Source organism: Streptomyces sp. NPDC003327, assembly GCF_053589515.1.
Window position 1 is genome coordinate 1 of sequence record NZ_JBSFSA010000005.1, and the last position, 55,223, is coordinate 55,223.

Annotated in this window: 53 protein-coding genes and 1 pseudogene; 27 read left to right on the plus strand and 27 right to left on the minus strand. The window is 73.1% G+C overall.

Going from position 1 to position 55,223, the window contains the following annotated elements; genetic code table 11:
* Nucleotides 1-158 precede the first annotated feature (158 nt).
* Nucleotides 159-1,004, minus strand: coding sequence for a biotin--[acetyl-CoA-carboxylase] ligase (locus ACWDVG_RS06005; protein ID WP_451696620.1), 846 nt, complete (start codon nt 1,002-1,004; stop codon nt 159-161).
* Nucleotides 1,005-1,138: 134 nt separating this feature from the next.
* Here ACWDVG_RS06005 and ACWDVG_RS06010 point away from each other — a divergent pair, with 134 nt between their 5' ends.
* Both ACWDVG_RS06010 and ACWDVG_RS06015 read left to right on the plus strand, forming a co-directional pair.
* Nucleotides 1,139-2,731, plus strand: coding sequence for an acyl-CoA carboxylase subunit beta (locus ACWDVG_RS06010; RefSeq protein WP_451696621.1), 1,593 nt, complete (start codon nt 1,139-1,141; stop codon nt 2,729-2,731).
* A gap of 73 nt (nt 2,732-2,804) precedes the next feature.
* Nucleotides 2,805-3,017, plus strand: coding sequence for an acyl-CoA carboxylase subunit epsilon (locus ACWDVG_RS06015; RefSeq protein WP_451696623.1), 213 nt, complete (start codon nt 2,805-2,807; stop codon nt 3,015-3,017).
* Nucleotides 3,018-3,096: 79 nt separating this feature from the next.
* Here the strand turns inward: ACWDVG_RS06015 and ACWDVG_RS06020 are convergent, their stop codons facing one another.
* Nucleotides 3,097-4,503, minus strand: coding sequence for an MFS transporter (locus ACWDVG_RS06020; RefSeq protein WP_451696625.1), 1,407 nt, complete (start codon nt 4,501-4,503; stop codon nt 3,097-3,099).
* Between the two features lie 37 nt (nt 4,504-4,540).
* Here ACWDVG_RS06020 and ACWDVG_RS06025 point away from each other — a divergent pair, with 37 nt between their 5' ends.
* The 3 genes from ACWDVG_RS06025 to ACWDVG_RS06035 all read left to right on the plus strand — a co-directional run bounded on the left by ACWDVG_RS06025 (nt 4,541) and on the right by ACWDVG_RS06035 (nt 6,147).
* Complete coding sequence (locus tag ACWDVG_RS06025) at nt 4,541-5,209, plus strand: TetR/AcrR family transcriptional regulator (protein ID WP_451696626.1); 669 nt, start codon at nt 4,541-4,543, stop codon at nt 5,207-5,209.
* A gap of 169 nt (nt 5,210-5,378) precedes the next feature.
* On the plus strand, nt 5,379-5,507 hold the full coding sequence (gene mmpB / locus ACWDVG_RS06030; RefSeq protein ID WP_451696628.1) for a morphogenic membrane protein MmpB: 129 nt from the start codon (nt 5,379-5,381) through the stop codon (nt 5,505-5,507).
* 31 nt (nt 5,508-5,538) lie between these two features.
* A complete protein-coding gene (locus ACWDVG_RS06035; protein WP_451696630.1) occupies nt 5,539-6,147 on the plus strand; it encodes a nucleoside triphosphate pyrophosphatase in 609 nt (202 codons plus the stop codon).
* A gap of 61 nt (nt 6,148-6,208) precedes the next feature.
* Here the strand turns inward: ACWDVG_RS06035 and ACWDVG_RS06040 are convergent, their stop codons facing one another.
* The gene (locus tag ACWDVG_RS06040) at nt 6,209-6,661 is read right to left on the minus strand and encodes a hypothetical protein (RefSeq protein ID WP_451696632.1); all 453 of its coding nucleotides are present in this window, start codon (nt 6,659-6,661) and stop codon (nt 6,209-6,211) included.
* 373 nt (nt 6,662-7,034) lie between these two features.
* On the opposite strand from ACWDVG_RS06040, the gene ACWDVG_RS06045 reads away from it, so the two are divergent.
* Both ACWDVG_RS06045 and ACWDVG_RS06050 read left to right on the plus strand, forming a co-directional pair.
* Complete coding sequence (locus tag ACWDVG_RS06045) at nt 7,035-8,789, plus strand: acetyl/propionyl/methylcrotonyl-CoA carboxylase subunit alpha (protein WP_451696634.1); 1,755 nt, start codon at nt 7,035-7,037, stop codon at nt 8,787-8,789.
* 76 nt (nt 8,790-8,865) lie between these two features.
* A complete protein-coding gene (locus ACWDVG_RS06050) occupies nt 8,866-9,411 on the plus strand; it encodes a TetR/AcrR family transcriptional regulator (protein ID WP_451696636.1) in 546 nt (181 codons plus the stop codon).
* 154 nt (nt 9,412-9,565) lie between these two features.
* On the opposite strand, the gene ACWDVG_RS06055 is transcribed toward ACWDVG_RS06050, so the two are convergent.
* Nucleotides 9,566-10,489: a DeoR/GlpR family DNA-binding transcription regulator gene (locus tag ACWDVG_RS06055; protein WP_451697002.1), complete on the minus strand. Its 924-nt coding sequence runs from the start codon at nt 10,487-10,489 to the stop codon at nt 9,566-9,568.
* Between the two features lie 237 nt (nt 10,490-10,726).
* The gene (locus ACWDVG_RS06060; RefSeq protein WP_451696638.1) at nt 10,727-12,166 is read right to left on the minus strand and encodes an NAD(P)H-quinone dehydrogenase; all 1,440 of its coding nucleotides are present in this window, start codon (nt 12,164-12,166) and stop codon (nt 10,727-10,729) included.
* A gap of 293 nt (nt 12,167-12,459) precedes the next feature.
* On the opposite strand from ACWDVG_RS06060, the gene ACWDVG_RS06065 reads away from it, so the two are divergent.
* From ACWDVG_RS06065 to ACWDVG_RS06075, 3 genes are all read left to right on the plus strand, one after another.
* Nucleotides 12,460-12,897, plus strand: a complete 438-nt coding sequence (locus tag ACWDVG_RS06065) for a gamma-glutamylcyclotransferase (protein WP_451696640.1) — start codon at nt 12,460-12,462, stop codon at nt 12,895-12,897.
* Between the two features lie 203 nt (nt 12,898-13,100).
* Entirely contained in the window at nt 13,101-13,904 is an 804-nt protein-coding gene (locus tag ACWDVG_RS06070; RefSeq protein ID WP_137993728.1) for a purine-nucleoside phosphorylase, read from the plus strand.
* A gap of 232 nt (nt 13,905-14,136) precedes the next feature.
* On the plus strand, nt 14,137-15,789 hold the full coding sequence (locus tag ACWDVG_RS06075) for a phospho-sugar mutase (RefSeq protein ID WP_451696643.1): 1,653 nt from the start codon (nt 14,137-14,139) through the stop codon (nt 15,787-15,789).
* Nucleotides 15,790-15,879: 90 nt separating this feature from the next.
* Here ACWDVG_RS06075 and ACWDVG_RS06080 read toward each other — a convergent pair whose 3' ends face one another.
* The 3 genes from ACWDVG_RS06080 to ACWDVG_RS06090 form a co-directional block, all read right to left on the minus strand.
* Nucleotides 15,880-16,545, minus strand: a complete 666-nt coding sequence (locus ACWDVG_RS06080; protein WP_451696645.1) for a PH domain-containing protein — start codon at nt 16,543-16,545, stop codon at nt 15,880-15,882.
* Nucleotides 16,546-16,579: 34 nt separating this feature from the next.
* The gene (locus ACWDVG_RS06085; RefSeq protein WP_451696647.1) at nt 16,580-17,239 is read right to left on the minus strand and encodes a class F sortase; all 660 of its coding nucleotides are present in this window, start codon (nt 17,237-17,239) and stop codon (nt 16,580-16,582) included.
* 149 nt (nt 17,240-17,388) lie between these two features.
* Nucleotides 17,389-18,537, minus strand: a complete 1,149-nt coding sequence (locus ACWDVG_RS06090) for a hypothetical protein (RefSeq protein ID WP_451696649.1) — start codon at nt 18,535-18,537, stop codon at nt 17,389-17,391.
* Nucleotides 18,538-18,795: 258 nt separating this feature from the next.
* Here ACWDVG_RS06090 and deoC point away from each other — a divergent pair, with 258 nt between their 5' ends.
* The 4 genes from deoC (at nt 18,796) to ACWDVG_RS06110 (ending at nt 23,591) form a co-directional block, all read left to right on the plus strand.
* Nucleotides 18,796-19,755 carry a deoxyribose-phosphate aldolase gene (gene deoC, locus ACWDVG_RS06095; protein ID WP_451696651.1) on the plus strand — a complete coding sequence of 320 codons (960 nt, stop codon included), beginning with the start codon at nt 18,796-18,798 and terminating at the stop codon, nt 19,753-19,755.
* A gap of 5 nt (nt 19,756-19,760) precedes the next feature.
* Complete coding sequence (locus ACWDVG_RS06100) at nt 19,761-21,197, plus strand: aldehyde dehydrogenase family protein (protein ID WP_451696653.1); 1,437 nt, start codon at nt 19,761-19,763, stop codon at nt 21,195-21,197.
* Complete coding sequence (locus tag ACWDVG_RS06105; protein ID WP_451696655.1) at nt 21,190-22,080, plus strand: aldehyde dehydrogenase family protein; 891 nt, start codon at nt 21,190-21,192, stop codon at nt 22,078-22,080. Before ACWDVG_RS06100 ends, ACWDVG_RS06105 begins: the two co-directional genes overlap by 8 nt.
* Before the next feature lie 77 nt (nt 22,081-22,157).
* On the plus strand, nt 22,158-23,591 hold the full coding sequence (locus ACWDVG_RS06110; protein ID WP_451696656.1) for a TerD family protein: 1,434 nt from the start codon (nt 22,158-22,160) through the stop codon (nt 23,589-23,591).
* Nucleotides 23,592-23,606: 15 nt separating this feature from the next.
* Here ACWDVG_RS06110 and ACWDVG_RS06115 read toward each other — a convergent pair whose 3' ends face one another.
* The gene (locus tag ACWDVG_RS06115) at nt 23,607-24,008 is read right to left on the minus strand and encodes a hypothetical protein (protein ID WP_451696658.1); all 402 of its coding nucleotides are present in this window, start codon (nt 24,006-24,008) and stop codon (nt 23,607-23,609) included.
* A gap of 52 nt (nt 24,009-24,060) precedes the next feature.
* On the opposite strand from ACWDVG_RS06115, the gene ACWDVG_RS06120 reads away from it, so the two are divergent.
* A complete protein-coding gene (locus tag ACWDVG_RS06120) occupies nt 24,061-24,756 on the plus strand; it encodes an ATP-binding protein (RefSeq protein WP_451696660.1) in 696 nt (231 codons plus the stop codon).
* Between the two features lie 121 nt (nt 24,757-24,877).
* Here the strand turns inward: ACWDVG_RS06120 and ACWDVG_RS06125 are convergent, their stop codons facing one another.
* On the minus strand, nt 24,878-25,600 hold the full coding sequence (locus ACWDVG_RS06125) for a SigE family RNA polymerase sigma factor (protein ID WP_451696661.1): 723 nt from the start codon (nt 25,598-25,600) through the stop codon (nt 24,878-24,880).
* A gap of 171 nt (nt 25,601-25,771) precedes the next feature.
* On the opposite strand from ACWDVG_RS06125, the gene afsQ1 reads away from it, so the two are divergent.
* The 5 genes from afsQ1 to ACWDVG_RS06150 all read left to right on the plus strand — a co-directional run bounded on the left by afsQ1 (nt 25,772) and on the right by ACWDVG_RS06150 (nt 29,547).
* Nucleotides 25,772-26,449, plus strand: coding sequence for a two-component system response regulator AfsQ1 (gene afsQ1, locus ACWDVG_RS06130; RefSeq protein ID WP_309056761.1), 678 nt, complete (start codon nt 25,772-25,774; stop codon nt 26,447-26,449).
* A complete protein-coding gene (locus tag ACWDVG_RS06135) occupies nt 26,446-27,978 on the plus strand; it encodes an ATP-binding protein (protein WP_451696666.1) in 1,533 nt (510 codons plus the stop codon). Before afsQ1 ends, ACWDVG_RS06135 begins: the two co-directional genes overlap by 4 nt.
* The gene (locus tag ACWDVG_RS06140) at nt 27,975-28,604 is read left to right on the plus strand and encodes a hypothetical protein (RefSeq protein WP_451696668.1); all 630 of its coding nucleotides are present in this window, start codon (nt 27,975-27,977) and stop codon (nt 28,602-28,604) included. Before ACWDVG_RS06135 ends, ACWDVG_RS06140 begins: the two co-directional genes overlap by 4 nt.
* A gap of 67 nt (nt 28,605-28,671) precedes the next feature.
* Nucleotides 28,672-29,253 carry a VanZ family protein gene (locus ACWDVG_RS06145; protein ID WP_451696670.1) on the plus strand — a complete coding sequence of 194 codons (582 nt, stop codon included), beginning with the start codon at nt 28,672-28,674 and terminating at the stop codon, nt 29,251-29,253.
* 90 nt (nt 29,254-29,343) lie between these two features.
* Nucleotides 29,344-29,547, plus strand: coding sequence for a PspC domain-containing protein (locus tag ACWDVG_RS06150; protein WP_451696672.1), 204 nt, complete (start codon nt 29,344-29,346; stop codon nt 29,545-29,547).
* Between the two features lie 77 nt (nt 29,548-29,624).
* Here the strand turns inward: ACWDVG_RS06150 and ACWDVG_RS06155 are convergent, their stop codons facing one another.
* Together ACWDVG_RS06155 and ACWDVG_RS06160 are read right to left on the minus strand one after the other, a co-directional pair.
* Nucleotides 29,625-30,005, minus strand: coding sequence for a hypothetical protein (locus ACWDVG_RS06155; RefSeq protein ID WP_451696674.1), 381 nt, complete (start codon nt 30,003-30,005; stop codon nt 29,625-29,627).
* 169 nt (nt 30,006-30,174) lie between these two features.
* The gene (locus ACWDVG_RS06160; RefSeq protein WP_451696675.1) at nt 30,175-31,329 is read right to left on the minus strand and encodes an adenosine deaminase; all 1,155 of its coding nucleotides are present in this window, start codon (nt 31,327-31,329) and stop codon (nt 30,175-30,177) included.
* Nucleotides 31,330-31,540: 211 nt separating this feature from the next.
* On the opposite strand from ACWDVG_RS06160, the gene ACWDVG_RS06165 reads away from it, so the two are divergent.
* Nucleotides 31,541-32,317 carry an alpha/beta hydrolase gene (locus tag ACWDVG_RS06165; RefSeq protein ID WP_451696677.1) on the plus strand — a complete coding sequence of 259 codons (777 nt, stop codon included), beginning with the start codon at nt 31,541-31,543 and terminating at the stop codon, nt 32,315-32,317.
* A gap of 141 nt (nt 32,318-32,458) precedes the next feature.
* Here the strand turns inward: ACWDVG_RS06165 and ACWDVG_RS06170 are convergent.
* Nucleotides 32,459-33,406, minus strand: a pseudogene (locus tag ACWDVG_RS06170) (LysR family transcriptional regulator); the annotation flags it as partial.
* A 62-nt stretch (nt 33,407-33,468) separates the two neighbouring features.
* Between ACWDVG_RS06170 and ACWDVG_RS06175 the strand changes: the two are divergent.
* The 3 genes from ACWDVG_RS06175 (at nt 33,469) to ACWDVG_RS06185 (ending at nt 36,569) form a co-directional block, all read left to right on the plus strand.
* Entirely contained in the window at nt 33,469-34,728 is a 1,260-nt protein-coding gene (locus ACWDVG_RS06175) for an MFS transporter (protein WP_451696679.1), read from the plus strand.
* 152 nt (nt 34,729-34,880) lie between these two features.
* A complete protein-coding gene (locus ACWDVG_RS06180) occupies nt 34,881-35,516 on the plus strand; it encodes a L,D-transpeptidase family protein (RefSeq protein ID WP_451697004.1) in 636 nt (211 codons plus the stop codon).
* Nucleotides 35,517-35,600: 84 nt separating this feature from the next.
* Nucleotides 35,601-36,569 carry a sigma-70 family RNA polymerase sigma factor gene (locus ACWDVG_RS06185; RefSeq protein ID WP_451696680.1) on the plus strand — a complete coding sequence of 323 codons (969 nt, stop codon included), beginning with the start codon at nt 35,601-35,603 and terminating at the stop codon, nt 36,567-36,569.
* A gap of 7 nt (nt 36,570-36,576) precedes the next feature.
* Here ACWDVG_RS06185 and ACWDVG_RS06190 read toward each other — a convergent pair whose 3' ends face one another.
* Nucleotides 36,577-36,828, minus strand: coding sequence for an STAS domain-containing protein (locus ACWDVG_RS06190; protein WP_451696682.1), 252 nt, complete (start codon nt 36,826-36,828; stop codon nt 36,577-36,579).
* 122 nt (nt 36,829-36,950) lie between these two features.
* On the opposite strand from ACWDVG_RS06190, the gene ACWDVG_RS06195 reads away from it, so the two are divergent.
* Nucleotides 36,951-37,610, plus strand: a complete 660-nt coding sequence (locus ACWDVG_RS06195) for an HAD family hydrolase (RefSeq protein ID WP_451696683.1) — start codon at nt 36,951-36,953, stop codon at nt 37,608-37,610.
* Between the two features lie 121 nt (nt 37,611-37,731).
* Here the strand turns inward: ACWDVG_RS06195 and ACWDVG_RS06200 are convergent, their stop codons facing one another.
* The 11 genes from ACWDVG_RS06200 to ACWDVG_RS06250 all read right to left on the minus strand — a co-directional run bounded on the left by ACWDVG_RS06200 (nt 37,732) and on the right by ACWDVG_RS06250 (nt 50,998).
* Entirely contained in the window at nt 37,732-39,009 is a 1,278-nt protein-coding gene (locus ACWDVG_RS06200; protein WP_451696685.1) for a thymidine phosphorylase, read from the minus strand.
* Nucleotides 39,010-39,089: 80 nt separating this feature from the next.
* Nucleotides 39,090-39,482 (minus strand): cytidine deaminase, encoded by a 393-nt coding sequence (locus ACWDVG_RS06205; protein WP_451696687.1) that lies wholly within the window; start codon nt 39,480-39,482, stop codon nt 39,090-39,092.
* Entirely contained in the window at nt 39,479-40,741 is a 1,263-nt protein-coding gene (locus ACWDVG_RS06210) for an ABC transporter permease (protein ID WP_451696689.1), read from the minus strand. Before ACWDVG_RS06210 ends, ACWDVG_RS06205 begins: the two co-directional genes overlap by 4 nt.
* On the minus strand, nt 40,738-41,856 hold the full coding sequence (locus ACWDVG_RS06215) for an ABC transporter permease (RefSeq protein WP_451696690.1): 1,119 nt from the start codon (nt 41,854-41,856) through the stop codon (nt 40,738-40,740). The genes ACWDVG_RS06210 and ACWDVG_RS06215 overlap by 4 nt, the downstream gene beginning before the upstream one ends.
* On the minus strand, nt 41,853-43,490 hold the full coding sequence (locus ACWDVG_RS06220; protein WP_451697006.1) for an ABC transporter ATP-binding protein: 1,638 nt from the start codon (nt 43,488-43,490) through the stop codon (nt 41,853-41,855). The genes ACWDVG_RS06215 and ACWDVG_RS06220 overlap by 4 nt, the downstream gene beginning before the upstream one ends.
* 192 nt (nt 43,491-43,682) lie before the next feature.
* Entirely contained in the window at nt 43,683-44,735 is a 1,053-nt protein-coding gene (locus tag ACWDVG_RS06225) for a BMP family lipoprotein (RefSeq protein ID WP_451696692.1), read from the minus strand.
* Nucleotides 44,736-45,100: 365 nt separating this feature from the next.
* A complete protein-coding gene (locus tag ACWDVG_RS06230; RefSeq protein ID WP_451697008.1) occupies nt 45,101-46,309 on the minus strand; it encodes an amidohydrolase in 1,209 nt (402 codons plus the stop codon).
* Nucleotides 46,310-46,437: 128 nt separating this feature from the next.
* Entirely contained in the window at nt 46,438-47,589 is a 1,152-nt protein-coding gene (locus ACWDVG_RS06235; protein WP_451696694.1) for a hypothetical protein, read from the minus strand.
* The gene (locus tag ACWDVG_RS06240) at nt 47,586-48,479 is read right to left on the minus strand and encodes an N-acetylneuraminate synthase family protein (protein WP_451696696.1); all 894 of its coding nucleotides are present in this window, start codon (nt 48,477-48,479) and stop codon (nt 47,586-47,588) included. Before ACWDVG_RS06240 ends, ACWDVG_RS06235 begins: the two co-directional genes overlap by 4 nt.
* 9 nt (nt 48,480-48,488) lie before the next feature.
* Entirely contained in the window at nt 48,489-49,709 is a 1,221-nt protein-coding gene (locus tag ACWDVG_RS06245; RefSeq protein WP_451696698.1) for a cytidylyltransferase domain-containing protein, read from the minus strand.
* Nucleotides 49,709-50,998, minus strand: a complete 1,290-nt coding sequence (locus ACWDVG_RS06250; protein WP_451696700.1) for a DUF6716 putative glycosyltransferase — start codon at nt 50,996-50,998, stop codon at nt 49,709-49,711. The genes ACWDVG_RS06245 and ACWDVG_RS06250 overlap by 1 nt, the downstream gene beginning before the upstream one ends.
* A gap of 219 nt (nt 50,999-51,217) precedes the next feature.
* Between ACWDVG_RS06250 and ACWDVG_RS06255 the strand changes: the two genes are divergently transcribed.
* Both ACWDVG_RS06255 and ACWDVG_RS06260 read left to right on the plus strand, forming a co-directional pair.
* Nucleotides 51,218-52,285, plus strand: a complete 1,068-nt coding sequence (locus ACWDVG_RS06255) for a glycosyltransferase family 2 protein (protein ID WP_451696702.1) — start codon at nt 51,218-51,220, stop codon at nt 52,283-52,285.
* A complete protein-coding gene (locus ACWDVG_RS06260) occupies nt 52,282-53,601 on the plus strand; it encodes an alpha-2,8-polysialyltransferase family protein (RefSeq protein ID WP_451696704.1) in 1,320 nt (439 codons plus the stop codon). Before ACWDVG_RS06255 ends, ACWDVG_RS06260 begins: the two co-directional genes overlap by 4 nt.
* An 86-nt stretch (nt 53,602-53,687) precedes the next feature.
* Here the strand turns inward: ACWDVG_RS06260 and ACWDVG_RS06265 are convergent, their stop codons facing one another.
* A complete protein-coding gene (locus ACWDVG_RS06265) occupies nt 53,688-54,509 on the minus strand; it encodes a MerR family transcriptional regulator (protein ID WP_451696706.1) in 822 nt (273 codons plus the stop codon).
* A gap of 37 nt (nt 54,510-54,546) precedes the next feature.
* Nucleotides 54,547-55,215, minus strand: a complete 669-nt coding sequence (gene leuE, locus ACWDVG_RS06270; protein WP_451696708.1) for a leucine efflux protein LeuE — start codon at nt 55,213-55,215, stop codon at nt 54,547-54,549.
* Nucleotides 55,216-55,223 lie beyond the last annotated feature (8 nt).

The following is a 55,223-nucleotide window of genomic DNA, read 5'->3' on the forward strand; positions in this document are numbered from 1 at the left end:
GGGGCCCGCCCCGCCCCGCCGCCCGGGGCGGGGGGGGGGCCACCCAACGGGGCGCCCCCGCGCGGGGGGGGGGCGGCCGCGCCCCCCCCCCCCCGTCAGGTGCCCAGCTCCGGCCGCCCGGCCCCGTCAGGTGCCCCGGCCCCGGCCGCCCGCCCCCGTCAGGTGCGGAGGTGGACGATGTCGCCCGCTCCGACCGCCTCCGTGCCGCCGCCCTCCGTGGCGACCACCAGGCGGCCGTCGCCGTCCAGGGCGAGGGCCTCGCCCTCCAGCATCCGCTCCCCGGGGAGGTCGGCGCGGACGCGGCGGCCCAGGGTGGCGCAGCCCGCCGCGTAGGCCGCCTGGAGGCCGGAGACCTCGGGGTCGCCGTCGGCCCGCACCCACTCCCCGTACCACTGCTCCAGGGAGCGCAGGATCGCCCGCAGGAGGGGGTCGCGGTCGGTGGAGACCGCTCCGGCGAGGAGGAGGGAGCCGGCCGCGGGGACGGGCAGTTCGTCCTCGCGGAGGGTGACGTTGAGGCCGAGTCCGACGACGACGCCGTCCGCCCCGGCCCGCTCGGCGAGGATGCCGCCCGTCTTGCGCTCCTCGCCCGCGACGGAAACCAGGAGGTCGTTGGGCCACTTGAGGGACATGTCGACGCCCGCGGCCTTCGCGAGGGCCGTCGCGGCGGCGACCCCGGCGAGCAGCGGGAGCCAGCCCCAGCGGTGCACCGGAACGTCGGGCTTGAGCAGGACGGAGACGAAGAGCCCGGAGCGGGCGGGCGCCGTCCAGCTGCGGTCGAGGCGGCCGCGCCCGGACGTCTGCTCCTCGGCGACGAGGACCGCGCCCTCGGGCAGTTCGTCGGCGCGGGCGGCGAGGTCGGTGTTGGTGGACCCGGTGGTGGTGACCACGTCGAACGAGGTCCACAGCCCGTCGGGCCGGACGAGCGCGCGGTGCAGGGCGGCGGCGTTGAGCGGGGGGCGGTCGAGGTCGGACCAGCGTCCGCCGGAGGCTTGAGAGGACGTCATGCAAGCCAGACTAGGTGTGGCAAAGACCGCAGTGCCGAACCGTATGCGCGTGGATACGCTACGGGTCAGTAGGCCGTAAGTAGGCCATTCGTAGTCCACGAACCCCCCGTGACCAGGCAGGGAGCCGCATCCCGATGTCCGAGCCGGCAGAGCAGTACGAGATCGACATTCACACGACCGCGGGCAAGATCGCGGACCTCAAGCGCCGTATCGACGAGGCCACCCACGCCGGCTCGGAGCGCGCGGTGGAGAAGCAGCACGCGAAGGGGAAGCTCACCGCGCGCGAACGCATCGCGCTGCTGCTCGACGAGGGGTCCTTCGTCGAGCTGGACGAGCTGGCCCGGCACCGCTCGACCAACTTCGGCCTGGAGAAGAACCGTCCGTACGGCGACGGCGTCGTCACGGGCTACGGCACGGTGGACGGCCGTCCCGTCGCGGTCTTCTCGCAGGACTTCACGGTCTTCGGCGGCGCGCTCGGCGAGACCTTCGGCCAGAAGATCATCAAGGTGATGGACTTCGCCCTCAAGACCGGCTGCCCGGTCATCGGCATCAACGACTCCGGCGGCGCCCGCATCCAGGAGGGCGTCAGCGCGCTCGGCATGTACGGCGAGATCTTCCGCCGCAACACGCACGCGTCCGGTGTCATCCCGCAGATCTCGCTGGTCGTGGGCCCCTGCGCGGGCGGCGCTGTCTACTCCCCCGCGATCACCGACTTCACGGTGATGGTCGACCAGACGTCCCACATGTTCATCACGGGACCGGACGTCATCAAGACCGTCACCGGCGAGGACGTCGGCTTCGAGGAGCTGGGCGGCGCCCGCACGCACAACACCACCTCGGGTGTCGCGCACCACCTCTCCGGGGACGAGAAGGACGCCATCGACTACGTGAAGTCGCTGCTGTCCTACCTGCCGTCGAACAACCTGTCGGAGCCGCCGGCCTTCCCGGAGCAGGCGGACACGGAGGTCGGCGCCGAGGACCTGGAGCTCGACACGCTCATCCCGGACTCGGCGAACCAGCCGTACGACATGCACACCGTCATCGAGCACGTCGTCGACGACGGCGAGTTCCTGGAGACGCAGGCCCTGTTCGCGCCGAACATCCTCACCGGCTTCGGCCGGGTGGAGGGCTTCCCGGTCGGCATCGTCGCCAACCAGCCGATGCAGTTCGCCGGCTGCCTGGACATCAACGCGAGCGAGAAGGCGGCCCGCTTCGTCCGGACCTGCGACGCGTTCAACATCCCGGTCATCACCTTCGTCGACGTGCCCGGCTTCCTGCCCGGCGTCGACCAGGAGTACGGCGGAATCATCCGGCGCGGCGCGAAGCTCATCTACGCGTACGCCGAGGCCACCGTTCCGCTCATCACGGTCATCACGCGCAAGGCCTTCGGCGGCGCCTACGACGTCATGGGCTCCAAGCACCTCGGCGCGGACCTCAACCTGGCGTGGCCGACGGCGCAGATCGCGGTCATGGGCGCGCAGGGCGCGGTGAACATCCTGCACCGCCGGACGATCGCGGCGGCCGAGGACCAGGAGGCGGAGCGGGCCCGGCTCATCCAGGAGTACGAGGACACGCTGCTCAACCCGTACACGGCGGCCGAGCGCGGCTACATCGACGGCGTGATCATGCCGTCGGACACCCGCCCCCAGATCGTCAAGGGCCTGCGCCAGCTGCGGACGAAGCGGGAGTCCCTGCCTCCGAAGAAGCACGGCAACATCCCGCTGTAGGACCGCCGCCGGGACTCACCGGGACGGACCGACGAAACCCCCGAGACACCCTCCAGACCGCCGAGGAGCCGCTGTGATCAAGGTCGTACGAGGAAACCCGACCCCGGAGGAGCTGGCCGCCGCACTGGCGGTGGTCCAGGCCCGGGCCGCGGCCACGGCGGCGGCGTCCGCCGGGGAGGGCGGCCCGGCCGTACCGGAGGGGTGGTCGGACCCCTCCCGCATCGCGCGCGCGGTCCGGCAGCGGCCGGGCCCGCGGGCCTGGGCCCGGTCGTACTGGCCGGTCTGAGCCCGCCCGAGCAGACGAACGAGAAGGCCGGACCCCGTGTGCGGGGGGTCCGGCCTTCGGCGTGTCCTGCGGCTCGTCGTCACGTACGGCGGAGGAAGAGGCCGGACAGGACGGCTCCGGCGGCGACGACCGCGGCGTTGACGAGGACCGCGAGCCCGATGCCGTCCAGGAGGACGGGGGCGGTCACGACCACGGCGCTCATGATCGGCGTGCCCATGGTGATGCCGACCTGCTGGGTCATGGTGGCGAGGCCCGTCGCCATGCCCTGCTCGCCGTCGGGGAGGCCGGAGGTGGCGGTGACCATGAAGCCGACGATGGCGAGCATGTTGCCGACGCCGCCCGCGAAGGTCGCGGCGAGCAGCAGCCAGAGGCCGTCGCGGTCGGTGCCGAGGCCGAACAGCGCGAGGGTGGCGGCGGCCTGGAGGAGCCCGCCGGCGACGAGGGCGGTGCGGACGCCGAAGCGGCCGATGAAGCGGGGGGCGAGGACGCCGCCGAGGATCGTGCCCGCGCCGAGGACGCCGAAGGAGAGCCCGGCGGCGAGCGGGGAGAAGCCGAGGACGTCCTGGAGGTAGAGCGTCATCAGGAAGACCAGCGAGGTCTCGGTGACGAAGGCGACGAGCCCGGCGAGGTTCCCCCAGACGACGGTCCGGCGGCCGAGGACCCGGAGGGGGACGAGCGGGGAGGCGGCGTGCCGTTCCACCAGGCCGAAGGCGAGGAGCAGGACGGCACCGGCGCCGAGGGCGGTGAGCGCGGTGGGGTGGGTCCAGCCGTGTTCGCCGGCGGCGGTGAGCCCGTAGACGAGGGCGAGGAGGCCTCCGGTGACGGTGACGGCGCCGGGGACGTCGAGGCGGGGGCGCGTGGCGGGGCGGCTCTCGGTCAGGACGGCGGGGGCGACGAGGAGCACGGCGAGGGCGACCGGGACGTTGACGAAGAAGGCCCAGCGCCAGGAGAGCAGGTCGGTGAGGACGCCGCCGAGGATGGCGCCGGTGGTGAATCCCGCGGACATGAGGGCGCCGTTGAGGCCGAGCGCCTTGGCGCGCAGCGGGCCCTCCGGGAAGGAGGAGGTGAGGAGCGAGAGCCCGGCGGGGGTGACGGCCGCGGTGGCGAGGCCCTGGGCGACGCGTGCGGCCATGAGCACCTCCGGGCCGGTGGCCAGGCCGCCGACGAGGGAGGAGACGCCGAGGAGCGCCATGCCGCCGAGGAAGACGCGGCGGCGGCCGAGGATGTCGGCGACGCGCCCGAAGAGGAGGGTGAAGCCGGCGGCGGCGAGGGCGAAGGCGGTGGCGATCCACTGGAGGCCGCCGAGGGTGAAGCCGAGTCCCTGGCCGATGACGGGGAGGGCGACGTTCAGGATCGAGAAGTCCACGGCCAGCATGAACTGGGCGAGGAGGAGGACGACGAGGACGAGCCGCATCCGGCCGGTCATGGTGGGGGTGGGAGTGGGAGCGGAGGTGGGTGAGGACGTGGGGAGATCCAGGGCGACCATACGTACGACCCCTTAATGGGAAGCTGGTTCCGTTAAGATGTCCCGTACCGTAGCAGAGTCGAAGGCCTTAATGGAACAGGAGAACCGTTTGACTGAGAGCCGCCCGGCCTCGCCCGGCACCCAGCGCCCCGGCGGCCGGACCGCGAAGGTCCGCAGGGCCGTCCTCGACGCCACCCTCGACGCCCTCGCCGAGACCGGCTTCCACGCCCTGAACATGGACCGCATCGCCGCGCACGCGGGCGTCGGCAAGACCACCGTCTACCGCCGCTGGGGCTCCCCCGTCGGCCTGGTCACCGACCTCCTGCACGACATGGCCGAGCAGTCGCTGCCCGCGTCCGACACCGGCAGCCTCCCGGGGGACCTGCGGGCCAACGCCGAGCTTGTACGGAGCACGCTCACCGACCCGCGCATGGGCGCCGTCTTCCGTGCGGTCATCGCGGCCGCCGCCTGCGACGAGGAGTGCGCGGGCGCCCTGGCCGGCTTCTACCGCACCCGGCTCGCCGAATGGGCCCCGGTCGTCGCGCGGGGCGAACGCCGCGGCGAGGTGCCGGCCGGGACCGACCCGGCGGAGCTGCTCCGGGCCGTCTCCGCGCCCCTCTACTACCGTTTCGCGGTCACGCGCGAGGAGGTCACGGAGGCGGTCGCGGAACGCGCGGTGACGGCGGCTCTGGCGGCGGCCCGCGAAGGCGTGTTCGTGGTCCGCTAGCCGCGTTCGACCGCGGACAGCCGGGTGCGTTCGACCGCGGCGAGGCGTTCGACCGGGGGGGGCGCGTTCGATCGCGGCGAGGCGTTCGACCGCGGACGGGGGCACGGGACCGGGGCGGTTGAGTATCCGTACTCAGGCGCCCCGCCCGTCCCGCGAGCAGGATCGGAGCATGCTGTGGTCGGACCCGGAGAACCAGCCGCCGAAGTTCATGCGCGAGATGCAGGCCATGCTGCGCCGCGCGGGCGTGCTCCTGGCGCTCGCGATGATCGTCGCGATGTTCGCGGTGAGCGCGCGCTGAAGCCGTGCCGGGCGCCGATTACGCTGCCCCCATGACTGCTGCTGACCGACGCCGTGTCGTCCTCGCCTCCGCCTCGCCCGCCCGGCTCGGACTGCTCCGGCAGGCCGGACTCGCCCCCGAGGTGATCGTGAGCGGGGTCGACGAGGACAAGGTCCACGCCCCGACGCCGGCCGAACTCGCGCTCGCGCTCGCGGAGGCCAAGGCCGCCCGCGTCGCCGCCCGCCCCGAGGCGAGCGGTGCGCTCGTCATCGGCTGCGACTCGGTCCTCGAACTGGACAAGCAGGCCCTCGGCAAGCCGGCCGACGCCGAGGAGGCCACGGCCCGCTGGAAGGCGATGCGGGGGCGCGTCGGCATCCTCCAGACGGGTCACTGCGTGTACGACACGGTCGCCAAGCGGTACGAGTCGGCGACGGCGTCGACGGTGGTGCGCTTCGGCGAGCCGACCGACGCGGAGATCGCGGCGTACGTGGCGAGCGGCGAACCGCTGCACGTCGCGGGCGCGTTCACCCTGGACGGGCGTTCGGCGCCGTTCATCGAGGGCATCGACGGCGACCCGGGCAACGTGATCGGCCTCTCCCTGCCGCTGCTGCGCGCGCTCCTCGCGAAGCTGGGCGTGCAGATCACGGACCTCTGGGCCTGACGCCCGGCGGCTCGTCCCGCCCGCGAGGCCCGATCCCTCGCCCGCGAGGCCTGACCGCCCCTCAGGCCTCGGCCGGAAGCGGCGCCTCCACCCCCGGCGCCCCCGGCTCCCCGGGACCGCCGGCGTCCTTCCCGTACGCCACCAGGGTGAGGACGATCAGTCCGAGCACCAGCGCCATGAACGCGAACGCCTCCCAGCCGATCAGGCCGAGGGTGACCGCGCCGAGGACGCCGTGGACGACCGCGCAGCCGATGAGGAGGCCCCGGCCGATGCGGCCGGGCCGCCGGTCGCGCACGGCCGCGAGGAGAGCGACGAGCGCGCAGCCCACGAGCGCGACCCCGGAGCCGATGCCGAGGGCCCAGGTGCCGGTGACCATGGCGTCCGGGTCGAGGCCGTCGAGCGACATCGACTGGACCTCCACGAAGCGGGCCATGACGGCGTTGATCGCGACGATGGCGGGCGCTTCGAGGAGCAGCACCGCGGCCGTCACGAGGGCTATCGGTCTTCGGGCCACTGGGCCACCCCCTGGATTCGCCTGTTACCGACAGTACGATCGACTGCGCGCAGGCTACTGGCCGGTAAATCCCCGGACAAGAGTTCGCGCACGGGCGGCGGGCCGCGACGGCTCCGCAAAGAATCACCGAGCGGTTCGTAGGGACCCCACAAAGAAACCCGAATGGCGACTGGCCACAAGAACAGAGACCTGCGCCACACCTCGGAGCTACTGTCTCGTAAAGGAACCCTGCGTACCGTGGTGCGACAAGGGATTTCACGACCCGGGCACGCCTCGAATCACGCTCCGTGTGGGCAACCTCACCACTGGGGACGGGTCGAAAGGCCGTGTCGGCAGTCCCTAAACTCAGCTTGTTTTCAAGGAGGGAGCCATCGTGCGCAAGGTGCTCATCGCCAACCGTGGCGAAATCGCTGTCCGTGTGGCCCGCGCGTGCCGGGATGCCGGTATCGGCAGCGTCGCCGTCTACGCCGAGCCGGACCGGGATGCCCTGCATGTCCGGGCGGCCGACGAGGCGTTCGCCCTGGGCGGTGACACTCCGGCCACCAGCTACCTGGACATCGCCAAGGTGCTGCAGGCCGCCAAGGATTCCGGCGCCGACGCGATCCACCCCGGATACGGCTTCCTCTCCGAGAACGCCGAGTTCGCGCAGGCCGTCATCGACGCGGGCCTCACCTGGATCGGCCCGCCGCCGCAGGCGATCCGCGACCTCGGTGACAAGGTCGCCGCCCGCCACATCGCCCAGCGCGCCGGGGCGCCGCTGGTCGCCGGCACCCCCGACCCGGTCTCGGGCGCGGACGAGGTCGTCGCCTTCGCCGAGGAGCACGGCCTGCCGATCGCGATCAAGGCCGCCTTCGGTGGCGGCGGCCGCGGCCTGAAGGTCGCCCGCACCCTCGAAGAGGTGCCCGAGCTCTACGACTCCGCCGTTCGCGAGGCCGTCGCCGCCTTCGGCCGCGGCGAGTGCTTCGTCGAGCGCTACCTCGACAAGCCCCGTCACGTCGAGACGCAGTGCCTGGCCGACACCCACGGCAACGTGGTCGTCGTCTCCACCCGTGACTGCTCCCTCCAGCGCCGCCACCAGAAGCTCGTGGAGGAGGCGCCCGCGCCGTTCCTGACGGACGAGCAGAACGCCCAGCTGTACTCGGCGTCGAAGGCGATCCTGAAGGAGGCCGGCTACGTCGGCGCCGGCACGGTCGAGTTCCTCGTCGGCCTCGACGGAACGATCTCCTTCCTGGAGGTCAACACCCGCCTCCAGGTCGAGCACCCGGTCACCGAGGAGGTCACCGGCATCGACCTCGTCCGCGAGATGTTCCGCATCGCCGACGGCGAGGAGCTGGGGTACGGCGACCCCGCCGTGCGCGGTCACTCCTTCGAGTTCCGCATCAACGGCGAGGACCCGGGCCGCAACTTCCTGCCCGCCCCCGGCACCGTCACCAGCTTCCAGCCGCCGACCGGCCCGGGCGTCCGCCTGGACGCCGGTGTCGAGTCCGGCTCGGTCATCGGCCCGGCCTGGGACTCCCTGCTCGCCAAGCTGGTCGTCACCGGCGCCACCCGTCAGCAGGCCCTGCAGCGCGCGGCCCGCGCGCTCGCGGAGTTCAAGGTCGAGGGCATGGCCACCGCCATCCCGTTCCACCGGGCCGTCGTGGTCGACCCGGCGTTCACCGCCGACCCGTTCCGCGTCCACACCCGGTGGATCGAGACGGAGTTCGTCAACGAGATCAAGCCGTTCGCCCCGGCCGGCGCCGAGGCGGACGAGGACGAGTCGGGCCGCGAGACGATCGTCGTCGAGGTCGGCGGCAAGCGCCTGGAGGTCTCCCTCCCGTCCTCGCTCGGCATGTCGCTGGCCCGCACCGGCCTCGCGGCCGGCGCCAAGCCGAAGCGCCGCGCGGCGAAGAAGTCCGGCCCCACCGCCTCCGGTGACACCCTCGCGTCCCCGATGCAGGGCACGATCGTGAAGGTCGCCGTCGAGGACGGCCAGGAGGTCAAGGAGGGCGACCTCGTCGTCGTCCTCGAGGCCATGAAGATGGAACAGCCGCTGAACGCCCACAAGTCCGGAACGATCCAGGGCCTCAGCGCGGAGATCGGCGCCTCCATCACCTCCGGCGCCGCGATCTGCGACATCAAGGACTGATCACCGCACGAGTACGGTACGAAGGGCCCGCAGGCAGCCGCCTGCGGGCCCTTTGCCGAGGGGAGGGGCCCGGTCCATGCGAGCCGACGCGCGCCGCAATCACGAGCGGCTGCTCACGGAGGCCCGGTCGGTCTTCGCCGCGCAGGGCGCGGACGCGCCCCTGGAGGAGATCGCCCGCCGGGCGGGCGTGGGGATCGGCACGCTCTACCGCCACTTCCCCACCCGCGCCGACCTGTTGAACGCGGTCTTCCAGGAGGCCGTAGCCGCGCTGCTGCGCCGCTCGCAGGAGCTGGCCGGGGCGGGGTCGCCGTGCGGCGCGCTGGTGGAGTGGCTGCGCGCGCTGATCGCCCACGCGGGTGAGTACCGGGGACTCGCGCACGGCCTGATGTCCGCGTCGTACGACCGGAGTTCCGCGCTCGCCCGGTGCAGCGAACCGCTGCGGACGGCGGGCGAACGGCTTCTCGGACGCGCCCGGGAGGCGGGGCAGGTACGGGCCGACGTGTCGATCGGCGACCTGATGCAGCTCACCAACGCGATCGCGCTGGCGGCGGAACAGTGCCCGGAGGACGCGGAGTTGGCGGACCGCCTGCTCGCGCTGACGCTGCGGGGACTGAAGGACTGACCGCCCGCGTCCGTACGGGACGGCGGTACGGGCACGGCGGTACGGGCGAGCCGCGCGCGCCGGGTCCGGCTGCGCGGGACCCCTGGGGGAGGGTCCCTCGGTGCATGCGCCCCGGGTCCGGGCCGGGGCCCGGCCCGCTGAGGACCGGTGCGGGTCAGCGGCGCCGGAGGTCGGCCACCCTGGCCGTGCGCTCCAGCGTCTCCGCGCCGAGACCGGCGCCCGCGCCCCGGTACTGCCCGGCCGTCGCGATCCGGCCGCGCTGCACGGGCAGCGGCATCTCACGTCGGCCGCGGGGTCCCGGGGGGACCTGGTCACCGCCGGGGGCGGCCTGGCCCGTGCCCGCCACGGCGATCTGCACGCCCTGGTCGGCGAGGGCCTGGAGCTCGGTGGCGGCCCGGTCGTCGTGGGCCGGGGGCTCGTCCGTGACGAGGCGGGTGATCACGTCCGTCGGGACCGTCTGGAACATAGTGTCGGTGCCGAGCTTGGTGTGGTCGGCGAGGACCACGACCTCCGCCGCCGCCTGCACCAGGGCCCGGTCCACGCTCGCGGAGAGCATGTTGGACGTGGAGAGTCCGCGCTCGGCGGTGAGCCCGCTGCCGGAGAGGAAGGCCCGGGAGACCCGCAGGCCCTGCAGCGACTGCTCGGCACCGCTGCCCACCAGGGCGTAGTTGGAGCCGCGCAGCGTGCCGCCGGTCATGACGACCTCGACGCGGTTGGCGTGGGCGAGGGCCTGGGCGACGAGCAGCGAGTTGGTGACGACGGTGAGACCGGGCACGCGGGCGAGCCGGCGGGCCAGCTCCTGCGTGGTGGTCCCGGCGCCGACGACGATCGCCTCGCCCTCTTCGACGAGACCGGCGGCCACGTCGGCGATGGCCGTCTTCTCCGCTGTGGCGAGATGGGATTTCTGCGGGAAGCCGGATTCTCGCGTGAATCCGCCCGGCAACACCGCACCGCCGTGCCGGCGGTCGAGGAGTCCTTCTGCCTCCAGTGCCCGTACGTCCCTCCGTACGGTCACCTCCGAGGTCTGGACGACGCGGGCGAGCTCGCGGAGCGACACGGCCCCATTGGCTCGCACCATTTCGAGGATCAACTGGCGACGTTCTGCAGCGAACACGAAACTGACAGTAACGTGACCGGGCGATACTTTTCAGCAGTATGCGCCGAATTGCTGAATACGTGCACGGACGGGGTCCCCAAGTGGTATGGGGAACCCCGTCGTTGATCCGTCGCACGCCCGGACTATGCCCCGCCTTGCCGGGGGTTGTCCGAGTCGGCGCACCGTTCCCGCAGGCGGGAGCGGCCGCCGGCCGGGAGGCTACGCCTCGTCCGCCGTCTTTCGGGTGTGCAACTGCCGTGCCACTTCCGCGATCGAGCCCGACAGGGAGGGGTACACGGTGAAAGCATTTGCGATCTGTTCGACCGTCAGATTGTTGTCGACCGCGATCGAGATCGGATGGATCAACTCGCTGGCGCGCGGCGCGACGACACAGCCGCCGACCACGATGCCGGTGCCCGGACGGCAGAAGATCTTCACGAAGCCGTCCCGGATGCCCTGCATCTTGGCGCGCGGGTTGCGCAGCAGCGGCAGCTTGACGACCCGGGCGTCGATCTTGCCCGCGTCCACGTCCGCCTGCGTGTAGCCGACGGTGGCGATCTCGGGATCGGTGAAGACGTTCGACGAGACCGTCTTCAGGTTGAGCGGGGCCACCGCGTCGCCGAGGAAGTGGTACATCGCGATGCGGCCCTGCATGGCGGCGACCGAGGCGAGCGCGAAGACGCCGGTGACGTCGCCGGCCGCGTACACGCCGGGGGCGGTGGTGCGGGAGACCTTGTCGGTCCAGATGTGACCGGAGTCCTTCAGCCTGACCCCGGCCTCCTCCAGGCCCATGCCGGCCGAGTTCGGGATCGCGCCGACCGCCATCAGGCAGTGCGTGCCGGAGATGACCCGGCCGTCCGCGAGGGTGACCTCGACCCGGTCGCCGACCCGCTTGGCGGACTCGGCGCGCGAGCGGGCCATGACGTTCATGCCGCGGCGGCGGAACACGTCCTCCAGGACGGCCGCCGCGTCCGGGTCCTCGCCCGGCAGCACCCGGTCGCGCGAGGAGACCAGGGTGACGCGGGAGCCGAGGGCCTGGTAGGCGCCGGCGAACTCGGCGCCGGTGACGCCGGAGCCGACCACGATGAGCTCCTCCGGGAGCTCCTTGAGGTCGTACACCTGCGTCCAGTTCAGGATGCGCTCGCCGTCCGGCTTGGCGTCCGGCAGCTCGCGCGGGTGGCCGCCGGTCGCGATCAGCACCGCGTCGGCGGTCAGCGTCTCCTCGGTGCCGTCCGCGGCCGTGACGACGACCTGGCGGGAGCCGTCCATCGCCTGGCGGCCGGAGAGCCGGCCGCGGCCGCGCAGCACGCGGGCGCCGGCCCGGGTGACGGAGGCGGTGATGTCGTGCGACTGGGCGAGCGCGAGCCGCTTCACCCGTCGGTTGACCTTGCCGAGGTCCACGCCGACGACGCGGGCGGCCTGCTCCAGGTGCGGGGTGTCGTCCGCGACGATGATGCCCAGCTCCTCGTAGGAGGAGTCGAAGGTGGTCATCACCTCGGCGGTGGCGATCAGGGTCTTGGAGGGGACGCAGTCGGTCAGGACGGACGCGCCGCCGAGGCCGTCGGTGTCGACGACGGTCACCTCCGCGCCGAGTTGGGCGCCCACCAGGGCCGCCTCGTATCCGCCGGGTCCGCCGCCGATGATCACGATCCGGGTCACTGGGATCTACGCCTCGCGCTCTCGTTCTGCCGGGGGGTCCGGTGGGTCCCCCGCGGGGCTGCAGTGCGTACGCCATTGTCCCGCACGCTTCAAGTGCGTACCCCATTGTCCCGCACGGCCGGGGTGCGCACGCGCCGGGGGCTCCCCGGGGTGTGTCGGGGCCTCGGACGGACCCCGGGCGGGGCATCGGGGAGGGCCCGCGGGGGCCGGGGCGCCGCCACCTGCCGGCCCCGCCCCGGGCCGTCACCCCGCGGTTCGCCGGTCCCGGCGCCCCCTCCCGTACCCTCGGTCCCATGTCGCTCTACGCCGCGTACGCCGGCAACCTCGACGCGCGGCTGATGAGCCGCCGCGCACCGCACTCCCCGATGCGCGTCACCGGCTGGCTCAACGGCTGGCGGCTGACCTTCGGCGGCGAGCAGATGGGCTGGGACGGGGCGCTGGCCACCATCGTCGAGGCCCCCCGCTCGCAGGTCTTCGTGGCGCTGTACGACATCGCGCCGATGGACGAGGACTCCATGGACCGCTGGGAGGGCGTCGGCCTCGACATCTACCGGCGGATGCGGGTGCGCGTGCACACGCTGGACGGGGAGGAGGCCGCGTGGGTGTACGTGCTGAACGCGTACGAGGGCGGGCTGCCGTCCGCCCGCTACCTGGGCGAGGTCGCCGACGCCGCCGAGTCGGCCGGCGCGCCGCACGACTACGTCATGGAGCTCCGCAAGCGTCCGTGCTGACGCGGGTCCGGCCCGCCCGGCCGGGCTCCCGGCCGGGCTCCTCACCGACGGCGTCGATCTCTTCGTCGGAAACGACAAGGCAACGATCACAGCTCCGTGCGCGACGTCATCTACGCGCGTAGGGATTCTCGGGCTAGGCTTCCTCGCGTATCAAATCCGTCCGGGGTTCCCCTCGGACCCCCCTCCCCGAGGCGAGAGAGTCAGTGAACGCAACTGCCACCCCGTACGAGGCCGCCGAGGCCGCCGCCGCGCGTCTGCGCGAGCTGACCGGCGTCGAGAACCACGACGTCGCCCTGGTCATGGGCTCCGGCTGGGCGCCCGCCGTCGACGCGCTCGGCGCCCCCGAGGCCGAGTTCCCGGTGACCGAGCTCCCCGGCTTCCCGCCGCCCGCCGTCGAGGGCCACGGCGGCAAGATCCGCTCGTACAAGATCGGCGAGAAGCGCGCCCTGGTCTTCCTCGGCCGCACCCACTTCTACGAGGGCCGCGGCGTCGCCTCCGTCGCCCACGGCGTGCGCACCGCCGTCGCCGCCGGCTGCAAGACGGTCGTCCTCACCAACGGCTGCGGCGGCCTGCGCGAGGGCATGCGCCCCGGCCAGCCGGTCCTGATCAGCGACCACCTCAACCTGACGGCCGCCTCCCCGATCGTCGGCGCGAACTTCGTCGACCTCACCGACCTGTACTCGCCGCGGCTGCGCGCGCTGTGCAAGGAGGTCGACGAGACCCTGGAGGAGGGCGTCTACGTCCAGTTCCCCGGGCCGCACTACGAGACCCCGGCCGAGATCAACATGGTCCGCGTCCTCGGCGGCGACCTCGTCGGCATGTCCACCGTCCTGGAGGCCATCGCGGCCCGCGAGGCCGGCGCCGAGGTCCTGGGCATCTCGCTCGTCACCAACCTGGCGGCGGGGCTCTCCGGCGAGCCGCTGAACCACGAGGAAGTGCTCCAGGCGGGGCGCGACTCGGCGGCGCGGATGGGCGAGCTGCTCACCCGGGTGCTCGACCGCATCTGACGGTCACGGCCGGGCCGCCGCGCGGGGCCGCGCCCCCGCCCGTCCGCTCACGTCACCGGGGCTCCGCCCCCGACCGCCGTACGGGGTCCGGGGGCCCGGCCCCCGTTTCGGGAGGGGGCGGGGCGGGGCAAGGCTCCGCCCAGCGGCCCGTGCGCCCGGCCGCCGGCCGCCCGGCCCACCCGCCGCCCGGCCGCCCGCACCCCCTCCCCGTACCCCCGAAAGGCACATCACCGTGACGCAGGACGACCTCCTCGCCCGGGCCAAGGCCTGGCTCGCCGAGGACCCCGACAGCGAGACCCGCGACGAGCTCGCCGCGCTCATCAACGGCGGAGCCACGGAGGAGCTGACCCTCCGTTTCGCCGGCACGCTCCAGTTCGGCACCGCCGGACTCCGCGGCGAGCTGGGCGCGGGCCCGATGCGGATGAACCGGTCCGTCGTCATCCGGGCCGCCGCCGGCCTCGCCGCGTACCTCAAGGCCAAGGGCCAGGAGGGCGGCCTCGTCGTCATCGGCTACGACGCCCGCTACAAGTCCGCCGACTTCGCCCGCGACACCGCCGCCGTCATGACCGGCGCCGGGCTGCGGGCCGCGCTGCTCCCGCGCCCGCTGCCGACGCCCGTCCTGGCGTACGCCATAAGGCACCTGGGCGCCGTCGCGGGCGTCGAGGTGACCGCGAGCCACAACCCGCCGCGCGACAACGGCTACAAGGTGTACCTGGGCGACGGCTCCCAGATCGTGCCGCCGGCCGACGCGGAGATCGCCGCCGAGATCGCGGCCGTGCGGTCCCTGCACGACGTGCCGCGGCCGGAGAGCGGCTGGGAGACCCTGGGCGACGAGGTCCTCGACGCGTACCTGGAGCGCACGGACGCGGTGCTGACCCCCGGGTCGGCCCGGAGCGTGCGGACGGTCTACACGGCCATGCACGGCGTCGGCAAGGACGTCCTGACGGCGGCCTTCGCGCGGCACGGCTTCCCGCCGCCCGCACTCGTCGCCGAGCAGGCCGAGCCGGACCCGGCGTTCCCCACGGTCGCCTTCCCCAACCCGGAGGAGCCGGGGGCCATGGACCTGGCCTTCGAGGCCGCGCGGGCCGTCGGCCCCGACATCGTCATCGCCAACGACCCCGACGCCGACCGCTGTGCGGTGGCCGTGCCGGACCCCGCCGTCGCGGGCGGCTGGCGGATGCTGCGCGGCGACGAGGTCGGCGCGCTGCTCGCCGCGCACCTGGTGCGCAAGGGCGCGCGGGGCGTGTTCGCCGAGTCGATCGTCTCGTCGTCGCTGCTCGGCCGGATCGCGGAGGCCGCGGGCGTCGGGTACGAGGAGACGCTGACGGGCTTCAAGTGGATCGCCCGCGTCGAGGGGCTGCGGTACGGGTACGAGGAGGCGCTCGGCTACTGCGTCGACCCGGAGGGCGTCCGCGACAAGGACGGCATCACGGCGGCGCTGCTCGTCGCCGAGCTGGCCTCGGAGCTGAAGGAGCGGGGCCGGACGCTGACCGACCTGCTCGACGAGCTGGCGGTCGAGCACGGCCTGCACGCCACGGACCAGCTGTCGGTGCGGGTGGAGGACCTGAGCGTCATCGCCGACGCGATGGCGGCGCTGCGCGAGCGGCCGCCGGTGCGGCTCGCGGGTCTGACGGTCGTCTCGGCGGAGGACCTGACGAAGGGCACGGAGTCGCTGCCGCCGACGGACGGCCTGCGCTACCACCTGGAGGGCGCGTACAAGGCCCGGGTGATCGTCCGCCCCTCCGGCACGGAGCCGAAGCTCAAGTGCTACCTGGAGGTCGTGGTCCCGGTCGCCGCGGCGGGCGAGCTGGCGGCGGCGAGGACGCGGGCGTCCGAGGTGCTGGTGGCGATCAAGCGCGACCTGTCGGAGGCCGCGGGCCTCTGACCGCGTCCGGTGCGACACGACCGAGGGCCGGTACGGGATTCCGTACCGGCCCTCGTTCCTGTGCGTACCGGCCCTCGCCGGCTGCCCGGATCAGCGCGTGGCGAGGAGGATCACGAGCAGGACGAGCCCGGCCGCGGCGGGGCCGATGATCTCGTACGCCCAGCGCACCCGCACCTCGCCCTGGGCGCCGGGGGTGGCCGCCCGCCGCTCGGCGAGGTCGCGCAGGTCGGCGACGGTCTGGTCGGTGGGCGCGGTCCGCGACGAGCTGTCCCGTACGTCGGCGGAGACGGAGGTGCGGCCGTGCGGGTCGTCCTGCGAGGCGCGGGCCGCGCGGCGGGCCGCCTTCTTCCGCTGGCGCAGCGAGACGGGGACGGCCCACAGCTGGTAGCGCGAACCGTCCTGCGCGAGGGCCTCGCTGGAGTAGCCGGCGCGGACGTCGGCGACCGTGCTCCAGGGCAGGGTGATCAGCCGGAAGGGGTTGCGGATCCTGAGCCGGTCGTCGTTGGCGTACACGGCGGGCCGGATCGTGAACGCGACGATCAGCGGGACGGTGAAGACGAGCCCGGCGAGCGCGAACCACGGCGCCCGGCCCTCGCCCCTGAGCACCGCGTCACCGGCGAACAGGACCGCGAGGATCAGCAGGAACACCCCGCTGGCGATCCCGAGGGACGAGCGGAAGACACGGTCGGCGGACGGCTGCTCGGCGGGCTGCTGCTCGTGGCTCGGCTCGCGGGGCGGCTGCTCGGGGGTCGTCATGCAGGCGATTGTGCCTCAGCGGGCGGGGCGCGGCTCAGGCGGCCCGCGCGGCCACGAGGTCGGCGTACAGGATGATGTTGTCGGGGCGGTGGCCGTCGACGAGTTCCCCTCCGCAGGTGACGACGCGCAGCTCGGGGCGGGTGGTGTCGCCGTACACCTTCGCCGTCGGGAAGGTCTTCTTGTCGACCTGCTCCAGCTCCCGCACGCGGAAGACGGCGGCGGTCCCGTCGGCCCGCGTCACGGTGATCTCGTCGCCCACCCGGACCTTGGCGACGTCCTTGAGGACGGCCGGACCGCGCTCGGTGTCGAAGTGGCCGATGAGGACGGCGGGGCCGGTCTCGCCGGGCGTGACGCCCTTGTCGTACCAGCCGATGCGGTCGGCGTCGGCGACCGAGGGCACCTCGACGGTGCCGTCGGCGGCGAGGCCGAGCTCCAGGACGGGGCCGGTGGGCCCGGTGTCGACCCCGGCGGAGGGCAGCTGGACGCGGACGGGCAGCGAGCGGGCCAGCGGCCGGACCGGGGCGGTGTCCCGAGCGGGCGCGGGCGCGGCGGACTCGGTGACGCGGGCGGGCTGGGCGACGGCGGCGGGCCCGGCGCCCGCCGCGCCTGAGCAGCCGGTCAGCGCGACGGCTGCGGCGGCGGCGGCGAGGAGCAGGGCGGGGGCGGTACGGACACGGCTGCGGCGGCTGTTCACGGGACGGCTCCGGGCGGCGGACGGTCGGACGGGTGCGGCCGGCCGCCGCGCGGGACGCGGCGACCGGCCGGGGGTGGGGTGGTGCTCCCGCTCGGGTCAAGGGGCGGGGAGGGTGGGTGCGGGGCGGTACGCGCCCCGCGGGGTGCGGGTCAGACGCGGGCGGCGGCGGCCCGGCGGCGGCGCAGGCCGAGGAGGCCGAGGCCCGCGGCGGCGAGCGAGGCGGCGCCCGCGCCGGCCGCGACCAGGACGGTGGAGTCGCTCCCGGCGCCGAGCTCGGCGCCCGCGGCGACGCCGCCGCGCGGGATCACGGTGGTCTGCCCGGTCCGGGTGCCCGTGCCGGAGGCGCCGGTGGTGTCGCAGCCCTTGGGCAGCTTCGGGAAGGCGATCCAGTGGTAGGGCGTGTCGCCGCCCTGGGTGCGCTGGCCGAGCAGCGGGGTGGCGCTGTACGGGCCGTCGATCATGAGGCCGTTGCCCTTGTCCTTCGGCCGGTTGCGGTCGACGACGTCGATCGTCTTGCCGTTCTCGTCCTTCAGGACGGCCTTCGGGCCCTTCGTGGCGTCGCGGGTGAGGACGACGGTGAGGCCGCCGAAGACCGAGGGGACGGTCTGCTGGACGGTGCACGGGCCGGTCTGCTCGACGGTGCCGACCGTCGGCATCGAGGCGGCGCACTCCTTGCCGAGGGACGGGAAGTCGCTCCAGGTGAAGAACGTGTCGCCGCCCTGGGTGCGCTGGCCGAAGCGCGGGGTGAGGCGGTCGAGGCCCTCGATCTTGAGCCCGACGCGGCTGTCGAAGGGGTGGGCGCGGTCCGCGGTGCCCTGGACCTTGCCCTCGGGGTCCGTGAGGACGGCCTTCGGCCCCTTGGCGGCGTCGTTGGTGAGGGTCACGGCCCAGCCCTGGCCGAAGACGGAGGGAATGACCTGGCGGACGACGCACGCGCCGATCACGACCGGGCCGCCGGGCTGCGGGCCGCGGCCCGCGGGCTCCGCGGTGACGGTGGCGGAGGGCGTGGCCGTGGCGGTGGCGGAGGGCGTCGCGGTGGCGGAGGGCGTCGCGGTCGCGGTCGGAGCCGGGGTGCCGGTGGCGGTCGCCGTCGGCGCCGGGGTGCCCGTCGCGGTGGCGGTCGGGGAGGGGGTGGCCGTGGCAGCCGGCGTACCGGTGGCGGTGGCGGTGGCGGTCGGGGCCGCGCCCGGGGTCGTACCGTCGGCGGCGAAGGCGCTCCCGGCCGTGAGGGCCGGGGCGGTGATCGCGACGCCCGCGACGAGGGCCGTGGCGATGGCGGTGCGAAGGGCGGTGCGCATAACGACTCCTGTGATTCAGGTGGTGATGGTCGGTGGAAGAGCCGCATGCCGCTTTTTCTCGGTCCCGACGGTGACTGGTGTCCGGTGAGGTCTGGCTGGCTGCAAGAAGAAAATTAGTGATCTTGTATGGGGGAGCTGTCCGTTCCCTGTCACACGCGTGTGACAGGAGTCATCTCCCCTGCCCCTGTGACCTCACGCTCTGCGGGACCGGTCCCCTGTACAGGTCGCTACGCGCGTAGATATGCTCGACTGGTGACCATGCCCACCACTGCACCCGCAGCTCATGCCTTCGCCGACGTGACCGCGTCCGACAGCACGCTGCGCCGCTTCCTCCACGGGCTGCCCGGCGTCGACGCCGTCGGCCTGGAGGCGCGCGCCGCGTCCCTCGGCACCCGCTCGATCAAGACCACGGCCAAGGCCTACGCCATCGACCTGGCCATCTCCATGATCGACCTGACGACGCTCGAAGGCGCGGACACCCCGGGCAAGGTCCGGGCCCTCGCCGCCAAGGCCGTCAACCCCGATCCGACCGACCGCACGACCCCGACGACCGCCGCCGTCTGCGTCTACCCCGACATGGTGGCCACCGCCAAGGCCGCCCTGAAGGGCTCCGGCGTCAAGGTGGCCTCGGTCGCCACCGCCTTCCCGGCGGGCCGCGCCGCCCTCCCCGTGAAGCTGGCCGACACCGCCGACGCCATCGCCGCCGGGGCCGACGAGATCGACATGGTCATCGACCGTGGCGCCTTCCTCGCCGGCCGCTACCTGGAGGTGTTCGAGCAGATCGCCGCGATCAAGGCGGAGTGCGGCGACCGCGCCCGCCTCAAGGTGATCTTCGAGACCGGCGAACTGTCCACGTACGACAACATCCGCCGCGCCTCCTGGCTCGGCATGATGGCCGGCGCGGACTTCATCAAGACCTCGACCGGCAAGGTCGCGGTCAACGCCACCCCCGCGAACACCCTGCTCATGCTGGAGGCGGTGCGCGACTTCCGCGCGCAGACCGGCGTCCAGATCGGCGTGAAGCCGGCCGGCGGCATCCGCAACACCAAGGAAGCGATCAAGCTCCTGGTCCTCGTCAACGAGACCGTGGGCGAGGACTGGCTGGACAACCACTGGTTCCGCTTCGGCGCCTCCAGCCTGCTCAACGACCTGCTGATGCAGCGCCAGAAGCTGGCGACCGGCCGTTACTCCGGCCCCGATTACGTGACGGTGGACTGATCAACATGACCTCCCCCTTCGAGTACGCACCCGCACCCGAGTCGCGCTCGGTCGTCGACATCGCGCCGAGCTACGGCCTGTTCATCGACGGCGAGTTCGTCGACGCGGCCGACGGCAAGGTCTTCAAGACCGTCTCCCCCTCCACCGAGGAGGTCCTCTCCGAGGTCGCCCAGGCGGGCACCGAGGACGTCGACCGCGCGGTGAGGGCGGCCCGCAAGGCGTTCGAGAAGTGGTCGGCGCTGCCCGGCTCCGAGCGCGCCAAGTACCTCTTCCGGATCGCCCGGATCATCCAGGAGCGCAGCCGCGAGCTGGCCGTCCTGGAGACCCTCGACAACGGCAAGCCGATCAGGGAGACCCGCGACGCGGACCTCCCCCTGGTCGCCGCGCACTTCTTCTACTACGCGGGCTGGGCCGACAAGCTCGACCACGCCGGCTTCGGCGCGAACCCGCGCCCGCTGGGCGTGGCCGGCCAGGTCATCCCGTGGAACTTCCCGCTGCTCATGCTGGCGTGGAAGATCGCCCCGGCGCTTGCGACCGGCAACACGGTCGTCCTGAAGCCCGCCGAGACGACCCCGCTCTCCGCCCTGTTCTTCGCGGACATCTGCCGCCAGGCCGGGCTGCCGAAAGGCGTCGTCAACATCCTTCCCGGGTACGGGGACACGGGCGCCGCGCTCGTCGAGCACCCGGACGTGAACAAGGTCGCCTTCACCGGTTCGACCGCCGTCGGCAAGGCCATCGCGCGCTCCGTCGCCGGCACGGACAAGAAGCTGACCCTGGAGCTGGGCGGCAAGGGCGCCAACATCGTCTTCGACGACGCGCCGATCGACCAGGCCGTCGAGGGCATCGTCAACGGCATCTTCTTCAACCAGGGCCAGGTCTGCTGCGCGGGCTCGCGCCTCCTCGTCCAGGAGTCGATCCAGGACGAGCTGCTCGACAGCCTGAAGCGCCGCCTGTCCACGCTCCGCCTCGGCGACCCGCTGGACAAGAACACGGACATCGGCGCGATCAACTCCGAGGAGCAGCTCTCCCGGATCACCACGCTCGTGGAGCAGGGCGAGGCGGAGGGCGCCGAGCGCTGGACCGCCGCCTGCGAGCTCCCGGCCGCCGGCTACTGGTTCGCCCCGACGCTCTTCACGGGCGTCACGCAGGCGCACACCGTGGCCCGCGACGAGATCTTCGGCCCGGTCCTGTCGGTGCTGTCGTTCCGTACTCCCGACGAGGCCGTGGCCAAGGCCAACAACAGCCAGTACGGCCTCTCGGCCGGCATCTGGACGGAGAAGGGCTCCCGCATCCTGGCGGTGGCGAACAAGCTCCGGGCCGGGGTCGTCTGGGCCAACACGTTCAACAAGTTCGACCCGACCTCGCCGTTCGGCGGCTACAAGGAGTCGGGCTTCGGCCGCGAGGGCGGCCGCCACGGTCTGGAGGCCTACCTCGATGTCTGACGTGACGCGCCTCAGTGTCTTCAAGACCTACAAGCTGTACGTCGGGGGCAAGTTCCCCCGCTCCGAGAGCGGCCGGGTGTACGAGGTGACGGACTCCAAGGGCAAGTGGCTGGCGAACGCGCCCCTCTCCTCCCGCAAGGACGCCCGTGACGCGGTCGTCGCCGCCCGCAAGGCGTTCGGCGGCTGGGCGGGGGCGACCGCGTACAACCGCGGCCAGATCCTCTACCGCGTCGCCGAGATGCTGGAGGGCCGCAAGGGCCAGTTCGTGCACGAGGTCGCGCACGCGGAGGGCCTGTCCAAGAACAAGGCGGCCGAGGTCGTCGAGGCCGCGATCGACCGCTGGGTCTGGTACGCGGGCTGGACGGACAAGATCGCCCAGGTCGTGGGCGGCGCCAACCCGGTCGCGGGCCCGTACTTCAACCTGTCGACCCCGGAGCCGACCGGTGTCGTCACGGTCGTCGCCCCGCAGGACTCGTCCTTCCTGGGCCTGGTGTCGGTGATCGCCCCGGTGATCGCGACCGGCAACACCGCGGTGGTCGTCGCCAGCGAGAAGGCCCCGCTCCCGGCGCTCTCCCTCGGCGAGGTGCTCGCCACCTCCGACCTGCCGGGCGGTGTCGTCAACATCCTCTCCGGCAAGGCCGCGGAGATGGGCCCGCACCTGGCGGCCCACCAGGACGTCAACGCGATCGACCTGACGGGCGCGGACGCCGACCTGGCGCGCGAGCTGGAGATCGCGGCGGCGGACAACCTGAAGCGCGTCCTGCGCCGCCGTACCGAGGACTTCACCGCGTCCCCGGGCACGGACCGCATGACCGCGTTCCTGGAGACGAAGACCGTCTGGCACCCCACGGGTTCGCTGGGCGCGAGCGGCTCCTCGTACTAGGTCGGACCTCGGTCGGACCTGCGCGCGAACGGCCCCGGGTGTGGACACCCGGGGCCGTTCGCGCGCAAGATCCGTTCATGATGAGGGGACTGGTCAAGGGGAACAACGCCTTCGTCCCGACGGCCGCGCTGCGCGTCGCCGTCCGGAGCGGGGTGGACGTCGCGGCGCTGCTCGTGACGGAGCTGGGCAGGGTCCGGGGGGACTCCGACATCGTGTTCGACGGCGCTCCCGCGCACGCGTCGGGCGCGGTACGGCTCACCGCGGGCGAGGACGGCACGGTGTGGGTCGACGCCGACCTCCCGCGCACGGAGGAGACGATCACCCGCGTCCTCCTGGTGGCCTCGACGGAGGAGGGCGCCCTGCGGGACGCGCACGGCCTCTCCGTGGAGGTCCTCGGTCCCGACGGCTCTACGGTCGTGGCGTACGAGGTGACCGACGCGGGCGACGAGACGGCGATGGTCCTCGCGGAGCTGTACCGCCGCTCGGGCGGCTGGAAGTTCCGCGCGGTGGGCCAGGGGTACGTCGACGGGCTGACGGGCCTGGCGAGGGACCACGGGGTGGACGTGACCGAGACCCCGCACGAGCCGCCGGTCCCGGCCCCGGTCCCGGTCCCGGCGCAGGGCGAGCCCGCGCCCCAGCCCCAGGCGCAGGCGCAGGCGCAGCCCCAGCCCCCGGCCACGGCCCGCGTGCGGCGCCCGACCCGGGAGGAGCTCCTGGACATGACCCCGGAGCAGATCCGGGCTCTGGCCCTGGAGGCCCGGGCGTCGGCCGAGGAGACCCCCCACGCCCAGGCCACGGCCGCGCCCCCGCTCCCCCGCCCCTCCACCGGCGAGTGGCGGCACGGCTCCGACTTCACGCCGCGCACGCTGCGCGGCCGCGAGAACGACGTGATCACCCTGGACGGCCTCCCGCCCGGCGTGGTCCTCGTCGAACTCGACGTCACCGGCCCCGGCTACACCGGGATGTGGCCCCTCGACGGCAACAACAAGAAGCTGCGCTACCTGGTCAGCAGCACGATCGACGACTTCCGGGGCCGCGTCACCACCACCGTCCCCGAGGACGGGCGGCTGCGGCTGCGGCTGGAGGCGGACGGGGCCTGGCGGCTGCGGGTCGCGCCGCTGTCGACCGCCCCGCTGCTGACGGGCAGGCGGCTGGAGTCCAGGGGCCCCGACGTCCTGCGGTACACCGGCGGACCGGCCGATGTCGTCTTCGACTACGAGGGCGACTCCAACTTCATCGTCCACCTCTTCGAGCTGGCCGGGCACGACGACCTGACCCGCCTCCCGGCCCACGGCACGAACGCCGTCAACGAGATCGGCCGCCGGAAGGAGACGGTGCCCCTGCCCGCGGGCCCGCTCGTCCTGCGCCTGCCGGCCTCGGACGGGCCGTGGAGCGTGCGCCTGAAGGATCCGGGGGCGTACGGCGGGGCGTCGTACGCCGACGGCGGCGGCGGCATCGGGAAGGTGCTCGAACCCCGCACGGTGCTGAAGTGGCTGCGGCGCGGCCGCTGAGCCCCCGTCGCCCGGTCAGCCCGGCAGCAGCCCCTGCGTCAGGGGCCCGGCCACCGGCAGGTCGGCCACGGCCCCGCCCTTCGTGAGGTGGTCGGTGACGAGGTGCGTGCCGACCGGCTTGAAGTCGGCGACCTGGGTGCCGAGTCCGTTGTCGAGAGGGTCGACGCCCGTGTTGGCCAGCGGGTCGAGCTGGAGCCGGGTCAGCGGGCCGAGCCCGTGGGTGACGCCGGTCAGCGCACCCGAGCCGGCCGCGGCGGCGTCGGTGCGGGTCAGCGAGTCGACGGGCAGCGGCACCGGGGCGACGGCCTGCGCCGCCGCGCCCGCGCCGAGCACCGCCGCACCCGCCGCCGTGACGGAGAGACCGGCCTTCAGGAGGGCGCTGCGGCGGGGGGTCCGGGGTTCTGCGTGACGCGCCATGGGATTCCTTCCGAGGGGTGACCGAGCGGGCACCGACAGTAGTGGAGGTGTGATGCTCGATACCAACGGCCTTCCTCGGTGGTCCCCTGGACGGGGGAATGCCTCACACTGGTGTTCCGTGAGTTCCTCATCGATCCCGACCCGGGTCGTCCTGCTCGCGGGCCCCTCCGGCTCCGGCAAGTCGTCCCTCGCCGCCGTCACCGGCCTCCCTGTCCTGCGCCTCGACGACTTCTACAAGGAGGGCGACGATCCGTCGCTCCCGCTCGTCGACGGCAGTACGGACATCGACTGGGACTCGCCGCTGTCCTGGGACGCGGACGCGGCCGTCGCCGCCGTCCTCGACCTGTGCCGCACGGGCCGCACCGACGTCCCCGTGTACGACCTCGCCGGCAGCGCGCGCGTGGGCAGCGACCGGCTCGACATCGGCCGGACGCCGCTCTTCGTCGCCGAGGGCATCTTCGCGGCGGAGATCGTGTCCCGCTGCCGCGAGCTCGGCGTCCTCGCCGACGCGCTCTGCCTGCGCGGCCGGCCCTCGACGACCTTCCGCCGCCGGCTGGCCCGGGACCTGCGGGAGGGCCGCAAGTCGGTGCCGTTCCTGCTGCGCCGCGGCTGGCGCCTGATGCGCGCCGAGCGCTCGATCGTCGCCCGCCAGACCGCCCTGGGCGCCCACCCGTGCGCGAAGGCCGAGGCCCTCGGCCGGCTCACCGCAGCCGCGGCCGGCCGCCACCGCACCCCGGCGGCCCGCTGACCGACCCGGCCCCGTGCACGCGAAGCGGGTCGTACGAGCCCCCCTGGCTCGTACGACCCGCTTCCTTTCCCCCGTACCCCCGTACGGTCCCCCCGGTTTTCCCCCGTGTTCCCCCCGACCTTCAGGCCACCAGCTCGCCGAAGGACTCCTCCTCGTCACGGCCGAAGCTCAGCACCTCGTCCTCGCGCAGTCGCCGCAGCGAGCGCCAGATGCTCGACTTCACCGTGCCGACACTGATGTCCAGGATCTCCGCGATCTCCGGATCGGTCCGGCCCTCGTAGTAGCGCAGCACCAGCATCGTGCGCTGGAGCTCGGGCAGCCGGGCCAGCGCCTGCCACAGGACCGCGCGCAGCTCGGTGCCCCGCATCGCGTCCGTCTCGCCGACCGTCTCCGGCAGCTCCTCGGTCGGGTACTCGTTGAGCTTGCGCCGCCGCCAGGCGCTGATGTGCAGATTGGTCATCGTGCGACGCAGGTACCCGCCGACGGCGGCCTTGTCGCTGATCCGGTCCCAGGCGCGGTACGTGGAGAACAGCGCGCTCTGGAGCAGGTCCTCGGCCTCGAAGCGGTCACCGGTGAGGTGGTAGGCGGTGGCGTACAGGGAGGCACGACGCTCCTGGACGTAGGCCGTGAACTCGGCCTCCGAGCACCCGGAGCGCTCCCCCGTGACCTCCCCGTACGCCGCTCCCCCGTCAGCGACGGCGACCATGTACGGCGCCTTGCGCTGACGCCCGACGCTGCGAACGCACCCCCGCCCGCTCACCGCGCCGGACTTCTCCGTGCTCCGTACGACGTCGTGGAGCCGCGTGACAACTGCGCTTGAGGTGGTGCTGTGCAGTGCGGTCATCTCGCGCCCCCCGTCGGTTGGAGTCCGTATCGGTCCGTGTGCCAAGAAGCTTGCCCCCGGGACTTCATGGCGCTGTCCGCCGACTGTCACAGACGTGTCACAGGGGGGCCGGACAGAAGCGAGCCTCCGAGCGGTCGATCCCGGACGGCCGCATGCGACAGAATGACGTTCGTGCCTTTTCTGTTGCTGATCGAGGACGACGACGCCATCCGCACGGCCCTCGAACTCTCCCTGTCCCGGCAGGGCCACCGGGTGGCCACCGCCGCGACCGGTGAGGACGGCCTGCAGCTGCTGCGCGAGCAGCGGCCCGACCTGGTCGTCCTCGACGTCATGCTGCCCGGCATCGACGGCTTCGAGGTGTGCCGGCGCATCCGGCGCACCGACCAGCTGCCGATCATCCTGCTGACCGCGCGCAGCGACGACATCGACGTGGTCGTCGGCCTGGAGTCGGGCGCCGACGACTACGTGGTCAAGCCGGTGCAGGGGCGGGTGCTCGACGCCCGCATCCGGGCCGTACTGCGGCGCGGGGAGCGGGAGTCGACCGACTCGGCGACCTTCGGGTCCCTGGTCATCGACCGGGCGGCGATGACGGTCACGAAGAACGGCGAGGACCTCCAGCTCACGCCGACCGAGCTGCGGCTGCTCCTGGAGCTGAGCCGCCGTCCCGGACAGGCCCTGTCGCGGCAGCAGTTGCTGCGGCTGGTGTGGGAGCACGACTACCTCGGCGACTCGCGGCTCGTCGACGCCTGCGTGCAGCGGCTGCGCGCCAAGGTGGAGGACGTGCCGTCCTCGCCGACGCTGATCCGTACGGTACGGGGCGTGGGTTACCGGCTGGACGTTCCTGCGTGAGCCGGGGGAACAGGGGGACCGCCGCACGGCTGCGCCTGTCGAGCCTGCGGCTCCGGCTCATCGTCGTCTTCGCGCTGGTCGCGCTCACCGCGGCCGTCGCCGCGTCCGGCATCGCGTACTGGCTCAACCGGGAGGCGGTCCTGACCCGCACCCAGGACGGGGCCCTGAACGACTTCCGGCAGGAGATGCAGAACCGGGCGGCGACGCTGCCCCTGCACCCGACCGAGGACGAACTGCGGCGCACCGCCGAGCAGATGGCGAGCGGCAGCGCCGGCTACCAGGTGCTGCTGCTCGGCGAGCGGGCGGCGGGCAAGCCGATCACCGGCGCCTCCGACCCGGACCGGTTCACGCTGGCCGACGTGCCGCGCGAGCTGCGCGTGGCCGTGGACACCGAGCGGCCGGTCACGGACGCCAACCCGTATCCGTACCACCTGTTCTGGCAGCGTACGGAGCGCGGCGGGACGCCGTACCTGGTCGGCGGGACGCGGATCGACGGCGGGGGGCCCGCCGGTTACATGTTCAAGTCGCTCGCCGCGGAGAAGGCCGACCTCAACTCGCTCGCCTGGTCGCTGGGGATCGCCACGGCCCTCGCGGTGGCCGGGTCCGTGCTGCTCGCCCAGGTCGCCGCGTCGACCGTGCTGCGTCCGGTGCGCCGCCTCGGCGAGGCCGCCGAGCAGCTCGGCGAGGGCAAGCTCGACACCCGGCTGCGGGTCTCCGGCAACGACGAACTCGCCGATCTCTCGCGGACGTTCAACAACGCGGCCGAGTCGCTGCAGAAGCAGGTCGCCGACATGAGCGCCCGGGAGGAGTCGAGCCGCCGGTTCGTCGCCGACATGTCGCACGAGCTGCGGACCCCGCTGACGGCGCTGACCGCCGTGACGGAGGTCCTGGAGGACGAGCAGGACTCCCTCGACCCGATGATCGCCCCGGCCGTCGCCCTCGTGGTGAGCGAGACCCGGCGCCTCAACGACCTGGTGGAGAACCTGATGGAGGTGACCCGCTTCGACGCGGGCACCGCCCGGCTCGTCCTCGACGACGTGGACATCGCCGACCAGATCACCGCCTGCATCGACGCCCGCGCCTGGCTGGACGCCGTCGACCTGGACGCCGAGCGCGGGATCGTGGCGCGGCTCGACCCGCGGCGGCTGGACGTGATCCTGGCGAACCTCATCGGGAACGCGCTCAAGCACGGCGGCTCGCCGGTGCGGGTGTCGGTCCGCACCGAGGAGACCGCCGACGGCGCGGAGGAGCTGGTCGTCGCGGTCCGGGACCACGGGCCGGGCATTCCCGAAGAGGTGCTGCCGCACGTCTTCGACCGTTTCTACAAGGCGAGCGCGTCCCGGCCCCGGTCGGACGGCAGCGGACTCGGCCTGTCGATCGCCATGGAGAACGCGCTGATCCACGAGGGGTCGATCACGGCCTCCAACTCGGTCGGCGAGGACGGGTCGGTGGACGGCGCGGTGTTCGTGCTGCGGCTGCCCCGGGACGCCTCCGGGATCGCGCGCGAGTCGCGGGTGGAGGAAGAGTGAGACGCCGTACGGCAGGCACGGTCGCCCTGGTGGCGGCCGTGCTCAGCACGCTGGTCACCGGCTGTGGGATCAGGACGACCTCGGTGCCGGTCGACGCGGGCGCGGCCCCGTCCCGGGTGCCGTGCAGCGCGTCGACCGGGCGGACCGCGGACGGGACCCTGGCGCAGGGCGTCGCCGTCCGGGTCTTCCTGGTGTGCGGGGCGCAGCTGGAGGCCGTGGAGCGCGGGACCCCGACGCCGGAGGAGAAGGCGGGCCGCGACCGGGTGCGGACGGCGTCGGAGGTGCTGACGCAGCTGCTCGCCGGTCCGTCGGACGAGGAGCGCGAGGCCGGGTTCACGACGGCGGTGCGCGGTCCGCTCGCGGTGACCGCCGGTCACCACGGCGACCCGGAGGGGACGCTGCGGCTGACCCGTCAGCCGGAGGACCTGCCGCCGACGGCGCTGTCGCAGATCGTCTGCACCTTCGCCGGGAGTGCGGCGGGCGCGGGCGACGGCACGGTGCTGCTGGGCGGGCCCGGGGCGTACGCCCCGAAGCGCTACCGGTGTACGACGGAGCTGCGCGAACGCCCGGAGTCGGTGCCGCCGACGGCCCCGGTGCCGTCGGTCTCCCCCAGCCGCTCGGCCTGAGCGGTCCGCTGGGTTCCGCGGGGAACCGCGCGGAACCGGTGCGCCCCTGGCCGGCGTCTTCGGGGGCGTGCAGTCTCAGGGTTCCGGTGGCAGGGCCGCCGTGGTCGTCCGCGTGGCGGGGTTCGTGCTCCTCGCCGCGCATCTGCTGTTCGTGGCCTGGGTCGCGCTGCGCCCCCGCGACGTGGCGTGGGTGACCGCTCCGAACACCGTCCCGCTCGCCGGGCTCCGGGCCGATCTGGCGCTCGGCGGGGCCGAGGCCGCCCGGCTGATCGGTGAGGGGCTGCTCCTCCTGGCGCCGCTCGGGGTGCTGCTGCCGATGGCCGACGGGCGGCTCCGGGTCTCCCCGTGGGCGTCGTTCGCCCGGACGACGGCGGCCGGGGCGCTGGTGTCGCTGGCGGTGGAGCTCTTCCAGACGGCCGTGCCGGGGCAGGTCGTGGACGTGGACTCGGTCCTCCTGAACACCGCGGGGGTGGCCCTCGCGCATCTGCTGCTGGTCCCGGCCGTGCGGGCGCGGCTGCGCCGCGGGGCGGAGGCGCGGGGCGGCGGCTCGTCCTCGGGGACCAGGCCGGCCCGGGGTTCCGCCCGACCGCGGAACGAGGCGGCTCAGGGTGCGACCCCGACGATTTCCAGGGTTCCGATCGCCCGGTAGACCGACGCCCGGGGGCCTGCCGCGGCGGCACCATGGAGTCATCGGGAGCCCGACGGAGCGGCTCCCGGACCGACCCCGAAGGAGCCCACCATGGCCGCTCTCGCCCGCCCCCGTGACGGACGCATGATCGGCGGAGTGTGCGCGGCGCTGGCCCGGCGCTTCGGCACCTCCGCGACCACGATGCGCGTGGTCTTCCTGGCCTCGTGTCTGCTGCCCGGCCCGCAGTTCGTGCTCTACCTGGCGCTGTGGCTCCTCCTCCCGCAGGAGAAGGCCGCGCGGACGGCCGCCTGGTAGGGCCCGGCGTACGCCGAAGGGGCGCGTGCCCGGTTCTCCGGGTGCGCGCCCCTTCGGCGTGTGGGGGACGGCTCGGGTCAGCCGACCGGCAGGGAGCCGGGGGCGAGACCGCCGAGGAGGCCGGTGACCTGGCCGACCGGGGTGGCGCCGAGGGCGCCGGTGGCGGCGTCGAGCGGCATGTTCTGCGTCGCCTGGCCGGCGGCGGCGGGCAGGGTCCGCACGCCCTGGTCCAGGCCCTGGCCGAGGGCGCCCTGGCCGGCGCCGAGGGCCTCGCCCGCGCCGTCGGGAAGCTCGGTGAGGCCGTCGCCCAGCGGCACGACGCCGGTCACGGTGGAGACCGCGTCGGCGTTGACGGGCAGGGACGCCGGGGCGGCGGCGGAGGCCGTGCCCGCTGCGGCGGCGGCGAAGGCGGCGCCGAGGGCGGCGACACCGAGCTTCTTGGCGGCAGACTGCTTCATCAGAAAATCGTCCTTGGGATCCGGGGCTTCGGGGAAAGCCCGAAAGGGAGGTCCGGGAAAGGGGAGCGGCTCTGCAAACTAACCACCGGGCGACCTCCCCGCAAACACCGGAACGCGGCCGGGTGTCGCGCCACCCGGCCGTCCGGTGCGGCCCCCAAGGGGCCTGCGGTCAGTCCGACGTTCCGGAAGACCCGCTGGTCACGGCTGTCTGCTGGAACAGCCATGCGGACTTGAGCTCGGCATAACCGGGCTTGATCACGTCGTTGATCATGGCCAGTCGTTCATCGAAAGGGATGAACGCTGATTTCATCGCATTGACCGTGAACCACTGCATGTCGTCGAGCGTGTAAGCGAATGCGCCGACAAGGTGCTCGAATTCACGGCTCATGCTGGTGCCGCTCATCAGACGGTTGTCGGTGTTGACCGTCGCGCGGAAGTGGAGCCGCCGGAGCAGGCCGATGGGGTGCTCCGCGTACGAGGCGGCGGCGCCGGTCTGGAGGTTGGAGGTGGGGCACATCTCCAGCGGGACGCGCTTGTCCCTGACGTACGCGGCGAGGCGGCCGAGCTTCACCGCGCCGGTTTCGTCGACCTCGATGTCGTCGATGATCCGCACGCCGTGGCCGAGCCGGTCGGCGCCGCACCACTGGAGCGCCTGCCAGATGGACGGCAGGCCGAAGGCCTCGCCCGCGTGGATGGTGAAGTGGTTGTTCTCCCGCTTCAGGTACTCGAAGGCGTCGAGGTGGCGGGTGGGCGGGAAGCCGGCCTCGGCGCCCGCGATGTCGAAGCCGACGACGCCGGTGTCGCGGTAGCGGTTGGCGAGTTCGGCGATCTCCAGGGCGCGGGCGGCGTGCCGCATGGCGGTGAGGAGGGCGCCGATCCGGATGCGGCGGCCGTTCTCCGCGGCCCGGCGCTCGCCCTCGCGGAATCCCTCGTTGACCGCCTCGACGACCTCTTCGAGGGTGAGTCCGCCCTCCAGGTGCTGTTCGGGGGCGTAGCGCACCTCGGCGTAGACGACGCCGTCCTCGGCGAGGTCGACGGCGCACTCGGCGGCGACGCGGACCAGGGCGTCCCGGGTCTGCATGACGGCGCAGGTGTGCGCGAAGGTCTCCAGGTACCGTTCGAGCGATCCGGAGTCGGCGGCCTCCCGGAACCAGACGCCGAGCTTTTCGGGTTCGGTCTCGGGGAGCTGTGAGTAACCCTGCTGCCGGGCGAGTTCGATGATCGTGCCGGGGCGCAGTCCGCCGTCGAGGTGGTCGTGGAGCAGCACCTTCGGGGCACGGCGGATCTGGTCCGCGGTGGGGACGTTGGGGGTCTGGCTCGTCATTGCCGCACTCTAGCCCCTACGCGCGTAGAACGGCCCGTGTCGCGCGGTTTTTCTCCCGGCGGCTTCGGCGGCGCGCGGGGTCCCGGACGCCCGGACGGGCGCTGTGGCCCGAACGGGCCGGGGTGGCGCGGGCGTTCGCCCCGCGCGGCGATACGCAACGGTGACCGCTCGTACCGCTGGCGTACACCTCGGCTTCTGAGACTGTTCTGCCATGGCGCACTTCGCACTCGTGGGGACCGCCGACGGCCGGAGACCCCGGCTCGGTCGGCCGGTCGGGGTTTCGCAGTCGGTCACGACCGTGGGCGGGGTGGTGCTGCTCCTGCCGGACGGCGTGCCGGCGTCGGGCCGGGGGGCCTCGGTGCGGGCCCACGCGGCGCTGCTGCCGCTGGGGCGCGCGCTCGCCCGCGCCGGCCGGGACGAGGGGCTCGTCGTCCATGTCGTGCGCTACCGGGGACGCGGCTGGAACGGCGCCGACGCGGACCTCGCGGCGGACGCCTCCTGGGCGGTCGCCGAGGCCGTACGGCGCTACGGCGACGTCCCGGTCTGCCTCGCCGGGCACGGGATGGGGGCGCGGGCGGCGCTGTGGGCGGCCGGGCATCCGGCGGTCGGCGCGGTCCTGGCGCTCGCGCCCTGGCTGCCGGAGGACGACGTGGCGGCGGAGCCGGAGCCGGTGCGGCAGCTGGTGGGGCGGCGGGTCCTGGTCGTGCACGGCACGAACGACTTCCGCAGGGACCCGGAGCTGTCGTTCCGGTTCGCCGCGCGGGCCAAGAAGGCCAACCGGGAGACGTGCCGCTTCGAGGTCCACGCGGACGGGCACGCGCTGCGCCAGTACGCGGAGGAGGTGCGGGCCCTGGCGGCGGACTTCGTCCTGGGAGCGCTCTTCGCCCGGCCGGTCGGCCGGCCGCTGACGGACGCGATGGCGGCCCCGCCGCCGCTGGGCCTGCGGATGCCGCTGGCGGCGGGGTACGGCGGCTCACGCCGACGGTGAGCGGCGCCCGGGCGACGCAGTACCCGGCCCGGCGGGCGGGGCCGCGCTCGGCGAGGGCGGCGGCCCGGCGGGGGTCCCGGCCGGCGGTCCGGCGCTCGGCCCGGCGGGCGGCGCTGCGGGAGGCGCGGTGGGAGGCTCCTTCGGGAGCAGATGGCCGCGCCTGCTCAGCAGGAACTTCTTGAAGGCCGCGACAGGCGCGGTGTCGGGGTGGCCGTCGAGCCAGGCGACGCCGATCTCGCGGACCGCCCGCGGCGCGGTGACGGTGAGTTCCACGACGCCGGGGCGCGGGACCGCGGGCGGCGGCAGCAGGGCGACGCCCAGGCCCGCCGCGACGAGGCCGCGGAGCGTCTCGGCCTCCTCGCCCTCGAAGGCCACGCGCGGGGTGAACCCGGCCTCGGCGCACAGGTCGTCGGTGATGCGGCGGAGCCCGTACCCCGGTTCCAGGGTCACGAAGGTCTCGTCGGCCGCCTCGGCGAGCCGGATGCGCTTGCGGCCCGCGAGGCGGTGGTCGTCGGGGACGACCAGCCGCAGCCGCTGCTCGTCGAGGCGGCGGGCGACCAGGTCGGGCGCGTCCGGCACCGGCGAGGTGAGACAGAGGTCGAGGTCCCCGGCGCGGAGCCGCTCGATCATGGCCTCGCCGTAGTTCTGCACCAGGGTGAAGCGGACGCGCGGGTGGTCGACGCGGAAGGCGCGGATGAGGCCGGGGACCGTCTCGGAGCCCATGGTGTGCAGGAAGCCGAAGGCGACCCGCCCCGCGGCCGGGTCGGCGTCGGCCCGTACGGTGTCGGCGGCCCGCTCGACCTCGGTGAGGGCGCGGTCGGCGGCGGCGAGGAAACGGCGGCCCGCGGGGGTGAGGGAGACCGTGCGGCCCCGGCGGGCGAAGAGGGCGACGCCGAGGTCCTGTTCGAGCCGGACCATCGCGCGCGAGAGCGTCGACTGGGGGACGCCCATCTCGGCGGCGGCGCGGGTGACGTGCTCGTGCCGGGCGACGGCCGCGAAGTACGCGAGCCGCGGGGCGAGCAGCAGCCCCATGTCTTCTTCGTTACTGTTCGGTGACAGCCGGGGCTGTGACCTGTACTCATGCGCCATGGGAACGATTACAGCAGTTCCGTGCATTGGACGCATGAAACGGAGCGTCCTACGTTCGAGACATGCCTCCTGCCAGTACCGAGGCGGCCGCCACCAGCGCGTCCGCCGACACCCGCCTCTCCCCCGGCACCCCCGGCTACCGCCGGACGAGCCTCGCGCTCTTCGCCGCCGGTCTGGCCGCCTTCGCGCTCCTCTACTCCACGCAGGCCCTCCTCCCGGCCATCTCCGCCGAGTTCGGCGCCACCGCGTCCGCCGCCTCCTGGACGGTCTCGGCCGCGACCGCCGCCCTCGCCCTCTGCGTCCTGCCGCTCAGCGCCCTCTCGGAGCGCTTCGGCCGCCGCACGATGATGACCGCCTCCCTCACGGTCGCCGTCGCCGTCGCGCTCCTCGTGCCGTTAGCCCCGAACCTCGCGACGCTGGTCGTCCTGCGCGCCGTCCAGGGCGCGGCCCTCGCCGGGCTCCCCGCCTCCGCGATGGCGTACCTGGCCGAGGAGGTGCGGCCGCGGGCCCTGATCGGCGCGATCGGCCTCTTCGTGGCGGGCAACTCCATCGGCGGCATGAGCGGCCGGATCGTCACCGGCTGGGCGGCCCAGCTGTGGGGCTGGCGCGCGGGTCTGGCCGCGGTCGGCCTGACCTCGCTGGTCTGCGTGGTCGCCTTCCGGGCGCTGCTGCCGAAGGCTCGGCACTTCACGCCCGGCACGCTCCACCCGAAGGCGCTGGCGAGCACGGTCCGGACGCACCTGTCGGATCCGCTGCTACTGCGGCTGTACGGCATCGGCGCGCTGTTCATGACGGTCTTCGGCGCCGTGTACACGGTCATCGGCTACCGCCTGGTGGAGGCGCCGTTCTCGCTCCCGCAGGGCGTGATCGGCTCGATCTTCCTGGTCTACCTGGTGGGTACGGCCTCCTCGGCCGCCGCCGGACAGCTCGTCGCCCGGCTCGGCCGGCGCGGGGCGCTCTACCTGGCGGTGACGACGACCGCCGCGGGCCTGCTCCTCTCGCTCTCGGACGCGCTCGCCGCCGTCCTCGCGGGCCTGGTCCTGATCACGGCCGGCTTCTTCGCGGGCCACGCCGTCGCCTCGGCGGCCGTGAGCCGTACGGCGACGACGGGCCGGGCGCAGGCGTCGGCGCTGTACCAGTCCGCGTACTACCTCGGCAGCAGCGCGGGCGGCACGCTCGGCGCGGTCGCCTTCCACGCGGGCGGCTGGGCGGGCACGGTGGTGATCGGCCTCGTCGCGGTGGCCGGCGTCGTCTCGATCACCCTGTACGGCTCGCACAGCGCGCGCGTCGAGGCGCGACGGCTCCGGCCCGCCGCCGCATGACCCCTTCCGCGCCGGGGCCGCAACCGACATCCTCCCCCGTACGTCCTCAATGTCAGGGACTCGAGGGGGAGTTGAAGATCATGAACGGAAACAGGCAGCGCATCGGCAGAAAAGCGGGCATCGCCGCCGGGATCACGTCGCTCGTGGTGCCGATGACGATCGCGCTCGGTGCGGCCCCGGCGCAGGCGGCCTCGTGCAACGTGACGACGGGGCCGTACCAGAAGCAGGTCGAGAAGTTCCTGGGCCGGACGGTCGACGGGCGCCAGTCGCTCGGCGACTGCCAGGCCATCCAGGCCTTCCAGCGCACGCACGGCATCACCCCGACCATGGGGTACGCGGGTCCGCTCACCTGGCGGACCATGGACACCATGCTCCAGCAGCGGGCCGCCGGCACCACGCCCAACCGCTCGGGCGCCTGCCCCACCAACCGGGGCCGGATCGCCTGCGTGGACCTCACGCGCCAGCTCACCTGGATCCAGGACGGCTCGCGCCTGAAGTACGGCCCCGTGCCGGTGCGCACCGGCCGGGACGGCGCCGAGACCCGTACGGGCTCCAAGAAGATCTACTGGCGCAACATCAACCACTGGTCGACGATCTACAACGTCTCCATGCCGTACTCGCAGTTCTTCGACGGCGGGCAGGCCTTCCACTCCACCACCAAGTCGATGTGGAACCCGCCCGGTTCGGGCGGCTGCGTCAACATGCGGCCGGCGGACGCGAAAGCGTACTGGAACCTGCTCAGGAACGGGGACGACGTCTTCGTCTACGGGCGCAAGCCGGGAACCTGACCCCGGCTGTCGGTCCCCTGCGGTAGCTTCCCCTCATCGGCACCGGTCGGTGTCGATGAGGGGTGAGTGTGGGGTGTGGACCCGATGAGCGACGTGGCCGCGAAGACCGACGAACTCGACAAGTACCGCAGGGAGCTGACCGGTTACTGCTACCGGATGCTCGGCTCGTCCTTCGAGGCGGAGGACGCGGTGCAGGACACCATGGTCCGCGCCTGGAAGGCCATGGACTCCTTCGAGGGCCGCTCGTCGCTGCGGTCCTGGCTCTACCGGATCGCCACCAACGTCTGCCTGGACGCGCTCAACGCGGGGAACCGGAGGGCGCGGCCCATGGACCTGACCGGCCCGACGCCCGTCGCACAGGCGCAGCTCGTCAAGCAGCCGGAGATCACCTGGCTGGAGCCCGTCCCCGACGGCCGGGTCCTGCCGTCGGCCACCGACCCGGCGGAGACGGCCGTCTCGCGCGAGACCGTGCGCCTGGCGTTCGTGGCCGCGCTCCAGCACCTGCCGCCCAAGCAGCGGGCGGTCCTCATCCTGCGCGAGGTCCTCGCCTGGAAGGCGAGCGAGGTCGCCGAGCTCCTCGACACCTCCGTCGCCTCCGTCAACAGCGCGCTCCAGCGGGCCCGGGCCACCATCGCCGAGCAGGCCCCGGCGGAGTCGGACGCGGCGGACCCGCTGGACGAGGAGCAGCAGGCCCTGCTCGAACGGTACGTGGCCGCCTTCGAGGGCTACGACATGAAGGCGCTGACGGCGCTCCTCCACGAGGACGCGACCATGTCCATGCCGCCGTACGACCTGTGGCTCCAGGGCCACGACGACATCGTCGGCTGGATGCTGGGCGTCGGCGACGTGTGCCGCGGCTCGAAGCTGGTCCCGACGGTGGCGAACGGCTCCCCGGCCTTCGCGCACTACCACCCGGACCCGGAGGGCGGTTACAGCCCGTGGGCGCTGATCGTCCTGGAGCTGCGGGACGGCAAGGTCGGCGGGATGGACTTCTTCCTGGACACCGAGCGCTGGTTCCCCCTCTTCGACCTGCCGGCTCGCCTGGAGGCGTAGCTTCCCCCTAGATTCCCAGCCGCTCCGCCAGTCCGGTCAAAAGGAGCAGGGCCCGCAGGTCGGGCCGTGCTCCGTGGAAGCGGATGCGGTGGCCGCTGCGCCCGGCGGCGAGTTTCAGCCGGGCGAGGGCGTCGACGGCGGCGAGGTCGGCGGGCGCGAGCGCGCCGACCTCGCAGACCACGTCGGTCGGCGGGGCCGCTGCCAGCTCCGCGCAGAGGCGGTCGACGTCCGGGCGGGTGGGCCGGGCGGGCAGGGTCATGACGAGGGGCTGACTGGTGTCCACATCCGTCTGACCGGGCGGGGGCGGAGAACTCATCGCGGGCCGGATCGGGAGCGCGACCGCGGGGTCGATCGAGGGCCCGGCTCGTTAGGCTGCGGATCATGACTCCCGAACCCGTCGAACTGGTGATCTTCGACTGTGACGGCGTGCTGGTGGACAGCGAGCGCATCTACTGCCGCGTCGACCGTGACGTCTTCGCCTCCCTCGGGGCCGAGTTCACCGAGGCCGAGGTGATCGAGCACTTCGTCGGCTCCTCCCACGAGGCGCTGACGGCCATCCTGGAGCAGCGGATCGGCCGCCCCCTGGAGGCCGACTGGCACGCGCCCTACCGGCGGCTGTACGAGGACGCCCTGGACGCGGAGCTGACCGCGGTCGAGGGCGTCGCCGAGGTGCTCGACGCCCTGGCGGTGCCGTACTGCCTCGCCTCCAACGGCAGCCACCGCTCCATCCGCGGCAACCTCGCCCGCACGGGTCTCCTGGACCGCTTCGAGGGCCGGATGTTCAGCGCCCGCGACGTCGCCCGTGGCAAGCCGGCCCCGGACCTGTTCCTGCACGCGGCGGCCGCGATGGGCGTGCCGCCCGAGCGCTGCGCGGTGGTGGAGGACAGCCCCTACGGCGTCGAGGCGGCCCGCGCGGCGGGGATGCGGGCGTACGGCTACTGCGGGGGTCTGACCGGGGCGGAGCGGCTGCGCGGCCCGCGGACGGTGGTCTTCGGCCACATGCGGGAGCTGCCGGGGCTGCTGGGGGCCGCGGTCGGCTGACGGGAGCCCGGCGGAGTGCGCCGGGAGGCCCGCGTCACCGGTCCGGGAACGCCGAACGGGACCGGTGGGGGTCCACCGGTCCCGCAGGCGTACGCCCGAGGCCCCCGCTCCGCGTGCCGGGTCAGGCGATGCGGTCCAGGACGATCGGGTTCGGCGTGAAGTCCGTGCCCGCCGGGGCGATGTCCCAGGCCGAGCCAAGGGACTGGAGGGCGTAGTCGAACTTCTCCGGGGTGTCCGTGTGCAGGGTCAGCAGCGGCTGGCCCGCCGTCACCGTGTCGCCCGGCTTCGCGTGGAGCTCGACGCCCGCGCCCGCCTGCACCGGGTCCTCCTTGCGGGCGCGGCCCGCGCCCAGGCGCCAGGCGGCGATGCCGACGTCGTACGCGTCGAGGCGGGTCAGGACTCCCGAGGCGGGGGCCGTGACGACGTGCTGCTCGCGGGCGACCGGGAGGGTCGCGTCCGGGTCGCCGCCCTGGGCCGCGATCATCCGGCGCCAGACGTCCATCGCCGAGCCGTCCTTGAGGGCCTTCGCCGGGTCGGCGTCCTTCACGCCGGCCGCGTCGAGCATCTCGCGGGCGAGCGCGATCGTCAGCTCGACGACGTCCGCCGGGCCGCCGCCCGCGAGGACCTCCACGGACTCGCGGACCTCCAGGGCGTTGCCGGCGGTGAGGCCGAGCGGGGTCGACATGTCGGTGAGGAGCGCGACCGTCTTCACGCCGCTGTCGGTGCCGAGCGCGACCATGGTGGAGGCCAGCTCGCGGGCGTCCTCGATCGTCTTCATGAAGGCGCCGGTGCCGACCTTCACGTCGAGCACGAGGGAGCCGGTGCCCTCGGCGATCTTCTTGGACATGATGGAGCTGGCGATCAGCGGGATCGCCTCGACGGTGCCGGTCACGTCGCGGAGCGCGTACAGCTTCTTGTCGGCCGGGGCGAGGCCGTCGCCCGCCGCGCAGATGACCGCGCCGGTGGTGTCGAGGACGTGCAGCATCTCCTCGTTGGAGAGCAGGGCGCGCCAGCCGGGGATGGACTCCAGCTTGTCGAGGGTGCCGCCGGTGTGGCCGAGGCCGCGGCCGGAGAGCTGCGGTACGGCGGCGCCGCAGGCGGCGACGAGCGGGGCGAGCGGCAGGGTGATCTTGTCGCCGACGCCGCCGGTGGAGTGCTTGTCGGCGGTGGGGCGGGAGAGCGCGTCGAAGTTCATCCGCTCGCCGGAGGCGATCATGGCCGCGGTCCAGCGGGCGATCTCGTCGCGGTTCATGCCGTTGAGCAGGATCGCCATGGCCAGGGCGGACATCTGCTCGTCGGCGACGACCCCGCGGGTGTACGCGTCGATGACCCAGTCGATCTGCTCCGGACTCAGCTCGCCCTTGTCCCGCTTGGTGCGGATGACGGAGATGACGTCCATGGTGGTGCCTCTTTCTACGCGCATAGAGGGGGAAAGGCGAGCGACCCTTCCCATCGTGCCGGAAGGGTCGCTCCGAGGTGTTACGTGACGAGGTGGTCCGGCCCGAAGGCCTGGGGGAGCATCTCGTCCAGGGTCAGGAAGCCGCCCGGGGTCTCCAGGACGAGCTCGGGGCCCCCGAACTCGTACAGGAGCTGTCGGCACCGGCCGCAGGGCACCAGGGACTCGCCCCGGCCGTCCACGCACACGAAGTGCGTGAGCCGCCCGCCGCCGGTCGCCTGGAGCTGCGACACCAGACCGCACTCGGCGCACAGGCCGAGGCCGAAGGAGGCGTTCTCCACGTTGCAGCCGGAGACCACGCGGCCGTCGTCCACGAGGGCCGCGGCGCCGACCGGGTACCCCGAGTACGGGGCGTAGGCGTGGGCCATGGCCTCGCGCGCCGCGACCCGCAGGGCCTCCCAGTCCGGGGCGGTCACTTGCCCTGGCCCTTCCGGTACGGCAGGCCGTCCGCCTTGGGCATCCGCAGGCGCTGCGCCGAGAGGGCGAGCACGAGCAGGGTGGTGACGTACGGGGCGGCGTCGACGAACTGGCTCGGGACCTCGTCGGTGAACGCGTACCAGAGGAAGAAGCCGACGGCGGACGCGGCGGCGACCGCGGCGGGCACGTACTTCTTCTTGTACAGCTGCCAGGCGGCGGCGACCACGAGGAGCACCGCGACGAGCAGCAGCATGGCGTGGACGTTCTCGGCGCCGCCGCGCAGCTTGAGGCTGTCGGTGAAGCCGAAGAGTCCGGCGCCCAGGGCCATGCCGCCGGGCATCCAGTTGCCGAAGATCATCGCGGCGAGGCCGATGAAGCCGCGGCCGCCGGTCTGGCCCTCCTGGTAGATGCCGGTGGAGACGATGGCGAGGAAGGCGCCGCCGAGGCCCGCGAGGCCGCCGGAGATGACGACGGCGATGTACTTGTACTTGTAGACGTTGACGCCGAGGGACTCGGCGGCGACCGGGTTCTCACCGCAGGAGCGCAGCCGCAGGCCGAAGGCCGTGCGCCACAGCAGCCACCACGTGGCGGGGATCAGCAGGAGCGCGACGACGGTCAGCAGCGACAGGTTGGTCACCAGGCCGCCGATGATGCCGGCGAGGTCGGAGACCAGGAACCAGTGCTTGGCCTGGAGTTCCTGGAGCCAGTCGGAGAGCCCCGGGATCGTGATCTTGGTGATCTCCTCGATGCGCGGGGACTGCTTGGAGGAGCCGCCCTCGGCCTCGGCGAAGGTGAAGTTCGACAGGTACTGGGTGAAGCCGACCGCGAGGATGTTGATCGCCACACCGGAGACGATGTGGTTCACGTTGAACGTGACGGTGATGATCGCGTGCAGGAGGCCGCCGATCGCACCGCCGGCGATGCCGACGAGGACGCCGGTCCAGGGGCCCCACTGGTAGCCGGCCCAGGCGCCGAACCAGGTGCCGAGCACCATCATGCCTTCGAGGCCGATGTTGACGACGCCCGCGCGCTCGGCCCACAGGCCGCCGAGACCGGCGAGGCCGATCGGGACGGCGAGCTGGAGGGCACCGGAGACCTGGCCCACGGAGGTGAGGTCGTTGGCGCCGGAGACGGCGCGGACGAACGAGAAGAGGACGAGTCCGGCCGCGACGATCAGCAGGATCCACGGCAGGGTGAGCTTGCGGCGGCCGCCGCCCTTGGGCGCGGCGCTCGGCTTGGTGACAGTGCCGGTGCTCATGCCGAGACCTCCTTGTCGGTCTTGAGGGCGCCGCCGGCGGCGAGTTCCTCGCCGACCTTCTGCTGCTGGCGGCGGAGCCCGTAACGGCGGACGAGCTCGTAGGAGACGACCACGGCGATCACGATGATGCCCTGCATGATCTTGGTGATCTCCTTCGGGTAGCCGAAGGTGTCGAGCGACGAGGACGTCTTGTCGAGGAAGGCGAAGAGCAGGGCGGCGAAGAGGACGCCCACCGGGTGGTTGCGGCCGAGCAGCGCGATGGTGATCGCGGTGAAGCCGACGCCGACCGGGAAGTCGAGGCTGTACGTGTGCGACTCGCCGAGCAGCGTGGGCATGCCGGAGAGGCCCGCCAGCGCACCCGAGATCAGCATCGAGGTGAGGACCATCTTCTTGGCGTCGACGCCGCTCGCCTGGGCGGCGGACTCGCTGGCGCCGGTAGCGCGCAGGTCGAAGCCGAAGCGGGTGCGGTTGAGGACGAACCAGTAGACGACGCCGAGGGCGAGCGCGACGAAGGTGAAGCCGTAGATGACGCCGTTGCCCTGGCCCATGTCGATGCCGGGGAACCAGCCGGACTCGGCGATGCGGCCGGTGGTGAGGTTGTTGGAGCCCTCGGGCTGGACGCCGAAGTTCTTCGGCAGGATCAGCCAGGCCACCAGGGCGGTCGCGATGGCGTTCAGCATGATCGTCGAGACGACCTCGGAGACGCCGCGGGTGGTCTTCAGGAGGCCGGCGATGCCGGCCCAGAAGGCGCCCGTGAGCATGGCGACGAGCACGATCAGCAGGATGTGCAGGGGGCCGGGGAGTTCGATCGAGGCTCCGACGAGCGCCGACACCATCGCGGCGAGGCGGTACTGGCCGTCGACGCCGATGTTGAAGAGGTTCATCCGGAAGCCGACGGCCACGGCCAGGGCCGCCAGGTAGTAGATCCCGGTCTGGTTGATGATCAGGACCTGGATGTCGGAGTACCCGGCGTTCTCGATCATCAGCCGGATCGGCTCGATCGGGTCGAGGCCCGTCGCGAGCAGCACCAGCATGGTGAGGACGAACGAGGAGACCAGCGCGAGCACCGGGCCCGCGGCCCCGATGATCAGCTTGTCCTTGTCGAATTTCATCATCGGGCGTCACCGTCTTCGGGGTGCTCTTCGGTGCCTTCGAGGTGGCCGGAGGCCGCACCGGTCATGGCGGAGCCCAGCTCTTCGGGCGTGATGGTCGCGGGGTCGGCGTCCGCGACGAGCCTGCCGCGGTACATGACCCGGAGGGTGTCGGAGAGGCCGATCAGCTCGTCGAGGTCGGCGGAGATCAGCAGGACGGCCAGGCCCTCGCGGCGGGCGTCGCGGATGGCGTCCCAGATCTGCGCCTGCGCGCCGACGTCCACGCCGCGGGTGGGGTGGGCGGCGATCAGGAACTTCGGGGCGTGGCTCATCTCGCGGCCGACGATCAGCTTCTGCTGGTTGCCGCCGGAGAGGGAGGCCGCGGTGACGTCGATGCCGGGGGTGCGGACGTCGTACTCGCGGACGATCCGCTCGGTGTCCTTGCGGGCGGCCTTGAGGTCGAGGACGCCGCGCCGGGAGTTGGGCTCCTCGGTGACGTGGCCGAGGATGCGGTTCTCCCAGAGGGGGGACTCCAGGAGCAGGCCGTGGCGGTGGCGGTCCTCCGGGATGTACCCGATGCCGCCCTCGCGGCGCTTGCGCACGGAGACCTTGGAGATGTCCTCGCCGTCGAGGGTGATGACGCCCGCGTCGGGGGCGTTCATGCCCATGAGGGCCTCGATCAGCTCGGTCTGGCCGTTGCCCTCGACGCCGGCGATGCCGAGGATCTCGCCCTTGTGGATGGTGAGGGAGATGTCGTCGAGGAGCTTGCGGCCCGCGCCGATCTCCTGGAGGGCGACCGCGCCGGACGGGTCCGGCGGGGCGGCGGTGGTCAGCGGCGCGGCGGCCGCGGCACCGCCCTCGGTCAGGGTCAGGCCCTCGACCCGGAGCATGGGGACGTCGGTGACGGTCGACTCGCGGGTCTCCGGGGAGGGCAGCTCGCTGCCGACCATCAGCTCGGCGAGCTGCTTGGTGGTGGCGGTCTTCGGGTCGGCGGTGCCGACCGTGGTGCCCCGGCGGATGACGGTGATGTCGTCGGCGACCTTCAGGACCTCGCCCAGCTTGTGCGAGATGAAGATGACGGTCAGGCCCTCGGACTTCAGCTCGCGCAGGTTGTCGAAGAGCGCGTCGACCTCCTGCGGGACGAGGACGGCGGTCGGCTCGTCGAGGATGAGGATCCTCGCGCCGCGGTAGAGGACCTTGAGGATCTCCACGCGCTGCCGGTCGGCGACGCCGAGGTCCTCGACGAGGGCGTCGGGGCGGACGCCGAGGCCGTACGCGTCGGAGATCTCCAGGATCTTCTTGCGGGCCTTGGCGCCGATGCCGTGGATCTTCTCGCCGCCGAGGACGACGTTCTCCAGGACGGTGAGGTTGTCGGCGAGCATGAAGTGCTGGTGCACCATGCCGATGCCGCGCGCGATGGCGTCACCGGGGCTGCCGAAGGCGACCTGCTCGCCGTCGATCGTGATGGTGCCCTCGTCCGGCTTCTGCATGCCGTAGAGGATCTTCATGAGGGTCGACTTGCCGGCGCCGTTCTCGCCGATGAGGGCGTGCACGGTGCCCTTGCGGACCGTGATGGCGATGTCCTTGTTGGCGACGACGCCGGGGAAACGCTTGGTGATGCCGTGCAGTTCTACGGCAGGGGGGCTGGACGCGTTGATGACGCACTCTCCTTGGCCGGAAGGAGCGGGAGCGGAGGGGCAGGGCGGGGGTGAAGTTATCGTGCCGGTGAGACATCTACACGCGTAGCGCTGCCGAAAACTGAAAACCCGTACGGGAATGGGGCCGGGGCCCGGTTCCGGTGGGGTGCCACCGTCGCCGGGCCCGCGGGCCGAGGTCGTGACCTGCTGTCCTTACGGAGCGGTCTTGACGGTGATCTTGCCGTCGACGATGTCCTTCTTCGCCTTGTCCACGGCGGCGATGAGGTCGGTCATCGCCTTGTACTTCGGGTTGGAGTCGGCCAGGCCGACGCCATCCGTGGCGAGACCGTAGCGGACCTCACCGGTCTGCGGCTTGCCGTCCTTGACCGACTTGATCAGGTTGAAGACGGAGTCGGCGACGTCCTTGGTGACCGAGGTGAGGATGAACTCCTTGTACTTGGCCAGGCCCGCCTGGTTGTACTGGTCGGAGTCGACGCCGATGGCCCACTTGCCCTTGGCGGCGGCGGCCTCGATCGAGCCCGAGCCGGCGAGACCGGCGGCGGCGTAGATCACGTCGGCGCCCTTGTCGAGCTGGCCCTGCGCGGCGGCCTTGCCGAGGTCGGGCTTCGAGAAGCCGTCGAAGTTCGGCGGCTGGGTCAGGTACTGGGTGAGCACCTTCGCCTTGGGGTTGGTGTCCTTGACGCCCTGGACGAAGCCCGCCTCGAACTTCTTGATCAGCGGGACCTCGACGCCGCCGATGAAGCCGACCGTGCCGGTCTTGGACGCCTTGGCGGCGGCGACGCCGGCCAGGTAGGAGCCCTGCTCCTCGTTGAAGACGAGGTTGGCGATGTTCGGGCCGGTCACCGAGGTGTCGTCGATGAGGCCGAAGGTGGTCTTCGGGTAGGCCTTGGCGACCTTCTCGATGGCCGGGGCGTACGCGAAGCCGACGCCGATGACCGGGTTGTTCCCGGCGCGGGCCAGCGCGGTGAGGCGCTGCACCTTGTCGGCGTCGCCCTCGCCCTCGGACGGCTCGGCCTCCTTGCCCTTGACGCCGAGCTCGTCCTCGGCCTTCTTCAGGCCGGCGTAGGCGGCGTCGTTGAAGGACTGGTCGCCGCGGCCGCCGATGTCGTACGCGATGGCGGCGGTGAGGGTCTTCGAGTCGGAACCGGAACCGGAGTCCGTCGAAGACTTGCCACACGCGGTGGCGGAGAGGGCGAGCGCCGCGGAGGCGATGCCCACGGTCGTGATCCTGGTGATCCGGCGCAAGAGGAGGGTCCCTTCAAGACTGACCGAAAGCGCCTCTTCCGGCGCTGGTTTCGCCGCGATCGTAACGCGCGTAGATGTCAGTTAAAGACCCGTTCATGAGTCGTTATCGGATCGTCGCGAACCGGCCAAGGCGAGGCGACCGGGGGCGTTCGGCCCGGCACAGCCGGTTATATCGCGGGCCCCGGGGGCGTCGACAGGACTTTCGAGGGGACGCGCCGGGGGTTGGGCCGGAGGAGCGAAACGGAGACGGAAGGAAGACCGGAGGGGGCGGGTGGGCCCGTACGGAAGGGGCGGGACGGCCGTACGGAAGGGGGCGCGGCGGTACGGGACCGGGCGCGGCCCCCTTCACGGGCCGGGCCGCGTGGTCAGAAGCGGGCGGCGGCGTCGACGAGGGCCGTGGCCGTGAAGAGCTCCACGCCCGCCTCGATGGCCCGCTCGTCGACGTCGAAGTCGCCGGCGTGCAGGTCGCGGACCCGGGTGTCGCCGGGGGTCCGGACGCCGAGGCGCGCCATCGCGCCGGGCACGTGCTCCAGGTACCAGGAGAAGTCCTCACCGCCGAGGCTCTGCTCGGTGTCCTCCACGGCGTGCACGCCGCGCCGGGCGGTCATGGCGTCGCGGAGCAGCTCGGTGACGACCGGGTCGTTGACGACGGGCGGGACGCCCCGGACGTACGTCACGGTGGACTTGGCCCGGTGCAGGGTCGCGACCTCGTCGATCGCCGCGTGGACCAGGTCGGGGGCCTCGCGCCAGGTCGGCAGGTCCAGGCAGCGGACGGTGCCGGAGAGCTCGGCGTGCTGCGGGATGACGTTCGGCGCGTGGCCGGCCTCGATGCGGCCCCAGGTGAGGGAGAGGCCGGAGCGGGCGTCGACGCGGCGGGCCAGGACGGCGGGGACGTCGGTGGCGATCCGGGCGGCGGCGGTGACCAGGTCCGTGGTCAGGTGCGGGCGCGCGGTGTGGCCGCCGGGGCCGTCGAGGGTGATTTCGAGCCGGTCGCAGGCGGAGGTGATGGGGCCGGTGCGCAGCCCGATCCTGCCCGCGTCGACGCGGGGGTCGCAGTGGACGGCGACGATCCGGCCGACGCCGTCCAGGACGCCGGCCTCGACGGCCTCGGCCGCGCCGCCGGGCAGCACCTCCTCGGCGGGCTGGAAGAGGAGCCGTACGGCGTTGGGGAGGAGGCCGCGCCGGTGCAGGTCGGCGAGGACGAGTCCGGCACCGAGAACGGTGGTGGTGTGGACGTCGTGGCCACAGGCGTGGGCGCGGTTGGCCACCGTGGAGCGGTAGCCGACGGTCTTGACGTCCGGGATGGGCAGCGCGTCGATGTCGGCCCGGAGCGCGAGCACGGGGCGCAGCGGGTCGGGGGTGCCGATGTCACAGAAGAGTCCCGTGCCGCCCGGGAGGACCTTGGGCGCGAGTCCGGCCGCCTCCAGGCGGCCCTTGATCGCGGCGGTCGTACGGAACTCCTGGTTGCCCAGCTCGGGGTGCATGTGCAAGTCCCTGCGGAACGCGATCAGTTCGTCGCGCAGGGTTGCGGGCAGCGTTCCGGGCAGGGTGGGGGAGCCGGGCTCGCGGGACATCAACTGGTTCACCTTTTGAAGGGTAGGCCCCCGGAGCGGTCAACTGCCCGTTGATCACGAAAAGTTCAGCCCGTTAGGGGAAAGAATCTCGGTTTACCAGGCATGAGGGCCACTCCATGTGGGTAAGCTCACCCGAATTCGAGGCGGTCGACGGACTGGGCCGCCGTCCCCGCGACGCCGGACAGGAAGCCCTGGGCCCTTGGGGACGCGGTGGCCCGCAGCCACTCCGGAGCGATCTCGCAGACCGCGACCCTGACCCCGGTCCCGGCCAGCGCGAGCGGCAGGGTGTGGACGACCGTCGAGGGGAAACTCACAATCGTGCGGCCGATCGGGCCGCGGCGGGCGATCAGTTCGAGGGGCAGCTCGGGCCGGACCACCTGGAGTCCGGTCTCGACCGCGATCCGGTGCAGCTTCTCGGCGCTCTCGCGGCGGTGCGCGAAGTAGCGGGTGGCGCCGTGGGCGCGGGCCAGCGAGATGACCACCCGGGTGTAGTGGTCGGCGTCGACGACGCCGGTCTCGACGAGGGAGGTCCCGACGAGGTCGGCGCCGCCGGTCAGCGTCGGGGGGCCGAAGCGGGCCCGGGTCCAGGCGTAGGAGTTCTCCGTCACGGTGGTGCCGGGCGGGGCCTGCACGGGCAGCGAGGTGAAGATCTCGACCGTACGGGCTCCGCCGGGGGCGAGGCGCCGCCGGGCCATCGAGGTGACCGGGGCGAGGACCAGCTCGCGCGGGCCCCTGCTGCCCTTGCGGTGCCAGCGGACCAGGCGCTCGCCGCTGCCGAGCTGGGCGGCGAACTCCATGGTGGCGGTGCCGTCGTCGACGACGGTCAGGTGCTTGGGCCCGAACAGGGTCAGCAGCAGCTGGACGTAGCGGGAGAACGGGTCCCCGACGATCACCCGGTCCGCCGCCCGCAGCGGCCCGGCCAGCTGCCGCAGCGTCCTGGCCAGCGAGCCGCGGCCGCCGCGGGCCTCCTGCCAGTCGACGGCGAGGCCCTCGTCGCGGGCCAGCTGGGCCATGCGGCGCAGCTGGCCCCGCGACATGGGGTCGGTCGGCGAGAGGACGACGACCGTGAGGTCGTCCGGGAGCGCGGCGCCGGCCTCGGCGGACGGGGCGGCGGGGACCCCGGCTCCGGCGGACGGGGCGGCGGGGGCCGCCGCGGGCCGGGTCGGGCGGGGGCCGCCGGGGGCCGGGGTGGCCCCGGCGGCCGTCGACCGGGTGTGCGCCCATTCCAGGACGTTCAGGAGCTGGACCGGGCTCTCGACGAACGCCAGCCGGCCGGTCATGCGGCGTCGGACCCCGGGACCCGGCGGAGCTTCTTCATCGGGCCGAGCTCCGACTCGTACACCTTCTTCACGCCGTCGCCGAGCGCGGTCTCGATGGTGCGGATGTCGCGGACCAGGCGCTGGAGGCCCTGGGGCTCGACGGAGGCGGCCTGGTCGGAGCCCCACATGGCGCGGTCGAGGGTGATGTGGCGCTCGACGAAGGTGGCGCCGAGGGCGACGGCGGCCAGCGTGGTCTGGAGGCCGGTCTCGTGGCCGGAGTAGCCGATCGGGACGTTCGGGTACTCCTCCTGGAGCGTCTGGATGACGCGGAGGTTCAGCTCCTCGGCCTTGGCCGGGTAGGTCGAGGTGGCGTGGCAGAGCAGGATGTTCTCGCTGCCGAGGACCTCGACGGCGTGCCGGATCTGCTTCGGCGTCGACATGCCGGTGGAGAGGATGACCGTGCGGCCGGTGGCGCGCAGCTCGCGCAGCAGCTCGTCGTCGGTGAGGGAGGCGGAGGCGACCTTGTGGGCGGGGACGTCGAACTTCTCCAGGAAGGCGACGGCCTCGGTGTCCCACGGGGAGGCGAACCAGGCGATCCCCTTCTCCTTGCAGTACGCGTCGATCTTGCGGTACTCGTCCTCGCCGAACTCCACGCGGTGGCGGTAGTCGATGTAGGTCATGCGGCCCCAGGGGGTGTCGCGCTCGATGTCCCACTGGTCGCGCGGGGTGCAGATCTCGGGGGTGCGCTTCTGGAACTTGACGGCGTCGCAGCCGGCCTCGGCGGCGACGTCGATGAGCTTGAAGGCGTTGTCGAGGTCACCGTTGTGGTTGATGCCGATCTCGCCGCAGACGTAGACGGGCCGACCCGGGCCGGCGGTCTTCGAGCCGAGGGTGCGCAGTCGGGAGTTCATGATCGTTCCTTACGGGTTGGGCGTGTCGGGGGTGAGGAGCTCGGGTCCGAGGAGCCATCCGGCGATCTCGCGGATCGCTCCGGAACCGCCGGGGGTGACGGTGACCGCGCGGGCCGCGGCCCGTACGGAGTCGTGGGCGCTGCTCACCGCGACGGGCCAGCCGACGAGGTGGAAGCAGGGCAGGTCGTTGACGTCGTTGCCGGCGTAGAGGACGCGCTGCGGGTCGATGCCCTCGGCCTCGCACCACTCCTTGAGGGCGAGGTCCTTGCGGTCGATGCCGTGCAGGACGGGGATGCGGAGCTTGCGGGCGCGGGCGGCGACGACCGCGTTCTGCTCGCTGGAGAGGATCAGGACGGGCAGTCCGGCCCGGCGCAGGGCGGCGATGCCGAGTCCGTCGCCGCGATGGGCGGAGACGAACTCCCGCCCCTCGGCGTCGAGGTGGACCCGGTCGTCGGTCTGGGTGCCGTCGAAGTCGAGGACGACCGCGTCGACGTCGTCGAAGCGCGGGGTGACGGGCTCGTCGAGCAGCGGCGCCAGGGCGCGGGCCCGGGCCAGGTCGTGCGGGTCGTCGATCTCCAGGACCCGGGCGGGGTCGGTGACGACGACGGCGGTGCGGCCGAAGAAGCGGTGCCGGTGGGTGCGGAACCCGGCGGCGTCCATCGCGTAGACGGCGCCGGTCTCCAGGTACTCGGGCTCGCGGTCCTGGCGGCGGGGCCGGTGGGCCTTGTCGTGGTTGACGCCCTCGGCGCCCGTCCCGGTCTCGCGCCAGAGGAAGCCGTGCGAGGGGGCGGCGGTGAAGGCGGTGTCGGCGGCGCCGGAGGTGATCCGCGCGGCCGCGTCGGCCACCTCGGCGGCGGAGAGGAAGGGGCTGGTGCACTGGACGAGGAGGACCACGTCGGCGGGGCGGCCGTGGGCGGCCTCGAAGGCGTCCATGGCGTGCAGGACGGCGGACTCGCTGGTGGCGGTGTCACCGGCGAGCTCGGCGGGGCGGTGCACGGCCTCGGCCCCGGCGCCGCGGGCGGCGGCCGCGATGGCGGCGTCGTCGGTGGAGACGAGGACGTGGGTGACGGTCCCGGCGGTGAGGCAGGCCCGGACGGCGCGGGCCACCAGGGGGACGCCCGCGACCTGGGCGAGGTTCTTGGCGGGGACGCCCTTGGAGCCGCCCCGGGCCGGGATCACGGCGAGGACGGTGGGCCGCCCGGTCGTCGTCGGCGTCGACTGCGTCGTCATCAGAGCTCTCCAAGGCGGCGGACGACGGGGGCCACGCGCTGGACGCCGTGGCGGTACGCGCCCCGGGCGGCCTCGCGGACGATCCGGCGCAGCCCGCTCTCGCGGGGCTCGGGCGCGGAGACGTCCAGGCGGTGGCGGGCGAGGATCCCGGGCAGGTAGCCGGGGGCCGTCTCCGCGGTGTAGTAGGGGGTGATCGGGGGCAGCCCGGGAAGCGCGAGGAGGGCGGCGACCCGGTCGCGGGCGGCGTCGAAGGCCGCCTCGTACGGGCTGTCGGACGCGACGCCCTGGCGGACGAGCCACCGCTCGTCCGGCTCGGGCACGTACCCCTTGTCGAGCCGGTCGAAGGAGGCGAGGAGGCCGGAGCCGACGAAGTGGTGGTTGCCGAGCGCCTCGCGGATGCCGAAGTCGGTGAGGATCGCGGTGGGGACGCGGCGGTGGAGGGCTTCGAGGGCGGCCGTGGAGGAGACGGTGACCAGCAGGTCGGTGCGGTCCAGGACCTCGCCCATGTTGCCGTACACGAGGCGGAAGTTGGGCGGCGGGTCGAGGTCGCGCACCAGCTTCTGGTACGGGAACTCCTCCAGGTGCGTGGTGTGTTCGCCGGGCTTGGAGCGGAGTTTGAGGAGGACCTCGCGGCCCGGGTGCAGCCGGGCGTGCCCGATCAGCCGGCGCAGCAGGTAGGCGCGTTCGGCGCGGGTGACGGGCACGGAGGGCTGGGCGGCGAGGACCAGGGTGTCGCGGCCCGCCTCGGGGGCGTGCGGGGCGCCGCCGAGGAAGGGCAGCGCGGCCTCGACGACCGCGTCGGAACCGGCGCCGACGCCCTCGTACACGGCGTGGAACCGCTCGGCGTCGTGGCGGGAGTTGGCGAGGACGACGTCGGCGCCGTGGCGCAGCAGGAGCCCGTCGGTGAGCTTCTCGTAGACGACGCCGACGTAGCCGGTGACGATCACCGGGCGGCGGGCGAGGCCCAGGTCGGCAAGGCCCTGCAGGACGGCCCGGACGGTGCCGCCGACCAGCGCGAGGACGACGACGTCGTATCCTTCGCCGCGCGTCTCCGCGTCCCGTACCGCGCGCAGGAACTCCACGCCCGTCACCTCGCGGGGGGCGTTCGTGGACACCCCGGTCTCGGCGAGCTGGCGTGCGGTGGGAGTGGCCCGTCCGCGCAGGACGAATCCGGTGGGTTCGGCGGTCGTTTCCGTCAGGCGGCGCGCGGTGAGTGCGCCCCATTTCCACCGGGTGTCGGAGTCGGCGAGTACGGCGACCCGTACCGCTTCTCTGGTACTTGCTGGCACGTCGAGGACGCTAGAAGGGCATTCCGCTTTCCGGCCCAACTGGGCCACAACAACGGGTGAACAGAGCCTCTCCGCCGTCTGAAGCGGCTCGCGATCCGGACAAACGGGAGCCGTATTCCCCACCGGGTAAAGGCGGTTAAGCCGCCCGCCGCTTGGTGTTCACCGGATATCCCCCCGTCGGTCGGTGGGAATGCCGGGTCGACGCCTAGCGTCGGCCGCGTGGTCAAGCTCTCCGTCGTCGTGCCGTTCTACAACGTGCAGACATACGCCCCCGACACCCTCACCAGCCTGCGCGCCAACGCCCGCGGGGACGTCGAGTTCCTGCTCGTCGACGACTGCTCGACGGACGGGACCCCGGAGCTCCTCGAACGGGCCGCGCGCGACCTGCCGGGCGCGGTCCTGATCCGGCACGAGCGGAACGAGGGCCTCGCCACGGCCCGCAACACCGGCCTCGACGCCGCCCGCGGCGAGTTCCTCACCTTCCTCGACGGCGACGACTGGCTGGCGCCCGGCTACCTCGGGCGGCTCGTCGCCGCCGCGGAGGAGCTCGGATGCGACTTCCTGCGGACCGACCACGTCTCCGTCAACGGCCGGGCCAGGGCGGTGCGCCGGGTTCCCGTCGCCCGCCGCCGCGAGGTGCTGCGGCCGCGCGACGCGATCCTGCCGGCGCACCGCACGACCTCCGTGGACTATCCGTACGCCTGGGCCGGCGTCTACCACCGGCGGCTCCTGGACCGGGGGCTGCTGCACTTCCCGCACGGGCTGCGCACGGCCGAGGACCGGCCCTGGATCTGGCGGCTGCACCGCGAGGCGGATTCCTTCGCCGCGATCGACGAACTGGGCGTTTTCTACCGGCGCGGAGTATCGACCTCGCTCACCCAGATCGGCGACGTCCGGCAATTGGATTTCATTCGCGCTTTCGACCGGGTCGTCGAGGAAACGGCGAAGGACCCGGACGCCGACCGACTTCTTCCCAAAGCGGTGCGCACGTATTGCGCGGTGATTTTCCATCACCACACGTCGATCGAGCGGTTCGAACCGGAAGTGGCCCGCCTGCTGAAGGGAATGAGTGCCGGGGCGCTGCGCCGCATGCCGCAGGGCGTGCTCGACGAGGCGCTCGCGTCGATGGGCGGGGACCGCGCCACGCTCCTGAGGAAACTGCGCAGGCGCAGGCCGGCGCCACCGCCGACGGCCCCACTGCCGGGTACGGGTACGGGCGCCGGGTCCGGCTCCGGCGCGGGCGCGGGCGCGGGTGCGGGTGCGGCGTCCCCGGAGGTGGCCGCGTGAGCACCCGCCGCACCACCCAGATCTTCGCCGCCTCCACCCTCTACGGGGCGGTCACCCTGGCCGCCGCCCTCGACAGCGGTGCGTTCGGCACGGCCGACCGGCGCCTCCTGCTCGTCTGCAACAACGCGCCCGTGCCGGAGACGACCCCCGCGCTCGACGAGGCCGAGGGCTTCGCGCGGCTGCGCGACCGCTTCGACGCCGTCCTGTCCTGGAACGAGACCATCTCCCCGCTCCACCCGGGCGGCTGGACGCCGCGCGCCAGTGACCTGCCGCTGCTCCAGCGACACCTGCGCGCGCTGTGGGACCTCGGCGACGACCGGATCGAGCTCGCCCTGGAGTCCCTCCAGGTGACCCCGGCCCTCGCCATCGCCCAGCTGCTCCCCGACGCCTCGATCACCGTGTACGCGGACGGTCTGATGAGCTACGGGCCGACCCGGAACAAGATCGACCCGCTGATCGGCGGCCGGGTGCGGCGGCTGCTCCACCTCGACCTGGTCCCCGGCCTCGCGCCGCTGCTGCTCGCGGAGTTCGGGCCGGTGCCCGAGACCGTACCGGTGGAGGCGTTCACGAAGGTCGTGGACGAGCTGGCCGGGCCGCCCGCCGCGCCGTCCGGGGAGGACGCGGCGCTGCTCCTCGGCCAGTACCTGGCCGCGCTGAAGCTCATGAGCGCCGCCGAGGAGGAGGAGCTGCACCTGCGGATGGTCCGCGGAGCCGTGGCCCGCGGTCACCGGCGGCTCGTCTTCAAGCCGCACCCGACGGCCCCCGACTCCTGGACGCGGTCGCTCGGGGAGGAGGCGGAGCGGCTCGGCGCGCGGCTCGTCGTCGAGGACCGGCCGGTGCTCGCCGAGGTGCTCTACCGGGAGCTGCGGCCCGCCCTGGTGGTGGGCTGCTTCTCGACGGCGCTGCTCACGGCGCGCACGTTCTACGGCCTGCCGGTCGCGCGGGTCGGCACCGGGGAGCTCCTGGAGCGGCTCACCCCGTTCCAGAACAGCAACCGGATCCCGCTCACCGTGGTCGACGCGGTCGTCCCGCCCCTGGAGGAGGGCTGCACCCGGGCCCCCGAACCGGACACCGCCGGCCTCAACGACCTGGTGGCGGCGGTCGGCTTCGCGATGCAGCCGAAGATCCGCCCGGACCTGCGGGAGGCGGCGGTACGCCATCTGTCGGGGCCGCTCGCCGAGCACACCCGGCACCACTTCACGCGCCGCCGCCTCACCGTCCTCGACCTGCCGGGCGGGCTGCCGGTCCCCCGGCACCCGAAGGTCCGCCGCCTCGCGCGCCGCGCGCTCCGGCTCCGCAAGGCCCTGCGGAAGTAGCGGCGGGGCGGCCGGCGAGCGGCGGCCGGGCGCGAGCCCTGGACCGGGCGCGCGCTGCGGGGCGGCCGGCCGGCCTCACGCGGGCCTCAGGCGCGGTGGATCGCCTCCTGGATCTCCGTGACCCACCGGGACCGGTCCTCCGGGCACTCCAGGTACAGCTCGCGGGCGTAGTGCCGGGATACATAGCCGTGGGCCTCGATCCAGCGGGCGAGGGTCTGCGCGGTCGGGAGGACGTCGTCCATCGAACCCCGGTGGACGACGGTCGCGGCCTCCTCGATGCCGGGCAGGACGTGGACCAGGACGCCTTCCACGGCCGTCCCCTCGGGAACGGTCATGCCGGCGTGCACGAGGACCGAGCCGTCCCCGCGCCCCGCGTCCTCGTAGTACGCGATCCCGGGGCCGAAACCGGTGACGCCCGCCGCCTCCAGGCGGCCGCACAGCTCGTCGTACAGCGGGCCGACGACGGGGCCGATGTCGTGCGGGCCGAAGCTCGCGGCGACGGCGCTCAGCTCGGCGATCCGCACGGCGGGGATCTTCTTGACGACGACGTCCTGGGTGGACATGCGTCCCTCCCTCTCGATGGCCCGGAGCCTCGCACCGACCTGGACGAGCCGGTCCCGCGCCTCCCGCAGGGCCGTCTCCAGCTCGGCCTGGCGCAGCCGCAGCATCCCGCGCAGCTCCTCGGCGCCCACCTCCTCGTCGAGGATGGACCGCACCTGGTCGAGGGTGAAGCCGAGGTCCTTGAGCGCGATGACGCGGTTGAGCCGGGCGAGCTGGTCCGCCGTGTAGAAGCGGTAGCCGCTGTGCGGGTCGACGTGGGCGGGGCGCAGCAGTCCGACGGCGTCGTAGTGACGCAGCATGCGGACCGACACGCGTCCGTGCCGGGCGAAGTCTCCGATGGTGAACATGGTGCGACCGAGGGAACGGCCTCACACGGTGTGAGGGTCAAGCACTGGCGACGGAGAGCTTCGCGGCGAAGCCGAGGAAGAGGGCCCCGGCCGCCGTGGTCGCGCCCGCCGAGAGCCGACGGCGGCGGCGGAACGCGGCGGCGAGCCGGGTGCCGCTGAATATCAGGGTCGTCAGGTAGAGGAAGCTGCCGAGCTGGAGCAGGGTGCCGAGGACGAGGAACGAGAGCGCCGGGTAGGCGTACGCGGGGTCGACGAACTGCACGAAGAAGGAGATCAGGAAGAGGATCGCCTTGGGGTTGAAGAGGCTGATGATCAGGGCGCGCCTGTACGGGTTCTCGCCCTGGCCGGACGGGGCCCCCGCCGGGGCGGCCCCGTCCTCCGCGAGGTCCGCGACCTCGTGGCGCGAGCGCCACATCGACCAGGCGGCCCGCAGCATGCCGTACGCCATCCAGGCCAGGTATCCGGCGCCCGCGTACTTCACGATCATGAAGAGGAACGGGGTGGTCTGGAGCAGGGAGGCCGCGCCGAGCGCGGCCAGCGTCATCAGGACCGCGTCGCCGGTGAAGACCCCGGCCGCGGCCTTGTAGCCGGTGCGGGTGCCCTTCCGGGCCGCGACGGACAGCACGTACAGCGAGTTCGGCCCCGGCAGGAGGATGATGAGGACGAGTCCCGCGAGATAGGTCGGCAGATCGGTGACACCCAGCATGATGCGGA

Excerpts from the sequence above, each read along its gene's own strand:
- deoC (WP_451696651.1), top strand. The coding sequence starts at position 18,796 with ATGCCCACCACTGCACCCGCAGCTCATGCCTTCGCCGACGTGACCGCG.
- leuE (WP_451696708.1), bottom strand. The coding sequence starts at position 55,215 with ATGCTGGGTGTCACCGATCTGCCGACCTATCTCGCGGGACTCGTCCTC.
- ACWDVG_RS06245 (WP_451696698.1), bottom strand. The coding sequence starts at position 49,709 with ATGACGACGCAGTCGACGCCGACGACGACCGGGCGGCCCACCGTCCTC.
- ACWDVG_RS06110 (WP_451696656.1), top strand. The coding sequence starts at position 22,158 with ATGATGAGGGGACTGGTCAAGGGGAACAACGCCTTCGTCCCGACGGCC.
- ACWDVG_RS06235 (WP_451696694.1), bottom strand. The coding sequence starts at position 47,589 with ATGACCGGCCGGCTGGCGTTCGTCGAGAGCCCGGTCCAGCTCCTGAAC.
- ACWDVG_RS06035 (WP_451696630.1), top strand. The coding sequence starts at position 5,539 with ATGACTGCTGCTGACCGACGCCGTGTCGTCCTCGCCTCCGCCTCGCCC.
- ACWDVG_RS06105 (WP_451696655.1), top strand. The coding sequence starts at position 21,190 with ATGTCTGACGTGACGCGCCTCAGTGTCTTCAAGACCTACAAGCTGTAC.
- ACWDVG_RS06160 (WP_451696675.1), bottom strand. The coding sequence starts at position 31,329 with ATGACGAGCCAGACCCCCAACGTCCCCACCGCGGACCAGATCCGCCGT.
- ACWDVG_RS06165 (WP_451696677.1), top strand. The coding sequence starts at position 31,541 with ATGGCGCACTTCGCACTCGTGGGGACCGCCGACGGCCGGAGACCCCGG.
- ACWDVG_RS06115 (WP_451696658.1), bottom strand. The coding sequence starts at position 24,008 with ATGGCGCGTCACGCAGAACCCCGGACCCCCCGCCGCAGCGCCCTCCTG.
- ACWDVG_RS06185 (WP_451696680.1), top strand. The coding sequence starts at position 35,601 with ATGAGCGACGTGGCCGCGAAGACCGACGAACTCGACAAGTACCGCAGG.
- ACWDVG_RS06175 (WP_451696679.1), top strand. The coding sequence starts at position 33,469 with ATGCCTCCTGCCAGTACCGAGGCGGCCGCCACCAGCGCGTCCGCCGAC.
- ACWDVG_RS06020 (WP_451696625.1), bottom strand. The coding sequence starts at position 4,503 with ATGGTCGCCCTGGATCTCCCCACGTCCTCACCCACCTCCGCTCCCACT.
- ACWDVG_RS06215 (WP_451696690.1), bottom strand. The coding sequence starts at position 41,856 with ATGATGAAATTCGACAAGGACAAGCTGATCATCGGGGCCGCGGGCCCG.
- ACWDVG_RS06195 (WP_451696683.1), top strand. The coding sequence starts at position 36,951 with ATGACTCCCGAACCCGTCGAACTGGTGATCTTCGACTGTGACGGCGTG.
- ACWDVG_RS06010 (WP_451696621.1), top strand. The coding sequence starts at position 1,139 with ATGTCCGAGCCGGCAGAGCAGTACGAGATCGACATTCACACGACCGCG.
- ACWDVG_RS06120 (WP_451696660.1), top strand. The coding sequence starts at position 24,061 with ATGCTCGATACCAACGGCCTTCCTCGGTGGTCCCCTGGACGGGGGAAT.
- ACWDVG_RS06100 (WP_451696653.1), top strand. The coding sequence starts at position 19,761 with ATGACCTCCCCCTTCGAGTACGCACCCGCACCCGAGTCGCGCTCGGTC.
- ACWDVG_RS06080 (WP_451696645.1), bottom strand. The coding sequence starts at position 16,545 with ATGACGACCCCCGAGCAGCCGCCCCGCGAGCCGAGCCACGAGCAGCAG.
- ACWDVG_RS06150 (WP_451696672.1), top strand. The coding sequence starts at position 29,344 with ATGGCCGCTCTCGCCCGCCCCCGTGACGGACGCATGATCGGCGGAGTG.
- ACWDVG_RS06005 (WP_451696620.1), bottom strand. The coding sequence starts at position 1,004 with ATGACGTCCTCTCAAGCCTCCGGCGGACGCTGGTCCGACCTCGACCGC.
- ACWDVG_RS06090 (WP_451696649.1), bottom strand. The coding sequence starts at position 18,537 with ATGCGCACCGCCCTTCGCACCGCCATCGCCACGGCCCTCGTCGCGGGC.
- ACWDVG_RS06265 (WP_451696706.1), bottom strand. The coding sequence starts at position 54,509 with ATGTTCACCATCGGAGACTTCGCCCGGCACGGACGCGTGTCGGTCCGC.
- ACWDVG_RS06125 (WP_451696661.1), bottom strand. The coding sequence starts at position 25,600 with ATGACCGCACTGCACAGCACCACCTCAAGCGCAGTTGTCACGCGGCTC.
- ACWDVG_RS06025 (WP_451696626.1), top strand. The coding sequence starts at position 4,541 with ATGTCCCGTACCGTAGCAGAGTCGAAGGCCTTAATGGAACAGGAGAAC.
- ACWDVG_RS06055 (WP_451697002.1), bottom strand. The coding sequence starts at position 10,489 with ATGGTGCGAGCCAATGGGGCCGTGTCGCTCCGCGAGCTCGCCCGCGTC.
- ACWDVG_RS06230 (WP_451697008.1), bottom strand. The coding sequence starts at position 46,309 with ATGTCCCGCGAGCCCGGCTCCCCCACCCTGCCCGGAACGCTGCCCGCA.
- ACWDVG_RS06180 (WP_451697004.1), top strand. The coding sequence starts at position 34,881 with ATGACGATCGCGCTCGGTGCGGCCCCGGCGCAGGCGGCCTCGTGCAAC.
- ACWDVG_RS06210 (WP_451696689.1), bottom strand. The coding sequence starts at position 40,741 with ATGAGCACCGGCACTGTCACCAAGCCGAGCGCCGCGCCCAAGGGCGGC.
- ACWDVG_RS06240 (WP_451696696.1), bottom strand. The coding sequence starts at position 48,479 with ATGAACTCCCGACTGCGCACCCTCGGCTCGAAGACCGCCGGCCCGGGT.
- mmpB (WP_451696628.1), top strand. The coding sequence starts at position 5,379 with ATGCTGTGGTCGGACCCGGAGAACCAGCCGCCGAAGTTCATGCGCGAG.
- ACWDVG_RS06050 (WP_451696636.1), top strand. The coding sequence starts at position 8,866 with ATGCGAGCCGACGCGCGCCGCAATCACGAGCGGCTGCTCACGGAGGCC.
- ACWDVG_RS06065 (WP_451696640.1), top strand. The coding sequence starts at position 12,460 with ATGTCGCTCTACGCCGCGTACGCCGGCAACCTCGACGCGCGGCTGATG.
- ACWDVG_RS06200 (WP_451696685.1), bottom strand. The coding sequence starts at position 39,009 with ATGGACGTCATCTCCGTCATCCGCACCAAGCGGGACAAGGGCGAGCTG.
- ACWDVG_RS06155 (WP_451696674.1), bottom strand. The coding sequence starts at position 30,005 with ATGAAGCAGTCTGCCGCCAAGAAGCTCGGTGTCGCCGCCCTCGGCGCC.
- ACWDVG_RS06190 (WP_451696682.1), bottom strand. The coding sequence starts at position 36,828 with ATGACCCTGCCCGCCCGGCCCACCCGCCCGGACGTCGACCGCCTCTGC.